The organism is Arcobacter sp. CECT 8985, from assembly GCF_004116495.1.
GTDB lineage: Bacteria > Campylobacterota > Campylobacteria > Campylobacterales > Arcobacteraceae > Malaciobacter.
Window position 1 is genome coordinate 57,672 of the sequence record NZ_PDKC01000004.1, and the last position, 57,671, is coordinate 115,342.

Annotated in this window: 56 protein-coding genes and 5 tRNA genes (2 of these 61 cut by a window edge); 30 read left to right on the plus strand and 31 right to left on the minus strand. The window is 26.2% G+C overall.

Translation table 11 applies throughout. The annotated features are described in order from the left end of the window. The 9 genes in view from ribA to CRU93_RS03345 are tightly spaced (at most 50 nt apart) and all read left to right on the plus strand, a layout consistent with a single transcriptional unit that may run on beyond the window. On the plus strand, positions 1–562 hold the 3' portion of the coding sequence (gene ribA, locus CRU93_RS03310) for a GTP cyclohydrolase II (RefSeq protein WP_129102765.1). The gene continues 20 nt to the left of window position 1, outside the view; the window shows 562 of its 582 coding nt (coding positions 21–582); the start codon falls outside the window, past its left edge; the stop codon is at positions 560–562. Beyond that, positions 562–1,149, plus strand: a complete 588-nt coding sequence (gene rsmG / locus CRU93_RS03315; protein ID WP_129102766.1) for a 16S rRNA (guanine(527)-N(7))-methyltransferase RsmG — start codon at positions 562–564, stop codon at positions 1,147–1,149. Before ribA ends, rsmG begins: the two co-directional genes overlap by 1 nt. Continuing rightward, positions 1,146–1,376 carry a PP0621 family protein gene (locus tag CRU93_RS03320; protein WP_129102767.1) on the plus strand — a complete coding sequence of 77 codons (231 nt, stop codon included), beginning with the start codon at positions 1,146–1,148 and terminating at the stop codon, positions 1,374–1,376. The genes rsmG and CRU93_RS03320 overlap by 4 nt, the downstream gene beginning before the upstream one ends. 8 nt (positions 1,377–1,384) lie before the next feature. Then, positions 1,385–1,756, plus strand: coding sequence for a hypothetical protein (locus CRU93_RS03325; RefSeq protein ID WP_129102768.1), 372 nt, complete (start codon positions 1,385–1,387; stop codon positions 1,754–1,756). Continuing rightward, positions 1,753–2,091 (plus strand): hypothetical protein, encoded by a 339-nt coding sequence (locus CRU93_RS03330; RefSeq protein ID WP_129102769.1) that lies wholly within the window; start codon positions 1,753–1,755, stop codon positions 2,089–2,091. The genes CRU93_RS03325 and CRU93_RS03330 overlap by 4 nt, the downstream gene beginning before the upstream one ends. A gap of 50 nt (positions 2,092–2,141) precedes the next feature. Then, entirely contained in the window at positions 2,142–2,291 is a 150-nt protein-coding gene (locus tag CRU93_RS14105) for a hypothetical protein (RefSeq protein ID WP_164967608.1), read from the plus strand. Beyond that, on the plus strand, positions 2,284–4,299 hold the full coding sequence (gene glyS, locus CRU93_RS03335; RefSeq protein ID WP_129102770.1) for a glycine--tRNA ligase subunit beta: 2,016 nt from the start codon (positions 2,284–2,286) through the stop codon (positions 4,297–4,299). The genes CRU93_RS14105 and glyS overlap by 8 nt, the downstream gene beginning before the upstream one ends. A 45-nt stretch (positions 4,300–4,344) precedes the next feature. Continuing rightward, positions 4,345–4,683, plus strand: a complete 339-nt coding sequence (locus CRU93_RS03340) for a hypothetical protein (RefSeq protein ID WP_129102771.1) — start codon at positions 4,345–4,347, stop codon at positions 4,681–4,683. A 9-nt stretch (positions 4,684–4,692) separates the two neighbouring features. Continuing rightward, complete coding sequence (locus tag CRU93_RS03345; protein WP_258238818.1) at positions 4,693–4,827, plus strand: entericidin EcnAB; 135 nt, start codon at positions 4,693–4,695, stop codon at positions 4,825–4,827. A 3-nt stretch (positions 4,828–4,830) separates the two neighbouring features. Here CRU93_RS03345 and CRU93_RS03350 read toward each other — a convergent pair whose 3' ends face one another. The 10 genes from CRU93_RS03350 to CRU93_RS03395 all read right to left on the minus strand — a co-directional run bounded on the left by CRU93_RS03350 (position 4,831) and on the right by CRU93_RS03395 (position 10,905). Then, positions 4,831–5,049 (minus strand): hypothetical protein, encoded by a 219-nt coding sequence (locus CRU93_RS03350; RefSeq protein ID WP_129102772.1) that lies wholly within the window; start codon positions 5,047–5,049, stop codon positions 4,831–4,833. Between the two features lie 271 nt (positions 5,050–5,320). Next, positions 5,321–5,395 (minus strand) — tRNA-Gln (locus CRU93_RS03355). Positions 5,396–5,398: 3 nt separating this feature from the next. Continuing rightward, a tRNA-Thr gene (locus tag CRU93_RS03360) sits at positions 5,399–5,475 on the minus strand. Between the two features lie 117 nt (positions 5,476–5,592). Next, positions 5,593–5,669, minus strand: a tRNA-Met gene (locus CRU93_RS03365). A 100-nt stretch (positions 5,670–5,769) separates the two neighbouring features. After that, positions 5,770–6,861 carry an ABC transporter permease gene (locus tag CRU93_RS03370; RefSeq protein ID WP_129102773.1) on the minus strand — a complete coding sequence of 364 codons (1,092 nt, stop codon included), beginning with the start codon at positions 6,859–6,861 and terminating at the stop codon, positions 5,770–5,772. After that, on the minus strand, positions 6,861–7,967 hold the full coding sequence (locus tag CRU93_RS03375) for an ABC transporter permease (RefSeq protein WP_129102774.1): 1,107 nt from the start codon (positions 7,965–7,967) through the stop codon (positions 6,861–6,863). Before CRU93_RS03375 ends, CRU93_RS03370 begins: the two co-directional genes overlap by 1 nt. Then, positions 7,960–9,654: an ATP-binding cassette domain-containing protein gene (locus tag CRU93_RS03380; protein WP_129102775.1), complete on the minus strand. Its 1,695-nt coding sequence runs from the start codon at positions 9,652–9,654 to the stop codon at positions 7,960–7,962. The genes CRU93_RS03375 and CRU93_RS03380 overlap by 8 nt, the downstream gene beginning before the upstream one ends. Before the next feature lie 6 nt (positions 9,655–9,660). Beyond that, positions 9,661–10,629 (minus strand): HlyD family efflux transporter periplasmic adaptor subunit, encoded by a 969-nt coding sequence (locus tag CRU93_RS03385; protein WP_129102776.1) that lies wholly within the window; start codon positions 10,627–10,629, stop codon positions 9,661–9,663. Between the two features lie 115 nt (positions 10,630–10,744). After that, positions 10,745–10,821 (minus strand) — tRNA-Met (locus tag CRU93_RS03390). Positions 10,822–10,830: 9 nt separating this feature from the next. Continuing rightward, positions 10,831–10,905 (minus strand) — tRNA-Gln (locus tag CRU93_RS03395). Between the two features lie 123 nt (positions 10,906–11,028). Between CRU93_RS03395 and CRU93_RS03400 the strand changes: the two genes are divergently transcribed. Further along, the gene (locus CRU93_RS03400) at positions 11,029–12,060 is read left to right on the plus strand and encodes a bifunctional 3,4-dihydroxy-2-butanone 4-phosphate synthase/GTP cyclohydrolase II (protein WP_129102777.1); all 1,032 of its coding nucleotides are present in this window, start codon (positions 11,029–11,031) and stop codon (positions 12,058–12,060) included. Positions 12,061–12,095: 35 nt separating this feature from the next. Here the strand turns inward: CRU93_RS03400 and pckA are convergent, their stop codons facing one another. The 4 genes from pckA to CRU93_RS03420 are packed head-to-tail and all read right to left on the minus strand — an operon-like array spanning position 12,096 to position 17,133. Next, on the minus strand, positions 12,096–13,676 hold the full coding sequence (gene pckA / locus CRU93_RS03405) for a phosphoenolpyruvate carboxykinase (ATP) (protein ID WP_129102778.1): 1,581 nt from the start codon (positions 13,674–13,676) through the stop codon (positions 12,096–12,098). Between the two features lie 33 nt (positions 13,677–13,709). Further along, on the minus strand, positions 13,710–15,041 hold the full coding sequence (locus CRU93_RS03410; protein ID WP_129102779.1) for a sodium ion-translocating decarboxylase subunit beta: 1,332 nt from the start codon (positions 15,039–15,041) through the stop codon (positions 13,710–13,712). A 14-nt stretch (positions 15,042–15,055) separates the two neighbouring features. Beyond that, positions 15,056–16,891: a biotin/lipoyl-containing protein gene (locus CRU93_RS03415; RefSeq protein ID WP_129102780.1), complete on the minus strand. Its 1,836-nt coding sequence runs from the start codon at positions 16,889–16,891 to the stop codon at positions 15,056–15,058. A gap of 5 nt (positions 16,892–16,896) precedes the next feature. Further along, a complete protein-coding gene (locus CRU93_RS03420; protein ID WP_258238819.1) occupies positions 16,897–17,133 on the minus strand; it encodes an OadG family protein in 237 nt (78 codons plus the stop codon). Positions 17,134–17,476: 343 nt separating this feature from the next. Here CRU93_RS03420 and CRU93_RS03425 point away from each other — a divergent pair, with 343 nt between their 5' ends. Beyond that, positions 17,477–18,133 (plus strand): S24 family peptidase, encoded by a 657-nt coding sequence (locus CRU93_RS03425; protein ID WP_129102782.1) that lies wholly within the window; start codon positions 17,477–17,479, stop codon positions 18,131–18,133. On the opposite strand, the gene CRU93_RS03430 is transcribed toward CRU93_RS03425, so the two are convergent. Genes CRU93_RS03430 through mobB form a run of 5 tightly spaced genes read right to left on the minus strand, consistent with a single transcriptional unit; the run spans position 18,130 to position 22,624 of the window. After that, positions 18,130–19,122, minus strand: coding sequence for a peptidoglycan synthetase (locus CRU93_RS03430; protein ID WP_129102783.1), 993 nt, complete (start codon positions 19,120–19,122; stop codon positions 18,130–18,132). The genes CRU93_RS03425 and CRU93_RS03430 overlap by 4 nt on opposite strands. After that, complete coding sequence (metG, locus tag CRU93_RS03435) at positions 19,122–21,065, minus strand: methionine--tRNA ligase (RefSeq protein ID WP_129102784.1); 1,944 nt, start codon at positions 21,063–21,065, stop codon at positions 19,122–19,124. Before metG ends, CRU93_RS03430 begins: the two co-directional genes overlap by 1 nt. Before the next feature lie 14 nt (positions 21,066–21,079). Then, positions 21,080–21,292, minus strand: a complete 213-nt coding sequence (locus tag CRU93_RS03440) for a hypothetical protein (protein WP_129102785.1) — start codon at positions 21,290–21,292, stop codon at positions 21,080–21,082. Then, on the minus strand, positions 21,279–22,127 hold the full coding sequence (locus tag CRU93_RS03445; protein ID WP_129102786.1) for a class 1 fructose-bisphosphatase: 849 nt from the start codon (positions 22,125–22,127) through the stop codon (positions 21,279–21,281). Before CRU93_RS03445 ends, CRU93_RS03440 begins: the two co-directional genes overlap by 14 nt. Positions 22,128–22,129: 2 nt before the next feature. Then, entirely contained in the window at positions 22,130–22,624 is a 495-nt protein-coding gene (gene mobB, locus CRU93_RS03450) for a molybdopterin-guanine dinucleotide biosynthesis protein B (protein WP_129102823.1), read from the minus strand. A 91-nt stretch (positions 22,625–22,715) separates the two neighbouring features. Here mobB and CRU93_RS03455 point away from each other — a divergent pair, with 91 nt between their 5' ends. Further along, entirely contained in the window at positions 22,716–23,282 is a 567-nt protein-coding gene (locus CRU93_RS03455) for a hypothetical protein (protein ID WP_129102787.1), read from the plus strand. Here the strand turns inward: CRU93_RS03455 and CRU93_RS03460 are convergent. The 6 genes from CRU93_RS03460 to bamA all read right to left on the minus strand — a co-directional run bounded on the left by CRU93_RS03460 (position 23,257) and on the right by bamA (position 31,116). After that, on the minus strand, positions 23,257–24,921 hold the full coding sequence (locus CRU93_RS03460; RefSeq protein ID WP_129102788.1) for a lytic transglycosylase domain-containing protein: 1,665 nt from the start codon (positions 24,919–24,921) through the stop codon (positions 23,257–23,259). The genes CRU93_RS03455 and CRU93_RS03460 overlap by 26 nt on opposite strands. A gap of 4 nt (positions 24,922–24,925) precedes the next feature. Then, positions 24,926–25,207 (minus strand): YggT family protein, encoded by a 282-nt coding sequence (locus CRU93_RS03465; RefSeq protein ID WP_129102789.1) that lies wholly within the window; start codon positions 25,205–25,207, stop codon positions 24,926–24,928. Further along, entirely contained in the window at positions 25,201–26,487 is a 1,287-nt protein-coding gene (gene gltX, locus CRU93_RS03470; RefSeq protein ID WP_129102790.1) for a glutamate--tRNA ligase, read from the minus strand. The genes CRU93_RS03465 and gltX overlap by 7 nt, the downstream gene beginning before the upstream one ends. A 1-nt stretch (position 26,488) precedes the next feature. Further along, positions 26,489–27,727, minus strand: a complete 1,239-nt coding sequence (locus CRU93_RS03475) for a pitrilysin family protein (RefSeq protein ID WP_258238820.1) — start codon at positions 27,725–27,727, stop codon at positions 26,489–26,491. A 69-nt stretch (positions 27,728–27,796) separates the two neighbouring features. After that, positions 27,797–28,864 carry a dehypoxanthine futalosine cyclase gene (locus tag CRU93_RS03480; RefSeq protein ID WP_129102792.1) on the minus strand — a complete coding sequence of 356 codons (1,068 nt, stop codon included), beginning with the start codon at positions 28,862–28,864 and terminating at the stop codon, positions 27,797–27,799. Continuing rightward, on the minus strand, positions 28,864–31,116 hold the full coding sequence (bamA, locus tag CRU93_RS03485; RefSeq protein ID WP_129102793.1) for an outer membrane protein assembly factor BamA: 2,253 nt from the start codon (positions 31,114–31,116) through the stop codon (positions 28,864–28,866). The genes CRU93_RS03480 and bamA overlap by 1 nt, the downstream gene beginning before the upstream one ends. Before the next feature lie 98 nt (positions 31,117–31,214). On the opposite strand from bamA, the gene CRU93_RS03490 reads away from it, so the two are divergent. Then, the gene (locus CRU93_RS03490; RefSeq protein WP_129102824.1) at positions 31,215–32,054 is read left to right on the plus strand and encodes a prephenate dehydrogenase; all 840 of its coding nucleotides are present in this window, start codon (positions 31,215–31,217) and stop codon (positions 32,052–32,054) included. 10 nt (positions 32,055–32,064) lie between these two features. Here CRU93_RS03490 and folP read toward each other — a convergent pair whose 3' ends face one another. The 5 genes from folP to CRU93_RS03515 are packed head-to-tail and all read right to left on the minus strand — an operon-like array spanning position 32,065 to position 35,779. Beyond that, positions 32,065–32,865, minus strand: coding sequence for a dihydropteroate synthase (gene folP / locus CRU93_RS03495; RefSeq protein WP_129102794.1), 801 nt, complete (start codon positions 32,863–32,865; stop codon positions 32,065–32,067). Beyond that, on the minus strand, positions 32,862–33,500 hold the full coding sequence (locus tag CRU93_RS03500) for a DNA polymerase III subunit delta' (protein ID WP_129102795.1): 639 nt from the start codon (positions 33,498–33,500) through the stop codon (positions 32,862–32,864). Before CRU93_RS03500 ends, folP begins: the two co-directional genes overlap by 4 nt. Beyond that, complete coding sequence (locus CRU93_RS03505; RefSeq protein ID WP_129102796.1) at positions 33,500–34,051, minus strand: HobA family DNA replication regulator; 552 nt, start codon at positions 34,049–34,051, stop codon at positions 33,500–33,502. The genes CRU93_RS03500 and CRU93_RS03505 overlap by 1 nt, the downstream gene beginning before the upstream one ends. Positions 34,052–34,053: 2 nt before the next feature. Next, a complete protein-coding gene (locus CRU93_RS03510; protein ID WP_129102797.1) occupies positions 34,054–35,265 on the minus strand; it encodes an aspartate kinase in 1,212 nt (403 codons plus the stop codon). A 16-nt stretch (positions 35,266–35,281) separates the two neighbouring features. Beyond that, entirely contained in the window at positions 35,282–35,779 is a 498-nt protein-coding gene (locus CRU93_RS03515) for an RNA pyrophosphohydrolase (RefSeq protein WP_129102798.1), read from the minus strand. A 55-nt stretch (positions 35,780–35,834) separates the two neighbouring features. Here CRU93_RS03515 and hemW point away from each other — a divergent pair, with 55 nt between their 5' ends. From hemW to CRU93_RS03540, 5 genes are read left to right on the plus strand one after another with little or no spacing between them, the layout of a single operon-like run. After that, positions 35,835–36,899 carry a radical SAM family heme chaperone HemW gene (gene hemW, locus CRU93_RS03520; RefSeq protein ID WP_129102799.1) on the plus strand — a complete coding sequence of 355 codons (1,065 nt, stop codon included), beginning with the start codon at positions 35,835–35,837 and terminating at the stop codon, positions 36,897–36,899. Positions 36,900–36,941: 42 nt separating this feature from the next. Continuing rightward, complete coding sequence (gene prmC, locus CRU93_RS03525; RefSeq protein ID WP_129102800.1) at positions 36,942–37,778, plus strand: peptide chain release factor N(5)-glutamine methyltransferase; 837 nt, start codon at positions 36,942–36,944, stop codon at positions 37,776–37,778. After that, positions 37,778–39,751, plus strand: a complete 1,974-nt coding sequence (locus CRU93_RS03530) for a M3 family metallopeptidase (RefSeq protein ID WP_164967609.1) — start codon at positions 37,778–37,780, stop codon at positions 39,749–39,751. Before prmC ends, CRU93_RS03530 begins: the two co-directional genes overlap by 1 nt. Positions 39,752–39,804: 53 nt before the next feature. Then, entirely contained in the window at positions 39,805–40,278 is a 474-nt protein-coding gene (locus CRU93_RS03535) for a hypothetical protein (RefSeq protein WP_129102802.1), read from the plus strand. A 12-nt stretch (positions 40,279–40,290) separates the two neighbouring features. Further along, positions 40,291–40,563, plus strand: a complete 273-nt coding sequence (locus CRU93_RS03540) for a hypothetical protein (RefSeq protein WP_129102803.1) — start codon at positions 40,291–40,293, stop codon at positions 40,561–40,563. Between the two features lie 9 nt (positions 40,564–40,572). Here the strand turns inward: CRU93_RS03540 and CRU93_RS03545 are convergent, their stop codons facing one another. Beyond that, positions 40,573–40,929, minus strand: a complete 357-nt coding sequence (locus tag CRU93_RS03545; RefSeq protein WP_129102804.1) for a sirohydrochlorin chelatase — start codon at positions 40,927–40,929, stop codon at positions 40,573–40,575. 302 nt (positions 40,930–41,231) lie between these two features. Here CRU93_RS03545 and CRU93_RS03550 point away from each other — a divergent pair, with 302 nt between their 5' ends. From CRU93_RS03550 to tssM, 12 genes are all read left to right on the plus strand, one after another. Beyond that, positions 41,232–42,680 carry a TssA family type VI secretion system protein gene (locus CRU93_RS03550; RefSeq protein WP_129102805.1) on the plus strand — a complete coding sequence of 483 codons (1,449 nt, stop codon included), beginning with the start codon at positions 41,232–41,234 and terminating at the stop codon, positions 42,678–42,680. 11 nt (positions 42,681–42,691) lie between these two features. Further along, on the plus strand, positions 42,692–43,180 hold the full coding sequence (tssB, locus tag CRU93_RS03555; protein ID WP_129102806.1) for a type VI secretion system contractile sheath small subunit: 489 nt from the start codon (positions 42,692–42,694) through the stop codon (positions 43,178–43,180). Between the two features lie 11 nt (positions 43,181–43,191). After that, positions 43,192–44,670 (plus strand): type VI secretion system contractile sheath large subunit, encoded by a 1,479-nt coding sequence (gene tssC / locus CRU93_RS03560; protein ID WP_129102807.1) that lies wholly within the window; start codon positions 43,192–43,194, stop codon positions 44,668–44,670. Positions 44,671–44,673: 3 nt separating this feature from the next. Further along, positions 44,674–45,090, plus strand: coding sequence for a type VI secretion system baseplate subunit TssE (tssE, locus tag CRU93_RS03565; protein WP_129102808.1), 417 nt, complete (start codon positions 44,674–44,676; stop codon positions 45,088–45,090). Next, the gene (gene tssF, locus CRU93_RS03570) at positions 45,080–46,849 is read left to right on the plus strand and encodes a type VI secretion system baseplate subunit TssF (RefSeq protein ID WP_129102809.1); all 1,770 of its coding nucleotides are present in this window, start codon (positions 45,080–45,082) and stop codon (positions 46,847–46,849) included. The genes tssE and tssF overlap by 11 nt, the downstream gene beginning before the upstream one ends. 7 nt (positions 46,850–46,856) lie before the next feature. Continuing rightward, positions 46,857–47,849 (plus strand): type VI secretion system baseplate subunit TssG, encoded by a 993-nt coding sequence (tssG, locus tag CRU93_RS03575; RefSeq protein WP_129102810.1) that lies wholly within the window; start codon positions 46,857–46,859, stop codon positions 47,847–47,849. After that, positions 47,846–50,392, plus strand: coding sequence for a type VI secretion system ATPase TssH (gene tssH / locus CRU93_RS03580; protein ID WP_129102811.1), 2,547 nt, complete (start codon positions 47,846–47,848; stop codon positions 50,390–50,392). The genes tssG and tssH overlap by 4 nt, the downstream gene beginning before the upstream one ends. 123 nt (positions 50,393–50,515) lie before the next feature. Then, positions 50,516–51,712: a type VI secretion system-associated FHA domain protein gene (locus CRU93_RS03585; protein ID WP_129102812.1), complete on the plus strand. Its 1,197-nt coding sequence runs from the start codon at positions 50,516–50,518 to the stop codon at positions 51,710–51,712. A 9-nt stretch (positions 51,713–51,721) separates the two neighbouring features. Further along, positions 51,722–52,168, plus strand: a complete 447-nt coding sequence (gene tssJ / locus CRU93_RS03590) for a type VI secretion system lipoprotein TssJ (protein ID WP_129102813.1) — start codon at positions 51,722–51,724, stop codon at positions 52,166–52,168. 2 nt (positions 52,169–52,170) lie between these two features. Further along, positions 52,171–53,496: a type VI secretion system baseplate subunit TssK gene (gene tssK, locus CRU93_RS03595; RefSeq protein WP_129102814.1), complete on the plus strand. Its 1,326-nt coding sequence runs from the start codon at positions 52,171–52,173 to the stop codon at positions 53,494–53,496. Positions 53,497–53,499: 3 nt separating this feature from the next. Further along, positions 53,500–54,363 carry a type IVB secretion system protein IcmH/DotU gene (icmH, locus tag CRU93_RS03600; RefSeq protein ID WP_129102815.1) on the plus strand — a complete coding sequence of 288 codons (864 nt, stop codon included), beginning with the start codon at positions 53,500–53,502 and terminating at the stop codon, positions 54,361–54,363. Beyond that, on the plus strand, positions 54,363–57,671 hold the 5' portion of the coding sequence (tssM, locus tag CRU93_RS03605; protein WP_129102816.1) for a type VI secretion system membrane subunit TssM. The gene runs 162 nt beyond the window's last position; the window shows 3,309 of its 3,471 coding nt (coding positions 1–3,309); it begins with the start codon at positions 54,363–54,365; its stop codon lies beyond the right edge, outside the window. Before icmH ends, tssM begins: the two co-directional genes overlap by 1 nt.

Here is a 57,671-nt window from a genome sequence, read left to right on the forward strand (position 1 = left end):
TATTGCTAACCTCCCTACAAAATATGGAAAATTCAAAATAAAAGCTTACAAAGATTTAGATTCTCACCAAGAACATCTTGCTATTATAACACCTGATTTTGAAGATATTGATGCTCCTTATGTAAGAGTACATTCAGAGTGTTTAACAGGAGATACATTAGGAAGTTTAAAATGTGACTGCCAAAATCAATTACAACTAGCTATGACATTTATAGCAAAAGAGGGTGGACTTATAATTTATCATAGACAAGAGGGTAGAAATATAGGTTTACTAAATAAAGTAAATGCATATGCATTACAAGATCAAGGTAAAAATACAATAGATGCAAATCTTGAATTAGGTTTTAAAGAAGATGAAAGAGATTATAGTGTTATTGAATATATATTTAAAGATTTGAATGTAAATAAAATTAAATTAATAACAAATAATCCAGATAAAATTAATTTTATTAAATCAATTGGTGTTGAGATTTTAGAAAGAATTCCTTCAATTACTAAAACAAATAAATATAATGAATTTTATTTAAATACAAAAAAATCTAAAATGGGTCATCTTTTATAATGAGTTTAAAACAGAATTTAGAAAAAATAAATTTAAACTTTGATGAAAAATTTTATGAAAGATGCGATATTTTTTTGCAATTACTTCAAAAATGGGGTAAAGTTCATAATTTAAGTGGAAGTTTAAAAGATGAAGATATTTATGAAAATATTTTAGATTCTTTATACCCACTTAAGTTTATTGATGAATTTAACAGTTTTGCAGATATAGGTACAGGAGCAGGTTATCCAGGTCTTATCTTAGCAATTGCAAAACCAGATAAGAAGTGTTATTTAATAGAACCTAGAGTGAAAAGAGTATCATTTCTAAATTTTATAAAAAATACTTTAGAATTAAATAATGTAGAAGTTATATGTAATAGAGTAGAAAAAGTTAATGATATTATTGTTGATTTAGTTACATCAAGAGCAGTAACAAATACTTCATTATTATTAGATTTGACAAAAAATATATGTGAAGAAAAATGTAAATTCCTATTCTACAAAGGTAGTATGTTAGAAGAGGAAATACAAAAAGCAAAATTAGAACATACACAAATTGTTAGAAGAAATGAAAGAAACTATTTGTATTATAAAGGTAAAGAATGATATTGAAATTTTTAGCAGTAACAGTAGTCCTATTTTTAGTTTATACACTATTTTTTAAGAAAAATAGAGAAAAATCTATGGATAGTAGTAACAAAAGTAATCAAAAAGATAACATAGAAGATATAATGGTAGAGTGTCCCACTTGTGGAACTTATGTTTCAAAAAAAGAGGCAATCTTAAGTAATGGTAACTATTACTGCTCTAAAGAGTGTTTAGAAAACAAGTAGGTAATAAAATGATATTAATTGGTGATGAAAACATACCATATGAAAATATTCAGAAAGTAGAAGACATAAATGATTTTTTAGATACAAAACCAAATAGTTTAGTCTTATTTGAATATAAACAAAATATAATTGAGTACTGTTGTAAAAATTCACTTAATTATGTAGTTGTAATAAAAAATATAAAAGAAGCAATTTATTCAAATGCATTAAATGCAAAGTATATTGTATGTGAAAAAGATATTTCTAAAGATATTCAAGAAGTCGCAGATAATTATATGTTTGATTCGAAAATATTAGCAATAATTGATTCAAATGAAGAGTTTGAAGAAGTTGCAAAAAATCAAATTGACGGGATTATTTATAGGGCATTACTAAAATGAGATATATTTTAGTAAATTTACTATTTTTTACTATTTTATTTGCATGTAGTGGTGATTGTATGAAATGTCATCCTGGACTTAAAAAAAGCATAAACAATAAAGAACATATAATTTTAAAACAATGCATCACTTGTCATGATAAGTTATCAAACCAAATGAGTCAATGTGGTGGGGATTGTTTTTCCTGTCATTCTCAAAATAAATTAATTAATTCTGATTATAAAGCTCATAAACAATTAGCAAGTTGTAAAAAGTGCCATATTAGTAAAGAAGACTTTTTAAGTTTCCCTAATAATCGAGATAGTAACTTAATTGATTTACTGAAAAATAAGTGACCTTTAGATAAAATTGTGACTTTTAAAACATACCCACAACAAGGAATATTGTGAAAGAGATATTAGATATTATTGTTTTAATTTTGTTTGTATTTATGTTGGCTATGTTTATAATTGGATTTAATAAACAACAAATAAAAAAGCATAAAGATAAACTTGAGGAAATTGAAAAAAAGAAAAAGGATAAGATAAATGAATAAACCATTATTAATTGAAATTGGTGTAGAAGAACTTCCAGCAATCCCATTTTTAAAAGAGTTACCAAATATTGAGAAGAAGTGGCTGGAAATATTAGAAAAAAATAGACTTACATGTGAATTTGATTTTTTCTATACACCAAGAAGATTGGTTTTATGGCATAGAGAATTTCCTGTTTCTCAACCAAATAGTGTAGTAGAACAATTTGGGGCTCCAATAAAAATAGCATATAAAGATGGTAACCCAACTCCTGCAGCTATTGGGTTTGCTAAAAAATGTGCAGTAGAAGTAGAAGATTTAGACCAAATTGATAAAGGTAAGGGGCCTGTTTTATATTTTAAACAAGAAGTAACAGGAAAACAAAGTGAAACACTTTTAAATGATATGGTAAATGATTTTGTACACTCTTTACATTTTGGGAAATCTATGAGATGGGGAAGTAGAACAGATAGTTTTATTAGACCTATTAGAAGCCTTTCAATTCTTTTAGAAAATAAAATTATTGATGCAGAACTTTTTGGCGTAAAATCATCTAACACTTCATTTGCTCATAGAATGGTATCTTATGAACCTTTTTCTTATGACTTTGCAGGAGATTATTTTTGTAAATTATCTAAAAATGGTGTTATTCTTTATCCTGATGAGAGAAGAAAAATTATTTTAGATCAAATGAAAGAGATTGAAAAAAGTAATAATGTAAAAATAGATATTGATGAAGAGTTACTAGAAGAAGTTGTGGCAATTACAGAATACCCAACTGCATTGATTGGAAAATTTGATGAAGAGTTCTTAGAATTACCAGAAGAAGTAATTGTAACTTCAATGAAAGAACATCAAAGATATTTTGCAGTATACGAAAATGGAAATTTAACAAATAAATTTATTGTTGTTTCAAACTCAAAAACAGATGATTTTTCAGCAATTATTGCAGGGAACGAAAAAGTATTAAGACCAAGATTAGCAGATGGAATGTTTTTTTACAAGAATGATATTGCAAATGGACTTAACAATGAAGGCCTTAAAAAACTTGTTTTTGTTGAAGGTCTTGGTTCTATGTATGAAAAATCTCAAAGAGAAGCAATTATTGCAGGTTATTTGGCTTCTAAATTTGATGTATCTCAAAAAGAACTTTTAAATAAAGCAGTAATGTTAAGTAAAGCTGATTTAATGTCAGAAATGGTATATGAATTTACTGAGCTTCAAGGTCTTATGGGATATTACTATGCAAAAATTGCAAATGAAGATAAATTAGTTTATACAGCATTAAAAGAGCAATATCTTCCAGATGGAGAAGATTCACAATTACCTTCGAATAAATTTTCTTCAATAGTTGCATTATCATATAAATTAGATAATCTAATGGGATTATTTAGTGTTGGAAAAATTCCAACAGGATCAAAAGATCCATTTGGATTAAGAAGAGCTGCAGCTGGAATCGTAAAAATAGCAATTGAACATAAATTACCTATTAATTTAGAAAAAATAATTGATGATTTAATAGAAAATTATAAAGGTTTAAATAAAAATCAATTAGTTGAATTTTTTAATGAAAGATTATTTAAAATATTTGATGTAAATCCTTCTGTATTAAAAGCAGTATTAGGAAGTGGTGAAAAAGATATTTATGAAATTTCATTAAAATTATGTGCATTAAATCCAATTGTTCAAAGTGATAATTTCAAAGAAGTATCTTCTACTTTTAAAAGAGTTGCAAATATAGTAAAAGATATAAATACAAATGCTAATATAAGTGTTGAGGAGTCTTTATTTGAAGATAATGAAGAAATAGAGTTATTTAAAGCATATACATTAGTTGTATCAAAACAATATGATGATTATGAAGTACAATTAGATGCTCTTTTCTCTTTAAAATCACAATTAGATAACTTTTTTGATAACGTATTTGTAAATCATGAAGATGAAAAAATAAAAACAAATAGAAAAAATTTAATTGGATTAGTATATAAAGCATTTAAAAATATAGCTGATATTAAAGAAATATCAATATAATAATAAAGAAGAGACTTCTCTTCTTTTTAGTTTTTAGGAGATAGTTTGCAAAAATCATTTCTACTACTTGGACTACTTATAGTTCTTTTTACTGGTTGTGAAGAGAAAAAAAATAAAATAAATAGATATTTACAAAATTGGACTGGTGTTAATGGCGTTTTAGAAGTTTATGCTGGAGATAAATTAGTTAGAAGATTTATAAAAATAGATAAACTTTCAACTGCTGTGGGAACTGAAGAAAAAACTAGTAGACCATATAGATATGGTTATGGAGTGTTAGATTTAAATAAGAATTTCAAAGTGGATAATAATGAGAAAAAAGTCTATTTTGAATTTAGTGATTATTCAACAAATTATGTTTTCTTTGAAAACCCATATAAATAGGAGAAGATCGTGAAAAAGAATATTTTATTTGTATTAACAATACTTTTTATTTTTAGTGGATGTGCGACATGGAAAGGGATAAAAAAAGATAGTAATGATGCATGGAAAGCTACAAAAGGAGCAATTCACGAAGCAACTGAGTAATAATTATAAAGAATAGTTATTTATCTCTTTAGCTATTCTTTTTTTTATTGATACTAATGAAGACTCTACTATTTCATCTTTATCTTCTTTTGAAATATAGTTTATATAATTAATAGTTTGTTTTATTAAATCTTTTATCTCTTGATCTGTTGAATAGTAGCTAACTACTAAATGTTCACCTAAATGTGAGACAATGTTATTTTTTATTTCTTTTGTAATCATTTTTTTATCCCCCAATAAAATTATTATTAGTAATTATACTTAAACATGGTAATAGAAAAGTATCATTTTTACATCATAGGAATAATAATATGAAGGTTATTTGTTTGTTGTTGGATGTTACAAATTTATAAAGGAGAACAATATTATTCCTAAGATGAATGATGAAATAAAATTAATAATTGTTTGTATTTGTTATTAAAAAATTATGAATATCTTTTTGATTATTTTATTTCATCTACGCAATATATAAAAAATTGCTGTCAAAGATGAGTGGATGGGGTAGCAGGATTCGAACCTGCGAATGACGATACCAAAAACCGTTGCCTTACCACTTGGCGATACCCCAAAATGGAGCTGGTGAAGGGATTTGAACCCCCGACCTGCTGATTACAAATCAGCTGCTCTAGCCAACTGAGCTACACCAGCCCTAGAAAAAGTTATCTCAACTTTTTAGTGGGCGAAATTATAACTTTTTTATCTTAAATAAAAATTAAAAATATAGCATTTTTAAAAATATCAATAAAAAGAAATAATTTGATTATATGGTGTCAAGAGAGAGACTTGAACTCTCGACCTCCGGCTTATGAGACCAGCGCTCTAGCCAGCTGAGCTACCTTGACACCTGACAATTTATAATATAAATTGTAGAAAGTCATGTAAAATTTTACATGGCTGGAATAATACTGTTTATAATATTAAAGTTAGTTTAATTTTTATCTATTATGTAACTTTTTTTCTAAAAAAATATCCTGCAATAAATAAAGTTATAACTCCATATAAAAGCATTGGCCAAATCAATGAAATTGCAATTTGAAAACTCATATCTTTTAGAAATATTCCTTTTAATAAAATAAGAAAATATTTTAAAGATACAAAATCAGTAAATGGTATTAACCATTGAGGCATATTTTCAACAGGTGTTGCAAAACCAGACATTAAAACTGATGGAACAAGTAAAACAAAAGCACCTAGAATTCCTTGTTGTTGAGTTGATGAGATAGATGAGATAAATAATCCAAATCCAACTATAGAAAAAAGAAAAGAAAACATACTAAAATATAAAAGAAACAATGAACCTTTAAAAGGTACACCAAAAAATGTAATTGCAGCAATAAAAATTAGTGTTGCTTCAAGTATACTAATTATCATAGGTGGTATAATTTTACCTATAATTAAAATTGCTGGAGGTATTGGAGATATTAATGTTTGTTCAAAGGTACCTAATTCTCTCTCCCTTGCAACACTTAATGATGTAAGAATTATTGCAACTATCATAGATAATAAACCCACTAAATTAGGTAAAATCCACCAAAAATTATCTAAGTTAGGGTTATACCAATTTCTAACAATTATGGAGTCAATATTTGATTTGATATTTGTAAAGTCTTTTGATATTGCACTTACGATATATCCATTTGTAATTTGTGCGCTGTTTGATTTTCTACCGTCTGCTATAATTTGTATGGATGCTTTATTATTTGTAAATATATCTTTTTCAAAATTTTGAGGAATATATATAGTTGCTGTAACTTTTTGAGAATCTATTAAAGAAGTTAATTGTTTTTCGCTTTTCAACCTAATTATATTTGTAAATCTATTACTATATTTTAAATTTCTAATTATATTTTTGCTATGAACTGAGTTGTCTCTATCTAATACTCCAATTGATATATTTTTAACTTCTAAAGTAACTGCAAAAGAGAATAAAATTAATTGCAGTAAAGGAGGGGAGATTATTACTATTCTTGAACGTTTGTCACTCCATATTGCTAAAAACTCTTTTTTTATTAATACAATTAATTGATACAACATTATTCAATCTTCTTTCTTGTAATTTTAATAATAACAACAAACATTAAAATACCTAAAATTCCCATATATAAAAGATTTGGTAAGATAACTTCATATATATTTCCACTTAAAAATAGTGTTTGAAGGATGGGAATAAAATATTTTGCAGGTATTATTGTTGTTACTAGTTGAAGCCAACTTGGCATACTACTAATTTGAAAAATAAAACCAGATAATAACATTGCAGGTAAAAAACCTACAATAAGTGCAACTTGTGCAGCCACAAACTGATTTTTTGATAAGGTTGATATTAATAAACCTAATGCAAGTGAAGGTAATAAATAAACAGAAGATGTGATAAAAAGTAAAAAATAAGAACCTCTAAAAGGTATCTTAAACCAAACAAGTGTAATGAAAACACAAATTACCATTGAAAATAGTGCTAAAATAAAATAAGGAAGTACTTTTCCTGCAATTAACTCAAAAGATGTGACAGGTGTAGACATTATTGCTTCCATAGTACCTCTTTCCCACTCTCTTGCAATAACAAGTGCAGTTAGTAAAGTTCCAATTAAAGTAAGAATAATTGCAATAGAACCAGGAAGTAAAAAATAACTACTTAATAAAGGTGCATTAAACCAATATCTACTTTCAACATTTATTTTATTTTTTAATTTTATATTCTCTTGTAATAACCAATTATTCCATAGACTATATCCATATTTGTATACATATCCTGCAATACTAGGTTCCGTTCCATCAGTTATAAATTGAATCTTTGGTTTATTATTTTCTATATCTTTTGAAAATGTTGAAGGAATAACTATAATTGCTTTTATTTGTCCCTTTTGTATCATTTTATTAGCTGTATTTCTATTTGTATCAATATTTTTTATTTTAAAACTTGGAGATACTTTGAAACTATTTACTAAACTTTGAGTATATTTTGATGATTTTTCTACAACTACGCCAATTGGAATATTTTTTGAGTCAAGAGATATTGCATAACCCATTAAAAATAGTAAGATTAAAGGTAGTATAAATGCAATAATTATAGAACTAGGATCTCTTATTATTTGAATACTTTCTTTTATAAATAAAGCACTTAATCTTTTAATATTAAGCATCTTCATTCCTTTTTATTATTTCAATAAAAGCATCTTCCATTGTTGCATTATCTCCAATTTGTTTAATCAAATTATGAGGAGTATCTAATGCAATTGCTTTTCCTTTATAAATTAAAGCAATTCGATCGCAATACTCAGCTTCATCCATAAAATGTGTTGTAACCATAATTGTCATGCCTTTTTTTACCATTGCATAAATATGATTCCAAAACTCTCTTCTTGTAATTGGGTCAATTCCAGAGGTTGGCTCATCTAAAAATAGTACTGCTGGGTTATGCATTACTGCACAAGCTAATGCTAATCTTTGTTTGAATCCTAAAGGAAGATCTTTTGCTGGATATTTTAAATATTTTTTTAATTCAAATATATCTATCATACTTTGAATTTTTTCTTTTTTCTCATTAGCTTTTAATCCATAAATCCCTGCAAAAAACCTCATGTTTTCTATTACTGAGATATCTCCGTATAAAGCAAACTTTTGTGACATATAACCAATCTTTTGTCTTGCTTTAAAAGATGATTTTTCTAAATTCAAACCTAGAACTTTTGCTTCTCCACTAGAAGGATGCATTAATCCACATAACATTTTAAATGTAGTAGATTTTCCTGCACCATTTGGACCTAAAAAACCAAATATTTCTCCTTGTTTAATTTTAAAATTTACGCTATTTGTTGCAGTAAAATCTCCAAACTTTTTTGTAAGGTTAATTGCTTCAATTAAATTATCATATGTTTTAGGTAGTTTTTGTAATTCTTTTGATAAAGGGGAGTCTGAATTAAAATTTCCTCCTAATATATTCATAAAACCATCTTCAAAATTTGGCTCAATAGATTCATATTTTGATTTTTTTGCATTTATAGACTCTAAGTTAGGTAAAAGATCTTTTTTATCACAAATAACTTTAATATTATCACCTTGTATAACACCATCTTTTATTTCATCATATTTTAAAGCAAGTCTTAAAGTCTCTCTTTTGTTAATAAAAGGTCCTGTAATTTTAAAGACTTTATTTTTCATTTCATTAATTAATTTTTGTGGTTTACCATTAAATAAAATATTTCCTTCATTTAAAAGAATTACTTCATCACATAATTGAGCTTCATCCAAATATGCAGTACTCCACACAACACCTACGTCATCTTCAATTAATTTTTGTACAATTGACCATAACTCTTTTCTTGAAATTGGATCAACTCCCACTCCAGGTTCATCTAGTAGTAAAAGTTTTGGTTTTTTAATTAATGCACAAGCAAGTCCAAGCTTTTGTTTCATTCCTCCGGATAAATTTTTTGCAAGAAAAGATGTAAAATTTTTTAAATTAGTAAAATCTAATAATTCATCAATTCTTGAAGAAATATTTTTTTTAGGAATTTCTTGTAATTTTGCATACAACGATAAATTTTCAAGCACACTTAAATCTTCATATAAGCCAAACTTTTGAGGCATATATCCAATAAGCTTTTGTATTTCATGCGAAAAAGAGGGTAGGTCATATCCTAATACTTTTATATTACCAGAAGAATTATCTAATAATCCAGTCATTAACCTAATAAGCGTTGTTTTCCCTGCACCATCAGGTCCAACAATACCTGTAATCTTATTTTCTTTGATTTTTATATTAATATTCTTTAGTGCTGTAACATTATCAAATTTTTTAGTTAAATTTTGAGTCTCTACTAATGACATAAAATTTTACTCATTTATATTATCAAATTTTATAGTTACTGGCATTCCTTGTCTTATTTTATCATCATAATCATTTAGAATAAGTCTAAATCTATATACCAAATCAGTACGTAAATCTTCAGTTTGAACACTTTTAGGAGTAAATTCTGCAACTGCAGAAATAAAGCTAACTGTTGCATGATATTTTTTATTTGAGCTATCAGTATAAACAGTTGCTTTCATTCCTGGCTTAATTTTTCCAAGATACTTTTCAGACATATAACTTCTAATCCAATACTCATCACTTTTTGCTAATTGTATAACAGGAGTAGAAGCATTAACTATTGAACCTTCCTCATGAATTCTTGTTAATATTGTTCCATTTGTTGGAGCTTTTAAAATTGTATCATTAAGGTTTATTTGTTTTATTTGTTTTTGAGCTTTTAAAGATTGTAATTTTGCACTTGCAGTATCAATATCTTCTTTTCTATATCCATTTTTTAGTAAATTATAGCTACTTTTTGCATAGTCATACAGTGCTTTTGCATTATCATATACAAGTTTAATATCATCATATTTTTGTTGAGAAATTGATTTTTTTTGTAAAAGTTTTGTATTTCTTTCTAAATCAATTTTCGCTTTTTTCATTGCAACTTTTCTTTGTGCTAAAGTTGCTTTTGCTTTATTAATATCTTCTTTTCTATAGCCATTTTTTAATTTTATGACATTAGATTCTTGTGCTTTAATTTGTGCAGATATATTATTTAAATTTTGTTTATATAAAGAGTCATCTAAAACTGCAAGAACTTGACCCTTCTTTACAACATTACCTTCATCGAAAAATATTTTTTCAATTTTTCCACTAACCCTAAAGCCTAATGATACAGTTCGTACATCAACATTTCCGTAAAATTTGTTTTCTTGTTTATCTTTTGTACATCCATTAAAAATTAAGATAATTGAAAAAAAAGTAGTAATATATAATAAGTTTTTCATTTAAAACTCCAATAAGTAATAGAATTAATTATACTACTAAAATCTTATTATTAAATTATAATCTAAATATATTTGCAGAGTTAAAAAAAATAATTGGGGTAGTTTGATATCTGATTGGTTGCGGAAGATAGATTTGAACTATCGACCTTCGGGTTATGAGCCCGACGAGCTACCTGACTGCTCTATTCCGCGATATAAAAGTGGATGGGGTAGCAGGATTCGAACCTGCGAATGACGATACCAAAAACCGTTGCCTTACCACTTGGCGATACCCCAACGTTTAAGTGCCGAAATTATAGTGTAAATAATATTATTTGTCAAGAGTAGATTTGGCTTTTTTTACATATTTTTTGATATAATTTTATATATACTAAAAAATTAAACAATAAAGAGAATGACATGTCAGCAATAAAAAGAGTAGAAGAGGCAATAGAAGAGATAAGAAAAGGCAACATGGTTATCATGTTAGATGATGAAGATAGAGAAAACGAAGGTGATTTAGTTTATGCTGCGGCTTTAAGTACACCAGATAAAGTTAATTTTATGGCATCAAATGCAAAAGGTTTAATTTGTGTATCTGTAACAAAAGAGACTGCAAATAAACTTAATTTAAATCCGATGGTTGAATCAAATACATCATCATATGAAACAGCTTTTACAGTTTCTGTTGATGCAGTAGATGCTGCTACAGGAATTAGTGCAGGAGAAAGAGATAGCACTATTAAAATATTAGCGAATCCTGTATCAAAAGCAGAACAATTAGTAAGACCAGGTCATATTTTTCCATTAATTGCAAAAGATGGAGGTGTATTAGTAAGAACTGGACATACAGAAGGAAGTGTTGATTTATGTAAATTAGCTGGATTTAATGGTGAAGCTGTTATCTGTGAAATTATGAAAGATGATGGGACAATGGCAAGAAGAGATGATTTAGATATCTTCTCTAAAAAACATAAATTAAAACAAATTTATATTTCTGATTTGGTTGAATATAGACTTTCTCATGAAAAATTAGTAGAAGAAGTTTCAACTACACAAACTAACTTTTTTGATTCAAATGTAATAAAAAAAGATTTTAAAGATCACTTAGGAAATATTCATACAGCAATTATTTTTAAAGAATTAGCAGATATTAGTCATGTTAAATTTCATACAGTAATTCCAGATATTGAATTATTTATGAATAGCAATAAAATTAGCTCAATGCTTAAAACAATTAATTTTTTAGAATCAAAAGGTGGAATATTAGTATTTTTAAGTGATGGAAAAGCTAGTAAACAATCACAAAAAGATTATGGTATTGGAGCACAAATACTAAATTGTTTAAATGTTAAAAAAGTTAAACTAATGACTAGTGGTGGTAAACATTCATTTGTTGGTTTACAAGGATTTGGATTAGAGATAAAAGAAGAGATTCAAATTGAAGGGTAGAGGAGTTTAAATAGAAGGTTTGAACCTTCTATTTATTATATTTGTGGACCTGCTGTTGTAAAATCAAATTCACTTTCAAGCGTTAAATATTTTTTGAAATTTTCTATATACATACCAGCTAGTTTTGTAGCCATTTCATCGTATGCTTCTTTATCTTCCCATGTATTTCTAGGATTCAATACTTCAGTATCTACACCATCTAAAGTTTTAGGAATAGATAAATTAAAATAAGGTAATACTTCAAAATCTGAATTATTAATAGAACCATCTAAAATTGCATTAATACAAGCTCTTGTATTTTTGATACTCATTCTAGAACCAACACCGTAAGGACCACCAGTCCATCCAGTATTAACTAAGAATACATTTACATTATGTTTATCAATTTTTTCGCCTAGAAGTTCAGCATAAACTGTAGGGTTTAATGGTAAGAATGCTTCACCAAAACAAGAAGAGAAAGTTGCAACAGGTTCAGTTATTCCTCTTTCTGTTCCTGCTACTTTTGCAGTATAACCACTTAAGAAATAGTACATTGCTTGATCTCTAGTAAGTTTTGCAACCGGTGGTAAAACACCAAATGCATCAGCACATAAGAATATGATATTTGATGGATGCCCACCACTCATTGTTTTTGCATGATTTTCAATATGATCAATAGGATATGATACTCTAGTATTCTCAGTTTTACTAGAATCTTTATAATCAACTACTCCATTTTCATCAGCAATTACATTTTCTAATATTGCACCTTTTTTGATTGCATTATATATTTCTGGTTCAGAGTCTTTATCAAGATTAATAACTTTAGCATAACAACCACCTTCAAAGTTGAATATACCATTATCATCCCAACCATGTTCATCATCACCAATTAAAGCTCTATTTGGATCAGTTGATAGTGTAGTTTTACCAGTACCACTTAATCCAAAGAATAGGGCAGTATCTCCATCTTTACCAATATTTGCAGAACAATGCATCGATAATTTACCTTCTAGTGGAAGCCAATAATTCATCATTGAAAAAACACCTTTTTTCATCTCACCAGCATACCAAGTTCCACCAATTATGGCACAATTTTCTTCTACATTAAATACAACATAAACTTCTGAATGTAAACCATGACTTACATAAGATTTATCAATTGTTTTACAAGAGTTATAAATAGTAAATTCAGGTTTAAAGTTATCTATTTCTTCTTGAGTTTGTGGAACAATAAACATATTTTGAATAAAATGTGCTTGCCACGCAACCTCAGTGATAAATCTCACAGATTTTCTACTATCTAAACTAGCACCACAATAAACGTCAGTAACGTATAAATCTTTATTACTTAATTGTTTTTTTGAATTATCTAATAGATCTTCGTAAACATCTTTTGTAACTGGTTGATTAATCTCACCCCAAGAAATATATTTATTTGAAGGATCTTGATTAACAAAAAATTTATCTTTTGGACTCCTACCAGTAAATATACCAGTATCAATCATTAGTGCACCAGTTGAAGAAACTTTGGCACCTTCATTATTTACTGCATGAGTAATTAATGTGTCAACATCTAGATTTCTGTACACTTTTCCTACGTTTTCAAGTCCAAGTGAATTTTTAATTTCAGGCATTTTTTATACTCTTTCCTACTATTATTTATTTTATTATTTAAAAATTGATAAAAGTACACCAGCTGCAACCGCCGAACCGATTACACCAGCAACATTTGGTCCCATTGCATGCATTAATAAAATATTTGATGGATCTTCTTTTTGTCCTACTTTACTAACTACTCTTGCTGCCATTGGTACAGCAGATACTCCAGCTGCTCCAATTAATGGGTTAATTTGATTATCTTTTGGACTAAACTTATTCATGATTTTAGCCATTATAAGCCCTGCTGCAGTTCCCACTGCAAAAGCTACTAATCCAATTACCATTATTCCCATAGTTTCCATAACTAAAAATTGTTCCGCTGCTAGTTTAGAACCAACACCTAGTCCTAAAAAAATTGTAACTATGTTAATTAATGAATTTTGCATTGTATCAGAAAGTCTCTCAACAACTCCTGATTCTTTTGCAAAATTACCGAAACATAATGCACCAATTAAAGGAGAAGCATCTGGTAAAATCAGTAAAGTTAATACTAAAACAACTAAAGGGAAAACAATTTTTTCTAATTTAGAAACTTTTCTCATTGAAGTCATTTTAATTTTTCTTTCACTATCAGTTGTTAATGCTTTCATAATCGGAGGTTGAATTACTGGTACTAAAGCCATATAAGAATATGCAGCAACAGCAATTGCCCCAAGTAATTCAGGTGCTAAAGCAGAAGCAATAAATATTGATGTAGGACCATCAGCTCCACCGATAATTGAAATTGCAGCTGATTGTTGTAATGTAAAGTCAATTCCTGGAACAAATTGAGAAAGTACTACTGCTCCAACTAATGAACCAAAAATACCAAATTGTGCAGCACCACCAAGTAGAGCTGTTTTAGGATTTGCTAATAATGGACCAAAGTCAGTCATTGCTCCTACACCCATAAAAATCAATAACGGGAAAAATTCATTTGCAATACCCATATCATATATAATACCAAGCATCCCATGAGGACCTGCAATATTTGCAATAGGTATATTGGCTAAGATACCACCAAATCCTATAGGTAAAAGAAGTAAAGGCTCAAAACCTTTTTTGATTGCTAAATAAAATAGTACAAAGCAGATAATTATCATAATAACTCTACCACCACTTTGTGCAAAAATACTCATTGTATGACCATGTGAATCTTTTACACCATCTTTTGGGTTTACTATTGCATTTAGACCTGTTGTTTTATAAAAAGATTGAATAAGATCTGTTAAAGTTCTTGCTTCATAACTTTTTTGTTCAACTTTATTTGTAACTTCATTAGTGCTAGTATTTGCAGATGCATTAACACTGCAAATACTCATAAGAAGAACAAATAGTGAAATAATTAAACTTTTCTTCATTATTACTCCATTTTTTAGCTAATAATAGCTAAAGATTGTCCTTCGTCAACTGCTTGATTTTGAGAAACCAATACTTTTGAAACTGTTCCTGCCATTGGTGCATTAATATCAATTTCCATTTTCATAGCTTCTAAGATCATAATTTTTTGATCTTTTTCAACTTTATCACCTTCTTTTACTAATACTTTCCAAACAACACCATTTACTGCTGCAGGAACTTCTTCACCAGAAGCAGAATTAGTAGCTGAAGTAGTTGGTGCAACAGTTTCAGCTTTATTTTCAGTTGAAGATACAGGTGTAATTTGAATATCAGCATCACCTTCTGCTACAGTTACATTGAATTTTTGTCCATCAACTACTACAGTATAATTACCAGTTGCATTATTCATATTTTTATTTTCTCCCTTTTCACATACTTTGTCATTTTCACAAACGTCTTTTTTTGTAGATTTTCTAATATTTAAAGGACCATCGCCTTTTAAGAAAGTAATACCTTTTTCATCACAAGCTGCAGCAATAAAGATATTTTCTTCTGAAGTTTCTAAACCTTCTTCTTTCAATCTATTTTCCCAGAATGCCATAGTCTTTCGCTCATCTCTATCAGCAATATCTAAAGGATTTTCTGAAGTTGGTTCTAATTTTAATTTTTCTGAAGCTAATTTAACTACTTCTGGATCTGGTTCAGTGGGAGTCTTTCCAAAATAACCTAATACCATTTTACCATATCCTGGAGCAATTTGTTTCCATGGACCAAACATTACATTAGCATATGCTTGTTGCCAATAAAATTGTGAAACAGGAGTTACAGAAGTACCATAACCACCTTTTTCAACTACTTCTCTCATAGCTTTTATAACTTCTGGAAATTTGTCCAATGTCCCATTATCTCTCATCATTTGAGTATTTGCAGTTAATGCTCCACCTGGCATTGGTGAAAAAGGAATTAAAGGAGAAACTTGTGTTGCTTCAGGTGGAATAAAATATTCACTTAAGCAATCATTTAAAACTTCTTGATATTTTAATATTTTTTCTAAATCAAGACCACCTAAGTCATAATTTTTCCCTTTTACTGCATGAAGCATTGTAAGGATATCTGGTTGAGAAGTACCACCACTAACAGGGCTTGAAGCTAAATCAAGACCATCTGCTCCGGCTTCTAAAGCTGCTAAATAACATGCAATTGATACACCTGCAGTTTCATGAGTATGAAGTCTTATGTGAGTATCATCACCTACTAGTTTTCTTGCCATTTTGATTGTTTCATATATTTTTTGAGGGGAACTAGTTCCTGATGCGTCTTTAAAACAAATTGAATCATATGCAATACCGCTATCAAGAATATTTCTTAAAGTTTTTTCATAAAAAGGCACATCATGCGCTCCAACACAACCTGGAGGTAAATCCATTAATGTTACAACAACTTCATGATTTAATCCATATTTTTTAATACATTCTGCAGAATATTCAAGGTTTTGAACATCATTTAAAGCATCAAAATTTCTAATTGTAGAAACACTATGTTTTGCAAACATTTTTGCATGCATATCAACAAGTTCTCTTGAACCTGTATCTAACATCACAGTGTTTATTCCTCTTGCAAGTGTTTGTAGATTTGCATCTGGGCCAACGATCTCCCTGAACTTGTCCATCATTTCAAATGCATTTTCTCTTAAATAAAAGAACAGAGATTGAAATCTTGCTCCTCCACCAAACTCAAAATGAGTTATACCAGCATCTTTCGCAGCTTCAACAGCTGGAAAGAAATCTTCCATTAGAACTCTACCACCAAAGACAGATTGAAATCCATCTCTAAAAGTAGTATCCATGACATCAATGTATTTCTTCGCCATATAAATTAACCTTTGAGATTTTTGTGATGTTGAACTGCAGCTATAATAGCAGCTACTTTAGTAGAATCTGAAGTAGCAGTTGCTTGAGGTGCTTGCGGTTTACTAAGGGGCTGTTTTTCCTTTGCAGGAAAATATTTACTTATAAAGGTCGCTTGACCCTTAAGCACAAAAATCATAATAATTAAAAATGAGAAAACAACTCCCATTCCTAATACCATAAATTTCAATGCTTCTATTATCATATTATGTTCCATATTACTCTCCGTGGTTACCACTGTAATTTGTAAGTACAATTTTATATTAAACTACCTTTATTAAAATTTATAAATAGCCACATTTCATAGAAACTTTTAGATTTTCTTATACTTTTTATCTATTATAAAATTTTTTCTCCAAATTTATATATTATAATGTCAACTTTATTTATAAATTCTATTACAAAACTACTAATATTAAAAACTTTTTCTCCCATTTTATGTTCCTTTTGTATAAATATTTCAAAATTATAATATTTTTATTCAAATTTATTGAAAAATATTTCAAATTGTAATATAATTACTTTAAGTTACAATTTTAGGAGTTTTTATGCTTTTTGTTAATGAAATTATTGAAAAATTGAAAGATGTAATTAGTGCAGATGGTAAATCTGGCAAGGTTTTTGATAAAGATGTTGCTACACAATTGGAGCTTTCACAAGCAAATTTTGCAACTATGAAGAATAGGGGGAAGATTCCTTTTCAAAATATATTAGATTTTTGTGCAAAAAAGAAAATATCTATTAACTGGTTACTTTACAATCAAAATCCAAATTCATTACTAGATTCTACAGATAAATATTGGATAAAATACTACCCTGATATTAGGGTTAGTGCTGGTGGTGGTGCCTATGAAGATAGTGATAGTTCACATGAAATTGAAGTACCTGAGTATTTTATAACTATGCTAGGAGGAAAAGAGAATCTAAAAAATATTGATGCTATCAATGTAATTGGAGATTCTATGGAACCAACATTAAATTCTGGAAATATTATATTTTTAGATAAAACAAAAAAAGATATAAAAAGAGAGGGGATTTTTGCATTTACTACAGTACATGGACTTTTTGTAAAAAGAATTCAACAAAGAGTAGATGGGAATCTTGATATAATATCTGATAATAAAGATTACCCTAAACAAACTCTTAGTAATAAAGAAATAAATTTATTAGGAAAAGTTGTAGGTTCTTTTGGAATGGTTTATTAAAATAATAAAGTAGTTTGCATATCTTTAGAATCTAACAATTGAGTTAATTCATCATAATTATATCCAATTAAATATGCTGCATTAAAATTGTTAGATTTTAAAAAATCTTTTATTTCTTCTTCTTTTTTAATTATATTTTGTTTTGCATAAAAATTATTTAGTTCATTCTTACATAAAAATATTATCTTACCATGTCTAAAATTAAGTTTTAAATATGAAATTTCATTTTCTATAAGTTCTAAATTATTCTGTAAAATTAAAAATTTATTGCTTTTTCCAAATTCTACTTGATTTATAAATTTATCTACAAAAATTGGTTTTAATAATTCACAATTTTTTAACTTTGTAAAATCTAATTCATCATCCAAAAAATTATATGCAGTTAAAAAATTTACTAAGTATATTTTAGGAACTCTAATTTTCTGAAAAAAAGTATCTTTATAGGTAAAAGAGCATTCAAAAATAGTATGTTGAATAATATTTTCAATATCATCTTTATTTATAGTTTTTATATTCTTATTTTGAGGATATAATTTATCCATTAATTTTTTATTTTTAAAAACTAAATTGTCTTCATTTTCAATATAATCTAGTATTTTCAGCGCTTCATCAATATTATCAATTAATTTTAAATCAACTCTAGTAATAGGTTTTAAATATTTTATATAATTAAATGTAACTTGATCACAAAAATGTGCGCTTAAATCATAATTTGATAAGTTAAATCGTAATAATTTAATCACCGCTTCATCTAAATCATCTACTTTTATCCAAGATATTTCAAAATCTGTAACTGTTATATAAGTATCAACTAAAATAGCAAATGCACCATTTTCTATTGCAAGAGAGATATCTTTAATATTTTTTGCAATAAAAAGGTCTCCCTCTTTAACTTTTTTTGCAGATTGTTTTATATTATAAATAAAAGAAACAGATGGAGAATTTAAAACTTCTCCATCTATAATATCAACAATAGATGAAATTTTCACTAGCTAATCTTAGTTCCAGAGATTTTTGTTTTTTCAGGTCTTACAAGGCATAAACCATTCTCATCTTTGGCTGCTAAAAGCATACCTTCACTTAACATTCCCATTAGTTTTGCTGGTTTTAAGTTTGCTACTACACAAGCTTGAGTTCCAATTAAATCAATAGGAGAATAAAATTCTTTTATTCCTGCTAGTATTTGTCTATTTTTATCTTCTCCTAAATCAACTTGAAGTTTTAATAATTTTTTAGATTTTGGTACTTCTTCCGCTTCTACAATTGTTCCAACTTTTATTGTAGTTTCAAAGAACTTATCAATTGTAATTAAATTATCAGGTTCTTCTTGTTTATCACTTTTTTTCTCACTCTCTGCTTTATCTTTTTTTGTTTCAGGAGCTTGTTCAATAAGTGGTTCTTCAACTCTTGGGAATAATTGATCAACTTTTGTAATTGTTACATCATTTAATAACTCTTTATTTACAATTAATTTATTATAAAGTTCTGTATTAATATGTATTCCTAAAGAAGTTGCTATTTTTTCAATTTTTTCTGGCATAACAGGTTGTAAAAGAATTGAAACTTTTGCCATAATATTAGTAATTAAAGCAACAAGTGCCATTGCTTCTTCAGTTTTCCCTTCTTTCATTTTAGACCAAGGTTCATAATCACCAATTGCTTTATTTGCAATAGTAAGCACTTTCCATAAATCTTCTAAGAATCTGTTGATTTGCATATTAAAAATGAAGTCTTCAACATTTTCTAAAATTTTATTAACTTCATCAAGTTCCTTTTTATGAAACTTTTCTACATCTATAGAACTAACTTTAAAATCAAAATATTTTCCACTCATCCCAGAAATTCTATTTAATAAGTTTCCTAAATCATTTCCTAAATCTGAATTGATTCTATCAATTAATGCTTTTTGTGAAAAATCTCCATCTTGACCAAAAGGAACTTCTCTTAACATAAAATATCTAAACGCATCTAAACCATATGCATCTGCAACTTGTTTTGGATCTACAACATTACCTTTAGATTTAGACATTTTTTCACCATCTCTTGTCCACCAACCATGAGCTGCAATATGTTTTGGAAGAGGCAATTCTAAACTCATTAAAAATGCAGGCCAATAAATTGCATGAAATCTTAAAATATCTTTACCAACTAAATGAATACTTGCTGGCCAGAATTCAAATTTTTCTTCATTACTTCCATATCCAAGTGCTGAAATATAGTTAATTAATGCATCTAACCAAACATACATTACGTGTTTTGGTTCATTTATTGATTCAGGAAGTTTTACACCCCATTCAAAAGATGTTCTTGAAATAGATAAATCTCTTAAACCACTTTTCACAAAGTTTACTATCTCATTTTTCTTTGATCTTGGTAAAATACAATCTTCATTCTCTTCATACCATTTTAATAATTTATCTTCATAAGCAGATAGTTTAAAGAAAAAACTCTCTTCTTTTACAATTGACGTTGGTCTTCCACAATCTGGACAGAACTGCTCATCAATTAGCTGTTTTTCAGTAAAAAAAGTTTCACATGATACACAATAAAAACCTTCATATTCACCTTTATAAATATCACCTTTATTATACATTTTTTCGAATGCTTTTTGAGCACCTAATTTATGTTGTTCATCGGTAGTTCTAATAAATTTATCATATGAAATATCGAAATTATCCCATAATGCTCTAAATTTCCCAGAAACTTCATCTGCATACTCTTTTGGTGTTCTTCCTCTTGCTTCTGCACTTTGAGCAATTTTTTGTCCATGCTCATCTGTTCCTGTTAAAAAGTATGTATTATGTCCTGTAAGTCTTGAATATCTTGCAAGCATATCTGCGATAATAGTCGTATAAGCATGACCTATATGAGCTACGTCATTTACATAATAAATTGGTGTTGTGATATATACATTTTTACAAGTTTCTTCCATTTTTTACCTCTTAATTAAAATTCAAATCCACCGCCAGAGCCTTTATTCATTGACTCATAAACAGCTAAAATATATTTTTTTCTTAATTCACACTCAAAAAATAAAGAACAAGAAGAGCATGAATTTAGCTCTTTAGAAACTTGACATTGCTTTAACTCTTTTAAAGCTGCATCAAGTTTTAGTTCCCATTCGTCTATTACAATTTCGTTTGAATTATTTTCTTGCATTTTCTCTATAAACTTTTTTTACTCTATTAATTTCTTCATTTGATCCAAAAAAACATGGACTAGTATCATGAATATGTGTAGTTTGCACATCTAATACTCTATCAAAACCATCTATTGCTTGACCATTAGCTTTTTCATAAATATATGCAAAAGGAAATACTTCAAATAACTGTCTTAATTTACCTTTTGGTCTATCTGTAGTTCCAGGATAAGAAAAAAGTCCTCCACCTTTTAATAAAATTTGGTGTAAATCAGGAACCATTCCTCCTGAATATCTTAATCTATAACCATCTTGGAAAATATCATCAATAAGTTTTTTATGATAAGAAGCCCAACAATTTTGAGTTGAACCAGGTGCATTTAGTTTACCTTTTTCATTTAACTTAATATCTTGCATAAATTTAAATTCATTATTTATTAATCTATACATTTTTACATCACTTGTAGCAATTACTAATTCTACTCTAGGACCATAAACTACATATACTGAAGCAACAATATTTTTACCATTAAAATCATTTTCATAAATTCCAAAAATCGAACCAACAGATAAATTTACATCTGCCAATGAAGAACCATCTAAAGGATCATAAGCTATTAAATATTTACCATCTTCATGTAAAGGAACTATTGCTTCTTGTTCTTCACTTACAATAGCTTTGATTGTAGGTACATTTTTAAAAATATTTTCAATTATCTCATCACTTGCAATATCAAGTTTTAATTGAGTATCACCTGTAGAATTTGAATGTGTACTTTTACCTGTATCACCTGTTTCTATTAAATTTTTTATTTCAATTGCAGATTTTTTAATTGCATCAAAAATTTCTGTCATAATTATACTCTCTTTGAATTTTTTTCAATCCAGTCAATAATTTCTTCTGGATTATTTAAATCAAGTTTATCGATATCTTTTGGGATATCATTACTATTTATAGAGTTATCAAAAGCTATTGCATTTGTAACATCAAAATATGATTCATCTAAAGAATTTCTAAAAATTGATATTCTTGGAAGAGGAAGGGTCTTTAAACCTTCAACTAACAAATAGTCAAATTCTCCAAAAAGATTAATCATTTCATCAATGGATGAATCATTTTGTTTAAATAAAGTTGTTCTACTAGGTGAAACAACTGCTACATCAGCACCTGTTAGTGTAAATTTATCACTATCTTTACCTGGAGTATCAAATCTAGCTTTATCTTTAGGGTCATGTTTTATAATACAAACTTTATTCCCTTTATCTTGCAAAATATTAGAAACTTTAACTATTAAAGTAGTTTTTCCACTATTTGAAGGACCAGAAAAAGCTACTACTCTTTTTTTAAAAATTTTTTTTATCATAGGCAGGATTTTATCCAAATGATGGTTAAAGTATCTTTAGTGTAAAATATAAGTAAATTAATTTGGAGATAAAAGAATAATGAAAAAAATCTTTTTAGCTATTTCATGTGCATCCGCACTATTTTTCAGTGGTTGCGTTAAAAACCATGCACTAACTAACTTTGAGGATACTCAATTAAATGTTAATGCTTTACAATATACAAAGAAAACAGATTTAGTTGTTAATAATGAACCAAAAATACAATTATTTGCTACTTATTTAAATCCCGTACATAAAAATTTTGATAAAGGAATTGAAACTTTTATTGTTGGAATATATTTTGTAAATAAAAAAGAACAAGATTTGAGAAAGTATGAATATAAAGTAATGTTAAATGGTGAAAAACCATTAGCAAAACCATATATTCTTTCGCCAAAGTCATTACTTGTTAAATCTTTACCAATGAAAAATCCTTGGGGTAATTATTACATATTTCACTTCCCAAAACAAAAAGGGTATGATTTAAAATTACAATTAGTTGATAATATTGGTATTGAAAAAACTAATAGTTTGAAAAACAGTTTAGAAGATCAAGATATTAAAGATAAAAAAGAAGAAAAAATTGATAAAGGTGAGCATATTATTCAATTAGATTTTCAAAAATAGAAGATAGTTTAAAACTACTCTTCTTATTTAAATGTTTTAAATATATATAATAATTTGCTAAAACTTTTTTACCATACTCTCTTGTCTCATTATAAGAGATTAATTCCATACTCATAAATGGCTCAAAAAAACCTTTTTTTGTAAATAAACCTAGTTTTTTTAATGATAAAAAATAGCCATAACCACCATTATAAGAATATGCAATGAATAATGGGTTATCAAGTTTTTTTTCTAAATTATCCAAATGATAATTAGCATATTTTAAATTAGTTTTTGCATCGAATTGATCAAATATTGAGTAATTATCTTTCAATTGTTTTGCAATATATTTACTTAAAAAAGGCATAATTTGCATTACACCTTGTGCATAAGAAACAGAAAGAGAAGAGGGGATAAATCTACTCTCTTGTCTACCTAAAGCATAAACAAGTGCTTGTCTTTTTGTTGAGTATTCTTTTAAATAACTTTTATATGGTGTTAAATAATAATTATCTTTATAATGGTTATATTTATTTAAAACATAAGCTAAAAATGGCTTTGTTTTTTCATCTGTAAAAATAGTTTTATAATAATTAATCTTTGTATCATCTAAATTATTATCTCTTAAAACTTTTAACCAAGAAAAAGGATCACTTGTATTAAATAATGAAGGTTCATTTTGTTGTAACGAAATATCATATTTAATATTTGTATCTATTTTTTTATTTAATAACTCTTTTGCATACAATGAATATAAATCAATATATGTTGAATTTGAAAGTTTATTTAAATATTGTTTATCATACGTAATAAGATATTTCCAAAATAAGATTTTATTTTTTATAGAATTACTATATGCTTTTTTATCTGCATTATCTAAATAGAATAGGGCCGTTTTAAAATCATTATTTTTCAATTCATTTAATGCTAAATAAAAAGAAGTATCAGAACTTAAATTTGTATCATCAATATTTAAAAAAGATTTACTAAGTAGATCTAGTTTTGGATTTGTAATGGAATATTTAATTAATTGTTCAAATCTTTTATCATTCTTTATTTTTTCCATAGTACTTTTAGGTAGTTTATAATTTAAATAATCAATTCTAAAACTATTTCCTACACTTAAATATATTTCATAAAAATTATCAACTGAAGTTGATATAACTCTTGTGAAAGGTATTGAAGATGAAATAATCTTTAATTGTTGAGCAAAGTTAGGATATTTGTCTTGAACTAACTGTACTGCTTGATTTAATTGTGTTTGAGATAATTTTGTTGCACCATATAAACTAAGACCAACTTTAACACAATCATCATAAGTAGAAATCAACTCTTTTGCACTTGCTCTCATACATTGAGCCACTGCTAATGTTTCATCATCTTTAAATTTTTTTGCAAATTCAAAAAATATTTTTCTATTAACATAATTAACCATACTTAACGCAGTTAAAGCTTGATTTGGTGTAATATCAGATTTTAAATATTGGAGTATATAAAAATCTTTTGTGATGGATTTTGGTTTATCTTTTAACCAATTAAGAGTAACTTGAAAATCTTCTTTTGTATTAAGAATAGAAGAGTTTTCTTTGTTCATAATTAAACTATTTGCATTAGCAAAAAGTGTAGTTGTTAAAACTATTGAACAAAGTACTCTTCTCATGATATTACATCATTCCCATAAATAATTTATTTAAAAAAGTCTCTAGAAAAATTAAAATAAATATTAAAATAACAGGTGCTAAATCCATTCCTCCAAATACTGTTGGAATAAATCTTCTAACTAATGCATATGCTGGTTCTGTTAATCTATATAACATTTGAACAATTGGATTATAAGGATCAGGTCTAACCCAAGACAAAATTGCAGAAATAATGATAACCCATTTATAAAGGAAAATTATTCCTAATACCACTGTAAAAAATGAACTTAATAATGCATTTAACATTTAACTATTTCTCCTATATAATTTTTAATTAGTGGATAGATCTCTTTTAAATCTGGTCCACTATTTTGTCCTGTTAATACATACTTTAATGGACTAGATAAAGACTCATCTTTCAAGTTTGTATTTTTAGTAATATATTCTTTTAAATCATCAAAATTATCAATAAAAGGGGCATTTTGCAAACATGTTATAATATCTTTAGTCTCATTTTCAAAACCTTTACAAGTTAATTTTTTAGAGAAAATTAAATCAATTTTTTCTTTAATCTCTTTTAATGTAAATGATTCTTCTAAATATAATTTACCAAGTTTACCAATATCTGTATCAGCAAAACCAAGAAGTTTTGATAATCTTAATTCATCTATTAAAGCTAAATGTTTTCTATTTATAATTTTTAGTTTATCAATGTCAAATTTTATTGTATTAGTAGAAATATTTTTTATTTCAAACCACTCAATAGCCTCTTCTAAAGTAAAAATTTCAGTTGGCGTTTTATTGCCTAATAAAACTAAATAGTTTGCAATTGCCACAGGTAAAAAACCTTGTTCAATTAGACATTGCACAGAGTTTTCTTCATTATCTAGATTTGTATTTAATATATTTGGCAAATGAATATAATCAATTTGTTTATCATAGCCCAACGATTGTCTAATATAAATCTGTCTAGCAGTATTAGAAATATCATTTTCATTTCTAACAATAAGTGAAATATCTTGTATCATATCATCAATAGCACATGCATAATCATTTAGTGGGGTTTTATCATGATTTAAAATGATAAAAGAATCAAGATCTAAAGCAGAATAATCAAAGTTACCTTTTAATAAATCTGTAAATTTAATATTAGATTCTGGTTTTTTTATTCTTACTGTAAAAGGAGCATTTACTTCCAAAATAGTTTCATTTGAAAGTTTTTCACAAAAACCATCATATTTATATGGCTTACCTTCTTGATTTGCTTTTTTTTCTAATTCTTCTAATTTTTCATCACTACAAAAACAAGCAAATGCTTTTTTTTGTGCCATTAATTGCATTGTTAATTTTTGATGATATTTTAAATTGTCACTTTGATATAAAACATTTGAATAATCAATAGAAAAAAGATTTAATATCTCCAAATTCTGTTTATCTAAACCTTCTATATTTTTATTTTTATCTGCATCTTCAATTCTAATTAAAAGTTTTTCATTTAATTTTTTAGCCATAATAAAATTAAATAAAACAACTCTTAAATCCTCTATTTGCATTTTTTTAGATTGACTTAGTGCAACTCTTAACAATTTATTTCCTTACAATTGAAAATGATAGATTTATTATCTCTTTATGAGCTTTAATGTATTTATTTAAATCTTCCAATTTTAAATTTTGTATTTTTTCTAACTCTTTTTTAGGATAATCTTGATCTAATCCTTTATAATAAAGATTAAAAGCTCGGCCTAATCTTTGAGCTAAAGTTTCTGTTCTTAAAGGTTCACTTCCTAATAAAAAACTTTTTGCAGAGTCTAATTCCTCTTTAGTAACTCCTTTTTCTACAAAATTATCTACAATTTTTGAAACTAATTTTTTAGCCTCTTTTGCACTTTCAAGTTTTGTTTGTAAATAACCTGTAAAATAAGAGTGTGATTTATTAATAGAAACATATCCATATGCACTATAAGCTAAACCTCTTTTAACTCTAATCTCTTCCATTAATCTTGAGCCAAAACCTGAACCACCTAGGATAAATGAAGCAACTTTTGCCATATAATTATCTTTGTCTTTAGGTATTGCATTAAACTTACTACCAAAATAAATATAAGCTTGTTGCGTATCTTTTATTAATTCTTTAGTTGTAGGTTTTGCCGTTATATTAAAGCTTTTAAGTTCTTTTTTTTCTCCAGTTTTAAGAGATTTTAATGACTCTTTTATTTTTTTAGAAAGCTCATCATACTCAATATCTCCTCCAGCAACAATTATCAAGTTCGATAAGTTAAAAGTATTTGATATGAAATTCTTCACATCATCTAATTTTATTTTAGAAATTGATTCTATAGTACCACTTGAAGGTTTTTCTAAAGGGGTATCTTTAAATAAAATTTCTTTTAACTGATTTCTTGCTACATAATCATAATCATTTTGTTTTCTTTTTAACAAACCAATTTGAATAGTTTTGATTTTCTCAATTATACTTTTATCATAATTTGGATCTTTTAATAGATCACTTAAATAATTAAATGCTTTATCATTTACCTCTTTTAAAGATGATAATTCAATTACAAAAGTTTCAAAACCTGATGTTGCATTTAAAGATATTGCATTACTTTCTAGTTTTGAAGCAAATTTAGTAGAACCAAGTTTTTTCGTACCTTCATTTAATAGTTTTGCTGAAAAAGAAGCAATACCATTTAATTTTTTATCTTGTATTGAACCTGAGTTTTGAAATACTAGTTGCATATTTAAAATAGGCAAACTAGTCTGTTTTTCAAAAATTACAGGAACTTCAATATTATTAATATTTATATGTTTAATTTGTGCACCCATTAAAATCCCTTGCAAACTAAATAGTGTAATAACACATTTAAATAGTTTTTTTGCTTTCATAGTATTGTTTTAATACCTCTTTATTATCTCGTAAGCTGTATTTCTTTTTGCAGGATTTTCTCCCACATCTCTAATTAAAGCTATCATCTCATCTTGATTCATACAATTACTAGCACCTGCTGCTGCTACAACATTTTCTTCCATCATTGTACTTCCAAGATCATTTGCTCCAAATTTAAGAGCTAACTGTCCAATATATGAACCTTGTGTAACCCACGAACTTTGAATATTTGGAAAGTTATCTAAAAATAGTCTTGATACAGCTAATAATCTTAGGTATCTATTAGATGATTGTGGTTTTAAATCAGGAATTTCTTCTTTTAATTTTGTATTATCACTTTGAAAAGACCACATAATAAATGCTCTAAAACCACCAGTTTCATCTTGTAACTTTCTTATTCTATTCCAATGTTCAATTATCTCTTCATCTGTCTCAACTGTTCCAAACATCATTGTTGCAGTCGTCTTCATTCCTATTGAGTGTGCAAGTTTATGTACTTCAATCCACTCATCAACATCAATTTTTTTAGGAGCAATAATATCTCTTACTTTATCACTTAATATTTCTGCACCAGCTCCAGGAATTGAACTTAAACCTTTTGCTTGAAGTCTTTTTAAAACTTCTAATTTTGATATTTTAGAAACTCTTGCTATATATGAAATTTCAATTGCTGAAAAACTATGAAGTGTTATTTGAGGAAATTTTGTATGAATATGTTCAACTAAATCTTCATAATAATCAATTTTAAGATTTGGATGAACTCCTCCTTGCATAAGTATTTGAGTTCCTCCAATAGCTAATAATTCTTCAATTTTTTCATCAATTTGTTCATATGATAAAACATATGCACCATCATCTCTTTTATGTCTGTAAAAAGCACAAAATTTACAGTCAACCCAACATACATTTGTATAATTAATATTTCTATCAACTACAAATGTAGTTATTTTATCTGGATGTAATTGTGCTTTTTTATCGCTTGCTAATTTTCCAAGTGTTGTTAAAGAAGCATTTTGAATTAAATCTAATGCTTCTTCACTGGATAATCTTTTGTCAATATTCATTGGTTTAACCATTAAAAACTACTTCCTAAAGAAAATTCAAATGATGATGTGTCATCACCTGATTCATCATCAATTGGTCGTGCGAATATTAATTGAAGTGGTCCTACAGGAGAAACCCATTCAAATAATGCACCTGTTGAAGATCTATTAATTTGACTAAAACTATCTTCACCTATCATACCATAATCATAAAATATTCCCCATCTCATTTTTGCACTTGCAACAAGAGGAAAACTCATTTCAACTGAGTTTGCAAATAATTTTTTATATGGATCTTCTCTTACTCCATCATCGTTATCTGGACCAAATGCATAAGACTTAAATCCTCTAAGTGATTTAGGTCCACCTAAATACAAAGAATCACCTTGATTTATTTGACCATTATCTATAATCATCTTTAAACTTGTTTTATATCTAAAAATCCAATCTAAATCAAAAGCATCTTCTAAAGAATAGAAATATTTAAAGTATGTACTTGATTTTAAATATCTAGAATCTCCACCAAGACCAGCAATTTCTAAAGAAGTTCCTGCTTTAATACCACTTCTTGGTAAATAAAAATCATCTGTATTATTAAAGTTTACATAAGGAGTAATTGAACTTGTTATGTAGTCTGTATCATCATAATACTCTTTTGAGGGATCTTTTTTGAAGTCATCATCATAATCATAACTTTCATCAATAAAGTCAAGTCTATATCTAGCTCCCGCATAAAAGTTTCTAAAGAACTCTTTACCTACACCAACAGAGAAACCTACTGCTTTTTTATCTAAATCATAGTTGTCTCTATCAATTTCAGTATCTTGATTGTGAATTTCAATATCCCCGTTATATTTACTATCATTTATAGCTGGATTTGTTAATTTAAACATAAAATCAGATTCTTTTGCAGAAAGTTCTGTTGATAATGATACTCCAAGACCAGAACCAAAGATATTATTATCATTAATTGCTGCATTTATCATCATTTTGTCATATGAACCATATCCACCACCTAAAATGATATTACCAGTTCTAGCTTCAACAACTTTAACTAAAAGATCCATTTTATCTTCTGATACCCTTTTTTGTTCTATTTGAACACTATCAAAATAACCTGTTCTTTTAAGTTTTGAAATTGAATCTTTATAATCTGTTAAACTAAATAAATCTGCAGGTGCTAAATATACATTTCTTCTAATAACTCTATCCAATGTTCTTGAGTTACCAGAAATTTTAACATCATTAATATATACTTTTTTACCAGGAATTACATTGAATACAACATCTGCTTTTGCATTCTTTTTATCTTTTTTTATGTCATATTTAACTTGTGCAAATGCATAACCTAAATCTGAAATTTTTGTTTTTATAAATTTAACATCATCTCTTAATTTAGAAATATTAAAAGTTCTACCTTTTTTTAGTTCCAATTCAGGGTATAAATCTTTTGATTTCAAAATAGATTCATCAACATATATTTTTATATTATTTGTAGTATATTGCTCACCTTCTTTTATAAAAAAATCAAGTCTTGCTTGATCTGAAGCAAAATCTACTTTTAAAAATGGATCTTTAACTTTTGCATCTAAATAACCATTTTGAAAATATAAATCATTGATTCTTGGTTTTTCATAATCTAACTGATCAAGTTTTAACTCACCATCATTTTGCCCAAACCACCAAGAAATAAAATCTTTTTCTTTATTTGCAGTTACATTTTCAAAATCACTAGAGTCCAAATTTTTTGCACCTACATAGTTAACTTTTTTGATAATTATCTCATCACCTTTATTAACGTTAAATACAACAGATACTGAACTTTGAGTTATAGGCTCAACATCAATTTCAACAATTGAGTTAATATAACCTTCTTTTTCTAATTGAGAAAGAATAACCTCTTTGGCTTTTTTAGCTCTTTGAGTAGAATACATACTACCTTTTTTAAGTCCCATTAAAGCTTTTAAACTGTCAATGTCTTCTTTTCTTGATTTATATCCATTAACTTCTAAATTTGCTATAGATGGTTTCTCTTTAAAAATGAATTGTAGTTTACCATTATTAGTTTTAACACTAATATCATCAAAGTAACCAAATTTATAAAACTCTTTAAGTGCTTTATTTACTTTATTGGCATCAAGCTCTTCACCTGGTTTTAAACCTAAAGTTTCATCTGCAATTTTTGATGAAATTCTTGTCAAATTAACATATTCAATTGAGTCGATTTGTTCCGCATGAAGTAGTGAAGCTAACGCTATTGATAGTAATGTAAGTCTTTTTTTCACATCAATCCTTAGTACATATATAATTAAAGCAACTAATATATCTAAATTAAGTTTATAGCATCTTTAAGATATAATTGCATAAACAATTATTTTATGAGGTGAGAAAATTGAATATAGGTATAGTAGGTCTCGGATTAATGGGTGGTTCTTTAGCAAAAGCACTTAAAAAATATGGGATTGCAAAGAAAGTTTTTGGTTTTATAAACAGTGAAAAAAATAAAAAAGATGTATTAGAATTAAATCTAGTTGATGAAATTGTTGATTTAAATACTTTAAAAAAGCAATCTGATGTAATTATATTAGCAATTCCTGTAGATTCAATAATAAGTATGTTTCCATCATTGCTTGATATTGATAAAAAAACTACAATTATAGATATGGGTTCTACAAAAGAGTATATAGTAAAAAATATACCTGAACAAATAAGAGAAAATTTTATAGCTGCACATCCTATGACTGGAACAGAAAAATCTGGTCCAAAAGCTGCAATTGATGATTTATATGAAGGTAAATCAGTTGTTTTATGTAATTTAGAAGAAAATGAAAATATCCATGTAAATAAAGCATTACGAATTTTTCAAGGTATTGGTATGAGAATTGTAGTAATGAATGCAGATGAGCATGATAAACATGCTTGTTTTATGTCTCATTTACCACATGCAATCTCTTTTTCATTAGCAAATACAGTTATGTCTCATGAAGATCCAAAATCCATTATTGCATTAGCTGCTGGTGGTTTTAAAGATATGAGTAGGGTGGCAAAATCAAGTCCAATAATGTGGAGTAATATTTTTAAACAAAATAGAGAAAATTTATTAAATTCAATTGGCTTATTTGAAGAACATATGAAAAAAGTTAGAAAAATGGTTGAAGAAGAAAACTATGAAGAACTTGAAAAATGGATGGCAAAAGCCAATACTTTACATGAAATACTTTAAGGGATACAAATTATTGTATCTCTTTCATTGCTTCTAGAACTTTAATAGCTTGATAGTGTTCCTTTACATCATGGCATCTAATAATTGAAGCACCATTATTTATAGATTGAAGATGTATTGCAAGTGTTCCAGGAAGTCTTTGCTCAATAGTTGAAGGTACAATTTTATCAATCATTGATTTTCTACTTGCACCAATTAATAGTTCAAATCCTAAATCTTCAAAACTCTTTAGATTTTTTAATAGTTTCAAATTATGTTCTAATGTTTTTCCAAAACCAATTCCAACATCTAAGACTATATCTTTTACACCAAATTCTTGAGCTTTTGAAGCTTGGTGTTTCAAAAAATCTTTAACTTCTTTTATAACATCATTATATGTTGGATTTTCTTGCATTGATGTAGGATCTTTTTGCATATGCATAATTATTGCTGTTGCATTATATTCTGCACAAAGTTTAATTACTTCTTCATTTCTTAATCCCGTAATATCATTTACTATAGAAAATCCTTTATTTAAAACATAATCTATTACTAAAGGTTCATAAGAATCAATAGAGAATTTTGCTTTTTCATAAAGTTTTTGAGAATATATTGAATCAACGATATTTTTTACTCTTTGCAGTTCAATTTCTGGTTTTACAGCACAACTACCTGGTCTACTTGACACCGCACCAATATCAATTATTTGTGCACCATTTTCAATAAGATCTTCTATTCTTGAAATTGCTTCATATTCTTCAAATCTACTATTTTTAAAAAAAGAGTCTTCATTTGCATTTAAAATTCCCATAATTTTAGTTTTCGTATTCATTGTTTTTTCCTTTCACAAAGCACCAAAAATAGTGAAGTTAATACATTTATTGGTCTAGAATTTAAATCTAGTAGTTTAATTGAATTTGAAAAAATTTCAAGCTCTTTTTGAGTTAAATCAATATTTTGTTCAGTTGCTTTAAACAACATAGATTGAACAATTTGTTTACTCTCTTGTTTCGATATTTTTTGATTTTGTTTTAAAAAAGTATAAATATCTTTCAAATCCAATCTTTTTAAATCTAAATCTATAGATATAAGTTCTTCTGATTTTTTTAAATACTTATGTGGAATTCTAGAAAATATAGTAGGTAAAATTGTAGACTTAGTTGTTGTTACAATAATAAATAAAATATTTTTAGGAGGTTCTTCTAAAACTTTTAATAAAGAGTTTTGAGCTTCGGTTCTAAAAGTTTTTCCACACAGAATTATATATTTTTTATTATTTGAAGCAATATATGCTTCTTTTATAGCAGCATTAGCTTGTGCCAATAAAAATTCATCTTTATCTTCATTTTTTATAACTCTTGTTGAATGAGAAGGAAGAGTTGATAAAAGGAAAGAAAGAGTATCTTCTATACTATTTACTATTAATATAGTTGATGCTTCTATTTCTATGTCAGATAAATTTATCATTAATTTTCTACGTTTATCTCTGCAAATAATGCAGCACTTAATGTTTTATTATAAAGTCTAAACATTTGCAATAACTTCATATCTAAAGCTTCATCTTTACTTCTTAAATTAAAAGCATCTTGCATTTCTTCATCAAAAAGCCAAAGAAAAGAGTTTTTTGAAACTTTTGGAATAACTGCTCTAACATTTTGACTTCTACCAATATACCAAAAACAGTACCCATTAGGAAAAGATATATTTAACATATCTTTTACATAGTTTATATCATCTTCAGATTTTACATCATCAAGATATTTATAAAATCCTTTTGCATCATAAAAAGGTAAAAAAGGTCTATTTTGAGAAGGAGAATTTATATTTGTAAAAATATATTCTAAAAACCAATCTCTTTCTTTATCTGTAACTATAATTATAGAACAGCCTTTTTCCAAAATATTTACAATTGATTTAGATACTAATGGTGTCCATTCATACTTTTTTTCTTCCAACCAAGGAGATAATAATTTATCTTCCCTGATTATATCTACTGTCCAATTTAAAAATTCTTGCACTATTATTTGTCCAAATTATAAACTTCATGTAGAGCTCTTACAGCAAGTTCTGCATATTTTTCTAATATTATCATTGAAATTTTAATTTCACTTGTTGATATTATTCTTATATTGATATTCTCTTTTGCCAATGTTGCAAATGCTTTTGATGCTACACCCGTATGAGATTTCATACCAACACCAACTATAGATACTTTACAAATTTCATCACTATAATCAATTCTAACTGAATCTTCATTATTAAATTTTGACATAACTTTTTTACAAGCTTCAAAATCTGTAGTAGGGATAGTAAAATCTAAGTTAGTTTTACCATCAGATCCTTTTGTTTGAACTATCATATCTACATTTATGTTTTCATCTGCTAGTGATGTAAATATTGATGCTGCAATACCAGGTCTATCAGTAAGTCCATACAGCCCAACTCTAATTTGATTTCTATCTAAAGCAATACCGCTTACAATTGGTTTTTCCATTATGTTTTCTTCCTTAGTGATTAATGTTCCTTCAATTTCAGGCGTAAAACTACTTCTAGATACTAAATTAACATCTAGTTTTTTTGCCATTTCCACTGATCTATTTTGTAATACTTTAGCACCTAATGATGCAAGTTCTAACATCTCATCATAAGATATTTTATCTAATTTTTTAGCTTTTGGTTCAATTCTAGGATCTGTTGTATAAATACCATCAACATCTGTATATATTTCACATACATCAGCTTCAATTGCTCCTGCAATTGCTACAGCCGTTAAATCACTTCCACCTCTACCAAGTGTTGTAACTCTTCCTTCCTCTGTAACTCCTTGAAAACCAGCTACTACTATGATTTTCCCATCATTAATTGCATTTTTCATTGAAGTTGTATTAATTCCTTCAATTCTAGCTCTTGTGTGTGCAGTATCTGTCACTATTCCAGCTTCTCTACCACTCATTGAAGTCGCTTCGTAACCTTGGTCATTTAAAGCAATTGATAATAATGCAGAAGTTACTCTTTCTCCAGAACTTAAAAGCATATCCATCTCACATCTATTTGGATCTTTTGAAAAATGCTCTGCATACTCTATCAACTTGTTAGTTTCTCCACTCATTGCAGAAACTACTGCAATTACATCGTGACCTTCATCTTTTATTTTTTTTATAATATTTGCTACGTTTTGTATTCTTTCTAACGTACCAACACTTGTTCCACCAAATTTTAAAACTTTTAACATTTGTTTTTTAACCTTTTTAAATATAACCTTCTTTTCTAAAATGTTTCAAGACTTGTTTATAAACAGTTCTTTTAAAAAAAGTAATATAGTCATATATATTTTTTGTTGCTACAAATTTATATTCGCTAAACTCAGGTATTTCAGTATTAATATTGATTTTTGCACCTTTTTTTAGTTTAACTAAATAATATTTTTGTATTTGTCCATCATAAGGTTGCATTTTTTTTGCAATTGCAGGTGGGAAGTCATAACTGACCCATTCAGGATATTGTGCTATTATTTCAATTTGATTAGTTCCTATTTCTTCTTCTAACTCTCTGAATAAAGCCTGCTTTGATGTTTCTCCCTCATCAATTCCACCTTGTGGAAATTGCCAAGCATTATCAACATCTGTGCGTGAAGCAATAAAAACTTCACACTTTTCAGGATATTTTGCTGATAGTACTATTGCTGCAACATTTGGTCTGTAATTTTTACCATCTTTTGTAGGTATTATTTCATTTTTATCAGTCATAAATATATTTTCCCTTATAATTAGCCCAAAATTATAATTAAAATAGGATTAAAAGTTGCTTTTATATATACATATTCCTTTTTGCGATAGCAAATGTCACTACTGTGCATTTAATTCATATACTGATAAATTTCATTTGAAACATAACTATATGAAAGCATTAATTAAACAGTTAAAATTTGAACTAAATTATTTAAAAGATAATAATAAGAAGTTTGAAACAGTATTTATTGGTGGAGGAACTCCAAGTTCAGTTAAACATGAAGAGTATCAAGAAGTGTTTAGATTAATAAGCCCTTATTTAGAAAAAGATTGTGAAATTACTTCAGAAGCAAACCCAAATTCTGCTTCTGAAAAATGGTTAGAAGGAATGAAAAATTTAGGTGTAAATAGAATCAGTTTTGGAGTGCAAAGTTTTGATAATAATAAGTTAAAACTGTTAGGGCGTTCGCATAACAATAAAAGTGCTATAAGTGCTATACAAAAAGCAAATTGTATAGGTTTTAATGGTATTAACTGTGATATAATTTATGGTGTAGAAGGAGATACAATAAAGAGCCTTAAAAAGGATTTTGATATTGCATTTTCTCTTCCAATAACACATTTAAGTGCTTATAGTTTGACTATTGAAGAGGGTACAAAATTCTTCAATAAATCAGATGTAAAAATTGATGATGAAGAGTTATCATATGAGATTTTTGATTATATAAATAAATGTGGTTTTAAACAATATGAGATATCAAATTTTGCAAAAGAAAAAAAATTTCAATCAAAACATAATTTTGGCTATTGGGAGCATAAAGAGTATTTAGGAATTGGAGCTGGAGCAGTAGGATATAAAGATAAGCAAAGATATTATCCTTTAAAAAGTATTGAAGAGTATATAAAAACTCCTACTAAATATGAAATAGAAGAATTATCACAAGAAGATATTAAAGTTGAAAAGATATTATTAGGTTTTAGATGTAATAATGGTGTTGATTTATCGATATTTAATAACAATGAACTTAAAAAGGTAAATGAACTAATAAAAGATAGAAAATTAAATAAATTAAATAATAAAGTATTTAATCCCAATTTTTTACTTGCAGATGAATTGGCTTTATATATAATAGAGTAAAGATTAAATAAAATAAAATAAAATTACGAAGGCAAAAAGATATTGACAATAAAAGAGAGTGTAAAAAAATATTCAAGATTATTAAAAGATATAACACATATCCCAAATAAAGAAGTAGAGATTTTAATCTTACATATACTTCAAAAAAATGTAATATGGTTACATCTTAACTATAATGAAGAATTCAAAGAAGAAAAACTTCTAGAAAAATTAGTAAAAAAAAGAGCAACAAATTATCCTATGGAGTATATTACTAATAAAGCATCATTTTATGGTGAAATATTTGAAGTAGAAAAAAATGTACTTATTCCTAGGCCAGAAACTGAACTTTTAGTAGAAAAAGCAATAGAGATTTTAAAGAATATTGAAAATCCAAAAGTTTTAGAAATAGGAACTGGATCTGGAATAATATCAGTGATGATTGCAAAAGAGATTGAAAATATTAATATTATTGCAGTAGATATAAATGATGATGCATTAAATCTTGCTTTAAAAAATGCTAAAAAACATCAAGTAGAAGATAAAATTACTTTTATAAAAAGTGATTTATATCAAAATATTGATGAAAATTTTGTTTTTGATATGACAATTTCAAATCCACCATATATTGCAAATGACTATAAATTACCTTTAAATGTAGAGTTTGAACCTAAAAATGCATTATTTGGAGGGAAAGTGGGAGATGAGTTATTAAAAAAAATAATAGATCATACTTATAACAAAAAAATTACTTATTTATTATGTGAGATGGGATACGATCAAAGGAAACCTTTAGAAGAGTATTTTAAAAACTTTAAAGTTGAAAAATATGAATTTTATAAAGACTATTCAGATTTTGATAGAGGTTTTTCAATTAAATTTAAAAAGGAGAATAAATAATGTTTGAAACATTTAACATTGAAGATTTAGAAAATAGTAAATCTATATTAGAAGAAAAAATAAAACAAAGTAAAAGCACAATTGATAAGTTATTAAAAATCAAGAATAAAACATATGAAAATTTTGTAATGCCTTATCAAGAAGTAGGGGAGAGATTAAATGAGTTTATTACACCAATCTTTCATATTGACTCAGTAAAGAATTCAAATACAACTCAAAATGTTTTAGAAGAGTGCCTTCCACTTATCTCAATTTATGAAACTGAGTTATCACAAGATGATAATATTTATAGATCTTTAAAAGATATACAAGATAAGAGTTATACATCATTAAGTATTACACAAAAGAAAGTTCTTGAAAATGAGATAAGAGACTTTGAATTAAGTGGATGTCACTTAGATGTTGATAAAAAAGATAAATTAAAACAGTTAAATTTAAAACTAAGTGAACTATCTCAAAAGTTTTCTCAAAACTTATTAGATGCAACAAATAAATATGAAATGGTTTGTGAAGATTTTGAAGATGTTAAAGAATTACCAAAATCAGATAGAGAATTAGCATCATTTGAAGAAGATGGTAAAACTAAATATAAATTTACTTTACAAATGCCATCATATTTAGCTTATATTACTTACGGTTCTAATAGAGAAAAACGAGAAGAGATATATAAAGCATATTGTACAAGAGCTCCTGAAAATAGTGAAGTTATTAATGAAATATTAAAATTAAAAGATCAAAAAGTAAAACTTTTAGGTTTTAATTGTTATGCACAGTATTCATTAACTCGAAAAATGGCAAAAAATGAAGCTGAAGTTGTATCATTTTTAGAAGAGTTAGCTAGTAAAGGTAAACAAAAAGCAAAAGAAGAACTACAAGAAGTTGCACAACTAGCAGTTAAAGATGGAATAACTGATATTAAAAGTTTTGATTTGGGTTACTATAGTGAGAAACTAAAAAAAGCTAAATATGATTTAGATCAAGAGTATTATCGACCTTATTTTGAACAATCATCTGTATTAAAAGGGTTCTTTTCTTTTTTAAATGAAGTATTTAAAGTTGAGTTTGTTGATGTAACAGAACATACAACAACATGGGATGAAAAAGTAAAAGTATTTAATTTAAAAGAAGATGGTAATGTTACTGCAAGAATATATCTTGATTTAGAATCAAGAAAGAGTAAAAGAGGTGGAGCTTGGATGAATAATTGGCATACTCACTATATTGATGCAGCAAAAAAAGAGCACTTGCCAACTGCTTTTATTGTATGTAACTTTCCACCATCAAAAGATAACACACCTTCTTTATTAAGACATGATGATGTTGTTACATTATTCCATGAAATGGGACATGCATTACATCACTTATTAAGTAAAGTTGATGAACCTTATGTTAGTGGAATTTCAGGAGTTGCGTGGGATGTAGTAGAATTTCCTTCTCAATTTTTAGAATATTTTGCTTATGCTAAAGATGTATTAAAGATTTTTGCTAAGCATTATGAAACTGGTGAAGTATTAGATGATGAAGCAATTGAAAGATTAATTAATGCAAGAAATTTCCAATCATCTTTATCTATGATAAGACAAGTTGAATTTGCACTGTTTGATTTTAAACTACATCAAAAGTTATACAATTCTTCAGAAGAAGTACAAAACTTACTAGATTCAATTAGACAAGATTTTAGTCCAATTATTCCTCCTTCATATAATAAATTCCAAAATGGATTTTCACATATTTTTGCAGGAGGTTATGCAGCAGGCTATTACTCATATAAATGGGCGGAAGTTCTAAGTGCAGATGCATTTTATATGTTTATTGACTCGGGTAATCTATTTAACAAATCGTTAGCGTTAAAATATAAAGAAAATATTTTACAAAAAGGTGGGTCTTCAAATATGGATGAATTGTTTTTCAATTTTGCACAAAGAGAGCCAAGTGTTGATTCTTTATTAAAAATTGATGGAATTATTAGCTAACTTTTGTAATAATTAGGTTTTTAATAACTAAACCTAAAGAGGATTTAATAAATATGACAAATCAAGAAACTATTACAAAGCTTAATGAAGCGCTAAATACATTAATTAAAGCATATGAAGAATTACAAAATGAGAATACATTATTAGAGCAAAATATTAAGGATTTAGAAGAAGATAAGAAAAACTTAGAAGCAAAAGTTAAAAATCTTGAAGATACAAAAAGAAATTTAGAAGATAATGTTAATGAATTAAATGATTCAACAGAAAAACAAAATAATAACATTAATTCTATGTTAGGAAAAATTGAAAGTCTACTTGGAAATAAGAAATCTGATTCACTTTCAAATATAAATCTAAAAGATAAAAAGAATAACTCTTCATCAAGTAATAGTGGTGGAGGAAGTCTAAGTGAGATATTGGAAGAAGAACTTGAGAATAGTTCCTCGGCTGAATTTAGTGAAGGAAGCAATGATAATAAAATTGATTTAAATAGAATGGCTTCATTATTAAATGGATTTAACAACTAATATAGAAGAATAATGACAAAACAAGTTAATAAAGATATTTTATTTAACACATTTGGTGTGACAAACTTTTTATCATTAGAAGAGGCTATTAATACTATGCCTCCTTCTATTGTAGAATATCATTTAGATAGTATTGATGATGAACAAAGTAATATATATCTAAACAAAAAAGATATAGAAAAATCTTTATACTTTGGGGAGTATAGTATCTATCAAGATTATGATGAAAATGTATTTTTAGAAGTTGAAATAAAAGAAGAGGAATTAACAACTAGTTTTTGGTAATAATTCAATTTATACACAAGATAAAATCAAATTAATAATACCATTGTTAGCCCCTAAGTGTGGAAGTAATTCAAAATCAATGTCTTTATATTTATTCTTTAAATAATTAACTTCTTTTGGAATATCATCTTTTACATGTTTGCCTTCTGCTAAGAAATAGGGTAATAATGTAATTTTCTTAGAACCTAATAATATCTGTTTTTTTACACTATCTTCTATACTTGGTTCTGTAAGTTCTAAAAAAGAATATCCAATATTTAAATTTTTACTATTATTTTGCTCTTTGAGCTTTTTTACTAATCTTATTACTTCTTTATTTGAACTTTCTAAACGACTGCCATGTGCTATTAATATTAATGAATTCATTTATTACCTAACTTTTTTATATATTCTATTTAAATAAGATATATTTTAGTAGATTATTTTTGTTATTTTATAAAAATTTCAAAATTTATTTTTAAAATTAATAATAATTTAATTTACTAATTATTGCTTAAATACTCTAAAATAGAACATTTTATTATTAAATGATAAAATAAATAATAAATTTATATATTTAAAAATAATATTTTTATAAATTTATTTAAGATAAATTAAATATCTTCTAGATACAATTTTGCAATTTTTTCTAAATAAACAGTTGAACTATATAAATAAAGGTTAAAATATTGCAAAATTCTATTTTAGATATAATCAATAAAAATTCTATTGTAGGTGAAGATTTTAAATATAATGATCTATTTTTATTAATAGAACAAGAAATAGATAAAAGACATAGTGCTACATTTGATGGTTCTACTGATTGGGAATTTGTTCTTAACCAATCATATGAAATATTAAGTACAAAAAGTAAAGATTTAAAAATTGCTACTTGGTGGCTTTATTCAATTTGGAAAAATGAATCATTTTCGGGATTAGAAAAAAATATAGATTTTTATATTAGATTTATTGAGACTTTTAATACAAATTTATATCCAAAATCAAAAAAAGCAAAAGAAAATATTGTTTTATGGTTTGAAGAGACAATAACAGATGAGTTACTTCAAAAAGATTTTGAATTATATGTAAATAATATAAATTTTTTAAAGTATTTAAATCAATTAAATAATGCATATAATAATGTTTTAGATAATAATGTACAATATTTTAAAAAACTTATAAAAAAATTAACAATTAAAATAGAAGAAGAGAAATCAAAAGAACAATTATTAGAAAAGATAGTTGATTCTACTTCAAATAATATTACTACAAATGATGATATTAATGATTCTAATATTGCATTAAATTTAACAAACTTAAAAAAGCTTGCTTCTAATATCTCAATTTTTAATAGAAGTAAGAATGAATTTGATTTAAAAGCAATAAAAATCACAAGATTTTTATCTTGGCTAGAAGTTGATGAGCTTCCTGTCAATGAAAACTTAGTTACTCCCTTAAATCCCCCATCTGTTATAGAAGTGGATGAATTAAGACAATTATTTAATGAATCAAAATTTAAAGAGGCCTTTATTTTATGTGAAGAAATTATAGAAATGTGTCCATTTTGGCTTGATGGTCATTACTATAGTTTTAAAATATTAAATAATTTAAATGAAATATATCTTGCAAATGAGGTAAAAAATCAGTTTATTGCATATATTAAGACAAATGAAGGTTTAGTAAATCTTTACTTTAATGACAATATACCTTTTGCATCATCAAAAACAAAATCATGGATAAATAAACAGTTACAAAATATTGTAGCTCAAAACAGTGATCAAAATGATGATGAGTTTGATATAGATGAAATTACAGATTTAAAGGAAGCAATGAAAGAAATAGAAAAAAGATATAGAGATACAAATAATTACAAAGATAAGTTTTTATTAAGAGTTAAACACTTAGAAATTGCAATTAATTTTAATAAAGATGAAATATCTTTAGCCATATTTGATGAACTTGAGAAATATATAAAAAAATATAATTTAATTGAATGGAATCCTGCCATTGTATCAAAAGTATATTTTTTGATTTTAAGTTCTTTTAATAGTGTACAAATAAAAAGAGAAAAAATAGAGAAGATGTATTCAATTTTATGCAAAATTGATATAGATAAAGCACTTAAATTAAATATTTAATAGGAGAATAAATGAATAAACAATCTGAATCACCAAAAGAAAGAATTAATGTTACATATAAACCAGCAACTGGAGATATGACAGAAGAGATAGAGATTCCATATAAAGTTACTTTATTAGGTGAATATAACCCAAATGAAGAAAAAAAACCAATTGAAGATAGAAAAGCAATCAAAGTTGACAAAAATAATTTCAATGATGTTTTAAAAGCACAAAATTTATCTGTGACTTTTAATGTTGATAATAAATTAGTTGAAGAAGAGGATTCTTCTTTGAATGTTGATTTAAAAATTAATAGTATCAAAGATTTTTCTCCAGAAAAAATAGTAGAAAATATCCCTGAAATGAAAATATTAATGCAACTAAGACAATCTTTAATGGCATTAAAAGGTCCTTTAGGAAATGTTCCTGCTTTTAGAAAAGCAATTGAAGATGCAATTTCTAATAAAGATGAAAGAGATAAGTTAATGAATGAATTAAACTTAAGTGTTAAAGAATAAAAGGAGTATATATGTCAACTGAAGCAATTTCAAATAGTGAAATATCAGATATTGAACAACTAAGTTTATTAGATAATATAGTTGCACAAACTAGTCTAAATAGAGAAGATGATAGTTATAATGTGGTGAAAACAGGTGTTGGTGCACTAGTTGAAGAACTAATTAAGTCAGATAATGAAGAAGAAAAAGTAAACAAATCTATAATTGATAAAATGATTGCAGAAATTGATGAAAAAATTTCTAAACAAATGGATGAAATTTTACATCATGAACAATTTCAATCATTAGAATCAAAATGGAGAGGTCTTTATATGTTAGTTGAAAGAACTGACTTTAGACAAAATATTTTAATGGAATTTATAAATGTTTCAAAAGAAGATTTGATTGAAGATTTTGAAGATAGTTTAGATATTACAAAAAGTGGTTTATATAAACATGTATACACATCAGGATATGGGCAATTTGGTGGTGAACCAGTAGGTACTATTATTGCTGATTATGAATTGGCTCCTTCAAATATGGATATTAAGTTTTTAAATAAAGTTGCATCAATTGCAGCAATGAGTCACGCACCATTTATTAGTGCAGCAGGTCCAAAGTTTTTTGGTTTAGAAAGTTTTGAAGGACTTCCTGATTTAAAAGATATTGAAGATGTTATGACTTCGCCACAATTTGCAGCATGGAAAGGTTTTAGAAAAAATGAAGATTCAAGATATGTAGGTTTAACTCTTCCAAGATTTCTCTTAAGACCGCCATATGATCCTGAAGATAATCCAATATCAAACTTTGTATATAAAGAAGATGTATCTAAAAGCCATGAAAATTATTTATGGGGAAATACAGTTTATGCATTTGCAAGTAAATTAACTGATAGTTTTGCAAACTATAGATGGTGTACAAATATCATTGGTCCAAAATCTGGTGGTGAAGTAAGGGATTTACCAGTTCATACATTTGAAAGTATGGGTGATATTGAAATGAAAATTCCTACTGAAGTTTTAGTATCAGATAGAAGAGAATATGAATTATCAGAACAAGGTTTTATTCCATTAATTATGAGAAAAGGAAGTAACACTGCAGCCTTTTTTGCAGCAAGTTCAGCTCAAGAACCTAAATTATTTGCAAATACTCCTGAAGGTAATGAAGCACAATTAAATTATAAATTAGGAACACAATTACCTTATTTATTTGCTATTACTAGAATGTCACATTATATAAAAGTACTACAAAGAGAATATATAGGTGCATGGAGAGAAAGATCTGATTTAGAAAGAGAATTAAATAAATGGGCTAAACAATATGTTGCTAATCAAGAAAATCCAAGTGCAGAAATAAGAAGTAGAAGACCATTTAAAGATATTGCAATTGATGTTGAAGATATCCCTGATGATCCAGGTTGGTATAAAGTAAAAATTTCTTTAAGACCACATTTTAAATATATGGGTGCAAATTTTGAGTTATCTTTAGTTGGAAAACTAGATAAAGAGTAAATTATGTATAAGGGGAGTCTATTTGAAAGATTATCATCAAGTTTTGATGATAAGGAATATGAAACAACACAAGAAGCAATGTATGCTTCAATTGCTAATAATTTATCTAGAATATTCTCCTCAAATGCAGGTAGTGCTGAGATTGCTAAAGACTACGGAAAAATTGATTTAAATAATATCAATTTAAGTATGAAAGACTCTATTGAATTAATAGAGAAAAATTCTGAAGATACTATAAAAAAATATGAACCTAGGCTTTATAAAACTAAAGTAGGGGTTTCAAGGGAAAATTTATCTTTTAATGAAATGACTATTTTTATTGAAGGATATTTAGTAGTAAAAGGGAAAAGTAAAAAAGTTAGTTTTAGAGCAAATCTATTAAAAAATGGAAAGGTAAAAGTTTATACAGATGACATATAATGACTATTACAAAAAAGAACTTACATCTTTAAGATATGAAGGTGCAGAATTTTCTAAGAAAAATCCTGGATTATCTAGTTATTTATCTAAAGAGGGTCAAGACCCAGATGTAGAGCGATTACTTGAAGGATTCTCTTTTTTAACTGGTAGATTAAAACAACAACTTAATTACGAATTACCTGAAGTATCACATACTTTGGTGCAACTTTTATGGCCAAATTATATAAGACCAATACCTTCATACTCTATTATTAAATATGAAGCATTAAAAGATTCCACTGAAAATGTATTAGTTAGTAAAAATACAGAGGTACTAAGTAAAACTATAAATAACACACAATGTAGATTTAGAACTTCATATGATTTAACTGTTATGCCTTTTGAATTAGAAAAAGTGAGCTATTTTACATATAGTAAAAAAAGTGAATTAGAACTTACTTTTCAAATGACTACAACAGGAACATTAAATGATATTACATTTGATAAATTAAGATTATATCTAGGTGGTTCTAAGTTTATTGCACAAGATTTATACTTATTTTTAATTAACTATGTACAAAAAATTGAAGTATCTATTAACTCAAATGAGAAAAAAGAGTTAGTTTCTACTCAAATACCAAAAGATTCCATAAAACCAGTAGGATTTGATAATCAAGATTTATTACCTTACTCTTTAAATGTTTTTGATGGATATAAACTATTACAAGAGTACTTTTGTTTTAAAGATAAATTCCTATTTATTGATATAAATAACCTTTTTAATATCAATTATTTATCAAATAAAATTTTAGAAAAAAGTAGATCTTTTACAATAAAAATAGACCTTGATAAAAAAATCACTCAATCAGAAACACCAACAATTGAGAACTTTTATTTATATGCAACTCCTATAATTAATATTTTTGAAACTGATTCTATTCCAATTAGAAAAACAAGTTATGAAGATGAATATTTAGTTGTTCCATCAAATATTGATAAAGATAATTGTGAAGTTTTTTCTATTGAAAATGTAAGAGGATGGGTAAATAAAAAAGGTAGATATGAAGATTATTTACCTTTTGAATCTTTTGAACACAATTTTTTAAAAAATGAATATTATTCATCTAAAGTAAAGCTTTCAAGTGATGAATCAAGAACAAATACTTATTTAAGATTTGCTAATTCAACAGGTAGTGAAGAAGATTTAGAAAAAACTAATGCAACAGTTTCAGTAAAGATACTTTGTACAAATAAAAACTTACCTTCATCTTTACTTTTAGGAGATATAAGTACTGCAAATCCTTTATCAAATAGTGCAAATTTAAATTTTGAAAATATAACTATTCCTACTCAAAGTTACCCACCTCCAGTTTCTGGTGATTTTTTATGGAGAGTTATTTCTAATATGTCTTTAAATTATCTTTCACTTGAAGATATAAAATCTCTTAGAACGATTATTGAAACATATGATTTTTTTGGTTTTTACGACATTAAACAAAGAGAAAAAACTTCAATGCAATTAAATGGTATTGAATCTATAAGTTACCAAACAGAAGAGATGATTGATAGAGGAATGCCTATTCGAGGTAATCATATTAAATTAAAAATTGATCCATTCAATTTTTCAAGTATTGGTGAAGCGTATATTTTTTGTTCAGTTTTAAATGAATTTTTTTCTTTATATAGTAATATCAACTCTTTTCATAAACTAAGTGTAGATATGGATAATGAAGATAACTTTGAATGGCCAATAAAGCTTGGTTCTCAAACACTAATATAGGTAAAAAATGGATATTAATCTTATTAATGAAACACTAAATGAAAATATTTCAAAATATACATTACCTCAAATAATAAGGGTAGTTTGTGCCTATTTAAAAAAATATTATATTAATAAATCAAGCCAAGAATTATATGAAATTATTAGATTTAAATCAAACCCTAGTTTATCATTTCAAAAATCAGAAATTGCAAAAGTAGAGTTTTTTGAAGATAAAAAATTAAAAGTTGAAATTACGTTAAATTTTCTAAGTATTTTTGGTAGTGCATCTCCTATGCCTTCACATTACAGTGAGATGGTTTTAGATAGTTTAGATAGTGATCAAGTTTTATATGATTTTCTTAACTTATTCAATCACCATCTACAAAAATTTGTATATCCAATATGGCAAAATCATAGATATTATATTCAATATAAAAATGATTTAAGTGATAGATTTTCTAAATATATATTCTCTTTTTTAGGGTTGTATTCAAACCGATTAGAAAACAATAGTTCATTGGATTTAAAAAAACTTCTTCCCTATCTTGGTGTTTTATGTATGAAGCATAAATCAGCAGGAACATTAAAATCTATAATACGACATTATTTAGGACACTTTGATTTAGAAATAATTCAATGTATAAAAGATAAATATACTATTCCAAGTTGGCAATATTGCAAACTTGGAGATAAAAATAGTAATTTAAATTCATCTTTTTTAATAGGAGAATCTGTAGAAAGTAGAAATATAAAGTTTCAGATTTTATTAAAAGATGTAACAAATCAACAACTTATAGATTATAGTATTTTAGGTGAAAAGATGAAAGAGTTAGAAGAGTTAATCTCTTTTTCTTTAAATGAACCATTGAAACATGAAGTATGTTTTGAAATTAAAAAAGAACAAAAAAACTGTTTATCTTTATCAAATACACAAAAACAGTTTTTAGGAATAAATAGTTGGATTGGGCAATCTTTTTATGATGAAAAAATTGTCATTGCACAAAAAGGAGTAAGATGAAATTAGAACTTAAAAATTTAGTAAATAGTTTAGATGAAATAACAAAAAGATATATCGAAGAAGCTGCTCAAAGATGTATTATTAGAGGAGGCAATGAGATATTAGTTGAAGATCTATTATATGTGCTTTTAGAAAATAAAAAAAGCCTATTTTACGCAATGATTTCACAATATAATATAGATGAACAAAAATTATATACAGTTTTACAAAAAGAGATTAAAATCACTAATAAAACTGAAACAAATAGCCCAATTTTTTCTATTAATTTAGTAAGTTGGCTAGAAGATGCATACTCTTATACTAGGTTAATATTAGATATGTCTCATATAACTGAAACTTCTTTAATCTTATCGATGTTTGAAAATGCAATAAAATATAGTAATACAAAATATTTTCAAATATTAAAAGATATTGATAAAGTTGAATTAAAAGAACTTCTATTTGGTTTAAACGAAAAGGCAGTTGAAAACCAAACAAAAAATCATGCTAATATTACAACTAAAAATCTTGAACTTGATAAATACACTACAGACTTAACTGAACTTGCAAAAGACAATAAAATAGATCCTGTTTTATGTAGAGATAGTGAAATAAAACAAGCAGTTGATATTTTATTAAGAAGAAGAAAAAATAATCCTATATTAGTGGGAGAAGCAGGTGTTGGTAAAACAGCTGTAGTTGAAGGATTAGCACTTAAAATTATCAATAATGAAGTACCAAATGAATTAAAAAATGCTCAAATTCTATCTTTAGATGTGGCTGCTTTACAAGCAGGTGCTAGTGTAAAAGGGGAATTTGAAAGAAGATTACAAACTGTAATTACACAAATAAAACAGATTAATAAATTTGTAATACTTTTCATAGATGAAGCTCATACTCTTATTGGTGCAGGAGGAAATGAAGGAGGTTCAGATGCTGCAAACCTTCTTAAACCAGCACTTGCAAGAGGGGAATTAAAAACTATTGCTGCAACAACATGGTTAGAATATAGAAAATATTTTGAAAAAGATCCTGCATTATCAAGAAGATTTCAAAAAATAAATTTATTAGAACCAACAATAGAAGAGGCAATTACAATTTTAAGAGGTTTAGCTAATAAATATGAAGAAGTACATAATGTTTATATTGAAGATGATGCATTAAAAGCAGCAGCAAATTTTTCTGCAAAATATATATCTGGAAGACAATTACCAGACAAAGCAATAGATGTATTAGATACAGCTTGTGCAAATGTAAAGATTAGTCAATCTAATACACCATATGAACTTCAATTAATAAATACAAAAATTATAGAAAAAAATAGAGAAATTGAGTTTTTACAAAGAGATGATAAAAATAAAATCAAAGATAATAAAAAGACAATTAAACAACTAAAAATTGAACTTTCAACACTTCAAAAACAAAAAAGTAACATTGAAAAAGAGTGGGAAAAACAAACGGATGTATTAACTAAAATAAAAGAATGTACTGATGAAAAAGAATTATGTAAACTAAAAAAGAGATTAAAAGAGTTACAAAAAGAGAATTTGTATGTTTTTAATAGTGTTAATAAAGAACAAGTTGCAAAAGTAGTCTCTTCTTGGACAGGAATCCCATTGGGAAGCATGATTGAAGAACAAGTGAAATCTATTTATGAATTAGAAGATAATATTAAATCAAAAGTTATTGGTCAAGATCAAGCAATTTCATATTTAAATACATTTTTACAAATAAGTGCAGCAGGATTAAAAAAAGAAGAATCACCAAATGGGGTATTCTTACTTGTAGGTCCAAGTGGAGTTGGTAAAACAGAAACAGCAAGAGCAGTTGCACAGTTTTTGTATGGAGGAGAAAGATTTATTACAACAATTAACATGACAGAATTTCAAGAAAAACACACTGTATCAAGACTAATAGGATCACCTCCTGGATATGTGGGATATGGTGAAGGTGGACAATTAACTGATCCTGTAAGAGTAAAACCATATTCAGTTGTTTTATTAGATGAAATAGAAAAAGCACATCCTGACATATTAAATCTTTTTTATCAAATTTTTGACAAAGGTGAAGTTAATGATGGTGAAGGTAGAGTAATTGATTTTAAAAATACTACTATTATTATGACATCAAATTTAGCAACAGATGAAATTACTCATTATCATCAAAATAATAAAAATATCTGTTTAGAAGAGTTGACAAAACAGATAACTCCAATATTGCAAGATTATTTAAAACCGGCATTATTAGGAAGAATGAATGTTATTCCTTATTTAAATTTAGACAAAGAGTCACTAATAAACATAACAAAACATAAATTTGAAATAACAAAAAAACAACTTCTAAAAAAAGAAATAGAACTAAATATTAATGAAAATATAGTTGATTATATAGTTTCATTATCAAATAGTTTACATACTGGTGCTAGAAATATCGATTTGATTATAAACACAAATATTATGCCAAAATTATCAAAACATATATTAGATGCCACATTAAATAAACAAAATCTAAAAACTATTAACTTAGATATAGATTTACAAACAAATGAAATAATTGTCAAATAAGGAGAGATAAATGAAAAAAAGTTTTCTAATTGTTTTTTTTATATTTTTATTTTCTGGTTGTGCAAGTTTTCAAGAGACTTATAAACCTTTATATCAAGCAAAACCTCAAATAGAGGATCTAAGATGAAACTTATACTTGATATAATTAAGCACCCTCAAGAAAAAATTTTAAAAAGAAATTTTCATTTTAATAAACAAAATAGTAATGTAGGTAGAGATGAAAGTTTAGATAATAGATTAATTGATAGTAAAAATATCATTTCTAGTAATCATTTTAACATACACTACAAAAACAATACTTATTATATTGAAGATGTAAGTACTAATGGTACTTTTTTAAAGCATCCTTTTAAAAGATTGGTTAAAAATTCTTTAAATGAAATCAATGAATCTGATATTTTTATTGTAGGGGAATATGAACTACAAGCTAGATATATTAAAGAAGAATATTCATCTTTTGATAATTCAGATAATGAAAAAGAACAGTTAATTCCAGATGATTTTTTATTAGATGATAATGAAATTATGAATTCTTCTATTTATGAAGAAGATAATATATATGAAGAACCTTCAAATAGTGTTTTAGATATGTTTGAAGAAGATACAAAAGAGACTGTAATTGAAACAATATATGATGAAGATGAACAATCACATGATGATATATTAGATAACCATATTGATGTGGATACATATAAACACGAAGAAAATAAACAAGTAGAATTAGACACCAAACAAAATGAAACTTCTAACTTTGATATAACTAATATTTTGGCTTCAAAATTAGGTATTGAGTTTGAAGAATTATCTTTAGAGGAAAAACAAAAAGTTACAAATGAAATATGTGATATTGTAATTAATAGCCTTGAAGGATTAAAGCATTCTTTACTAATAAAAGAAAAAATAACAAAGGATTTGAAAGTAGATGAGCATAAACTTCATATAAATGAAAATCCTGTAAAAATGGGACAGTTAGCTCTTAATATTATAGATATAAATGACAATCAGAAATTAAATCTTTCTGATGCTATTTCAAAATCTTTTAAAGAATTAAATACTCATAATATTGCGCTTCATAGGACTTCAAAAAACTTAGTTCATATTGCAGCAAACAAATTTTCACCTAAAAACTTAGAATATTATTTTGAAAAAAATAATGAAATTAAAACTTTATTACCTAAAAAACATCAATTATGGAATTGTTATATAAATATGTTTAATAACTTTGATAAAGATAAGACACAAGCACAAAATATGATTATGGATGATTTTGTAGATGAGTACAAAAATATCTTATATACAATAAAACTTACATCGGTATAAGGAGTAAAAATGAGAATAAAAGCAGTACTTATAATACTATTATTACTAATATTTACAGGATGTTCAACTAAACCAACACATCTTGAGTTAGTAGTAACTTCAAAAAAGGATTTAAACCCTGATTTAGATGATATTTCTTCACCTTTAATGCTTACTTTTTACGAATTAAAATCAGCTGAAAAATTTATGAAGTATGACTATTGGACTTTATTAAAAAATGGAGGCAAAAAACTAGGTGATGATTTAATTTCTCAAACAAAACATGTAATAACACCTTTGCAAGAGCAAACATATAAAATTGTATTTGATAAAGATACTAGATTTTTAGGAGTTATTGGAAATTTTAGGAAATTAGACAACAATAAAAAATGGAAATATGTAATTAATTTAGAAAAAGACAAATACAACTATATTGAACTAGAAGTAAAAGACTTTAAAATAAAAAGAGTGGATTAAAAATGGAAAATAAAATAGTATGGAAAGAGGGGTTATTTATTAGACCTCAGCATTTTCAACAAAATGATAGATATTATGATTATGAATTTAAAACTCGAACAATTGAAAGTAGGGCTAATAATTGGGGACTTTTCAAATTAGATATTGATGAGAATCTTTTAAATACAGGTAAAATATTAATAAAAAATGCAAGTGGTATATTTCCAGATGGTACATTGTTTAATATCTCAGTTAAAGATACTCAATTAGTAATAGATATTAAAGCATCTGATGTGGGTAAATATATATATTTAACTCTACCAATTTATACTCAGCACAGTGATGATATACACTTTGAAGAACAGAATAGTTTAAATACAAGATATAAAGCAGCTATTATAAAAGATATCCCAAATATAAATGCAGGAGAAATTAGTAAAAGTGATTTAGTTGTAGCTAAACATAATTTTAAACTTCAATTTGAAGAGGATATTAATGGTGGATTACAAAAATTAAAAATAGCAAAAATAAGTAATGTATCAACTTCTGAAAATATAACTTTAGATGATACATTTGAGCCTACATTTTTACATTTAGATTCATGCAATTTTTTAATTTCACAAATAAAAGAATTAGCTGCAATGATAAATTATCGATGTGAAAAACTTGCTGATAAGATAAGTGACAATACCCTACAATCAACTGAATTAGGGCATTATTTAATGCTTCAATTATTAAATAAAGCATATGCAAGAATTGATTTTTATTTATCTCAAGAAAAAATCCATCCTGACAATCTATTTTTGGAATTATCTTCTTTATCATCAGAATTAGCTGTTTTTATGAAAAAAGATAGAAGAGACACTCAATTAGTTAAATATAATCATTATGAACAAAATGAGAGTTTTAATTTAATAATTTCAAAAATAAAAGATATGTTAAGTATGGTATTAGATCAAAATAGTTTCTCTTTAAATATAGAAAAGAAAAAATATGGTATTCATATAATTCCAATAAAAGATAAAAAAATATTAGAAAACTCATCTTTCATATTTGCTGTTAGTGCAGATGTTCCGACTTCAAAATTAAAAGAGACATTAACTACAGGTTTAAAAATAGGAACTATAGAAACTATTAAAAACCTTGTAAACTTTCATCTTGTTGGCTTTAAGTTAAAATCACTTCCTTTAGCCCCAAAAGAGATTCCATATAAAGTAAACCATTTATATTTTAAAATAGAATTAACAAAAGAAAACAGAGAAGAGCTTACAAAGTCAGCTGGTTTTGCATTTCATTTATCAACAAAAATTGAAAATATTTCATATTCACTTTGGGTAATAAAAGAGTAAATAATGAGTAACAAGACAATATTAGTAACTGCAGATGAAAATGTAAATTTAACTAACTTTGATTCAAAAGATATAGAAAAAACATATACAAAGTTAAAAAGACAAGCTTCTTATTTCAAAAGAAACAAAGATTTTAATATAAATGATTTTGAAATTAGTTTTAATCCTATAATAAGTGCATCTATTCCTATTTTTGAATATATATATACACTTAATAGTAAAGATGATGAATATCTTGATATAAATAACGTAAGAGAAAATTTTGTAACGAAGATAAATCAGTTTCAAGAAAAAGCAAATGAGTTTGAAATTGCAGAAACAGAAGTATTAGTTACAAGATATATTTTATGTACTTTTGTTGATGAAATGGTAAATTCCACATATTTTGGTAAACAACATGATTGGGCAAATAATAGTTTATTAAGTATATTTCACAATGAAACTTATGGTGGAGAGAACTTCTTTCATTTAATGGATAAATTTTTAAAAACACCTGCTAAATATATTCATATATTAGAATTTATGTATGTTTGTTTATCTTTAGGTTTTGAAGGTAAATACAGAGTTGTAAATAGAGGTCAAATTGAACTTAATAATATAAAAGATAGTCTTTTTAAACAAATAATGATAGTACAAGGCAAAGAACCCTTATCTTTTTATACAAAACAAGAACCATCAAAAGATAAATTTAGGCTATTTGATAAACTTTCTTATCCTTTATTAGCAGGAAGTATTTTTGCTTTATTATTTATAATATATACATCATTATCTATTAGTTTAAATTCGCAAAACAATAACCTTTTAAATACTTTACAAAAGAATTCAAATCAATTTGTATTTAATAAAATTGAAAAAGAGAGTAATTAATGAAAAAACCACTATATAAAAACCTTTATTTTTGGGCTATAACTATATCATTTATTTTATCTTTACTTATAATTTTTCTTTGGCCTTATTTATTTGATAGTCTAAAAAGTTTATCAAGTAGATTACTTATTTCATCTATTATTATATCTATTACTATTATATCAATATTACTTATTCTTGTTTTTAAAAAACCAGAGACAAAAGAGATTATAGAAGAGAAGAAAAAGAAAAAAGAAGTAGAAACTGAGTTTAAAAAAATTATTAATAAAAAAGTTAATGATTTGAAAACTAAATTTAAAGAAGCAATCAAAATAATAAAAAAATCATCTTTATATAAAAATAAAAGAAGAGCAAAATATGAACTTCCATGGTATTTGGTTATGGGTGATAAAAGTGAAGGAAAAACTACTCTTATTGAATCATCAGGGTTAAATTTTCCTTTAAATGTAAATTATAATACTAAAAGTGTAGTAGAAGAATCTAACAGTGAAAATTTTCAATGGTATTTTGCTGAACACTCTATTTTTATAGATGTTCCAGGAAATTATATTGAACAAAAACAAAATAAAGAAGATCCTTTTGTATGGAAAAAATTTCTTGATCTATTTGTAAAAAAAAGATGGAGAAGACCTATAAATGGAATAATCTTAACAATTAGTATAGAAAAACTTATCGATTATAATGAAAAAGAATTAGAACAATATGCAAAAGATTTAAGAGATAGATTTGATGAATTATCTTTCGCTTTCATGTCTAGTATTCCAATATATCTAATTATTACAAAATCTGATAAAATCGAAGGTTTTAATGAATATTTTAATGATTTAAAAGAAGATGAGAAAGATGAAATATTAGGTATTACTTTTGATGAAAAAGATAAAAACATTGATACGGTTATTGTAAAACCAAAACTTGAAGAGTTATTAAAAAGACTAAATAGTTCAATTTTAACAAAATTACATTATGAATGGGAAGAGAACAATCGTCCTAAAACATATCTATTTACAAATAATCTATCTAAAATATTTGAAAAAACAACTCTATTTATAGATATGTGTTTTGCACAAACAAGATATAGAAAACCTCTAATGTTAAGAGGACTATACTTTACTAGTGTACCTTGTGAAGAGAACCAAAATGCTTTAATAACTGAAGATCAACTTGACTATAGTAGAGATTCAAAAGGTCTTTTTATAAAGAAATTATTAAATGATATTATATTCCCTGAATCTGAAATATTAAAAATGGATGAAAATTATAAAAAGAAATTCAAAAGAAATCAAATAATTGCTTATGCTGCAAGTTTTATTCTAGTTATATTTTCTACGACATTTATGTTACAAGATTTTATTTCACAAAATAACACAATAGAAAAAATAGAAAAAGAGTTTTTAAAATATCAAATTAATAGACAAAAAGTTTTTGCTTCGGATAATTTTGATCATATTGCTTTAATTTTAGATAATTTAAAAAATATCGAAAATCTTGATAAACAGGAGATTGGAGACAGTTTTTATAATCTAATATTTTATAAAGCAGATGATAGAAGAGATCAACTTGAAAAAATATATTATAATGACTTAAAAACACTTTTACTTAAAAGAGTAGAACTTGATATACAATCACAAATAAAAAATGATTTAAATAACTTTGATTTAACATGGAAAAATACAAAAGCTTATGTAATGTTAAATAGAACAGATAAAATTGATAAAGAGTTTCTAAAAAATTATATGTCACAAAGATGGAATGATTTATATAAAGATTATCCATCTTTACAAAACAATTTAAATTATCATTGGGCAAATGTTTTAAATAAAGGTTTTAAACCTCAAAATTTAAATAAAGATTTATTAAAAGTTGCAAGAAATAACCTAATGCAATCAGGAATAGATGCACTTAGTTATAAAAGTTTAAAAACAAAAATACAGACTTTTAATCTTAAAGATTTTAGTTTTTCTCAAACTTTTGAAACACCAAGTATATTTGATGGATCAAATTATAAAATCAATGGCTTATTCACAAAAGAGGGGCACTCCCTTATGATGAAAGAGGGTAGAGATCTAGTAAAAAGTGTTCTTCAAAATAACTGGGTTTTAGGTAAAAAATCACAACTCACACAAGCACAAATTAGTGAAAGCTATAAAAAAATATTAAATTTATATTATTCAGAATATAAAAAAGAGTGGTTAAAAGCTATTTCTATGTTAAATATACCTAAAAAATATAGAATCACAGAGTTAAATAACCAACTATCAATATTTAGTTCAGCTAATTCTCCTATTTATCATGTAATAAGTGCAATAAAGGAAAATACTAATATCTATACACCTCAAGAGAAATTAAGATTAAAAGCAATGTCAAACGATAATGTTACTAAAGCTGTTGCAACTACAGTTGCTCCTGGAAGAATAGGAAGAGCTCTTGCAAAAAATGCACTTGAAAAAAATCAAATAGTTGATAATAAAAGTATAAAAAATTTAAGAGAATTTTTTAAACCATATGTTCAATTAGTAGATAAAAATGACCAACCACAAGAACAATTAGCCAATGCAACCTCAAAATTAGATAAAGTTTATAAAACAATGGTATCAATAGATAGTTCAGTAAACTCTACTTTTGAAGCATTTAGATTAGTTAAAGATAGAGTTCAAGGTAGAGTTGAACCAATAGTAATATCATTTAATAATTTGCCTATACATATAGATAAACTTTATAAACAGTTATTACAAAGTAATTGGTATTTTGTACTTTCTCAAGCAAAAAACTATATGAATAAAAAATATAAAGAAGATGTATATCTATTTTATCAACAAAAATTAGCTTCAAAATATCCTATATATAATACAAAAAGTGATTATGTGAAATTAGAAGACTTTAATGACTTCTTCAAAAAAGATGGTATTGTCGATAGTTTTTATAAAAACTATGTATCTTTATTTATAAATATTAATAAATTAAATAATACTTATAAATTAAATAATTTAGATGGGACATCAATTAGTATAAATAAAGATTTTATTAGTGCTCTTATAAAATCATTTAAAATTAAAAAAGCATTTTTTAGAAATAGTGGTTCTTTAGGTTTTACAATAAATGTTAAACCTTATATCCTAGGTAGTAATCTTGCAACAATGCAACTTGAATACAATGGGAATAACATATATTATGAACATGGACCAATAAAAAGTCAAAAAATAAATTGGCCTGCAAATAGTTTAGATAGTGTAGTAAAGTTTAATTTGTATAATTTAAAAGGTAAACAAGTTGTTGCAAAATATCTTGACAATGATTGGGCATTATTACAA

Excerpts from the sequence above, each read along its gene's own strand:
- tssE (WP_129102808.1), top strand. The coding sequence starts at position 44,674 with ATGTATAAGGGGAGTCTATTTGAAAGATTATCATCAAGTTTTGATGAT.
- CRU93_RS03415 (WP_129102780.1), bottom strand. The coding sequence starts at position 16,891 with ATGGCGAAGAAATACATTGATGTCATGGATACTACTTTTAGAGATGGA.
- tssH (WP_129102811.1), top strand. The coding sequence starts at position 47,846 with ATGAAATTAGAACTTAAAAATTTAGTAAATAGTTTAGATGAAATAACA.
- CRU93_RS03515 (WP_129102798.1), bottom strand. The coding sequence starts at position 35,779 with ATGACTGATAAAAATGAAATAATACCTACAAAAGATGGTAAAAATTAC.
- pckA (WP_129102778.1), bottom strand. The coding sequence starts at position 13,676 with ATGCCTGAAATTAAAAATTCACTTGGACTTGAAAACGTAGGAAAAGTG.
- CRU93_RS03445 (WP_129102786.1), bottom strand. The coding sequence starts at position 22,127 with ATGACAGAAATTTTTGATGCAATTAAAAAATCTGCAATTGAAATAAAA.
- CRU93_RS03510 (WP_129102797.1), bottom strand. The coding sequence starts at position 35,265 with ATGTTAAAAGTTTTAAAATTTGGTGGAACAAGTGTTGGTACGTTAGAA.
- CRU93_RS03410 (WP_129102779.1), bottom strand. The coding sequence starts at position 15,041 with ATGAAGAAAAGTTTAATTATTTCACTATTTGTTCTTCTTATGAGTATT.
- CRU93_RS03425 (WP_129102782.1), top strand. The coding sequence starts at position 17,477 with ATGCTTTTTGTTAATGAAATTATTGAAAAATTGAAAGATGTAATTAGT.
- CRU93_RS03530 (WP_164967609.1), top strand. The coding sequence starts at position 37,778 with ATGTTTGAAACATTTAACATTGAAGATTTAGAAAATAGTAAATCTATA.
- CRU93_RS03465 (WP_129102789.1), bottom strand. The coding sequence starts at position 25,207 with ATGTTAAATGCATTATTAAGTTCATTTTTTACAGTGGTATTAGGAATA.
- metG (WP_129102784.1), bottom strand. The coding sequence starts at position 21,065 with ATGGAAGAAACTTGTAAAAATGTATATATCACAACACCAATTTATTAT.
- rsmG (WP_129102766.1), top strand. The coding sequence starts at position 562 with ATGAGTTTAAAACAGAATTTAGAAAAAATAAATTTAAACTTTGATGAA.
- CRU93_RS03350 (WP_129102772.1), bottom strand. The coding sequence starts at position 5,049 with ATGATTACAAAAGAAATAAAAAATAACATTGTCTCACATTTAGGTGAA.
- CRU93_RS03455 (WP_129102787.1), top strand. The coding sequence starts at position 22,716 with ATGAAAAAAATCTTTTTAGCTATTTCATGTGCATCCGCACTATTTTTC.
- CRU93_RS03420 (WP_258238819.1), bottom strand. The coding sequence starts at position 17,133 with ATGATAATAGAAGCATTGAAATTTATGGTATTAGGAATGGGAGTTGTT.
- tssG (WP_129102810.1), top strand. The coding sequence starts at position 46,857 with ATGGATATTAATCTTATTAATGAAACACTAAATGAAAATATTTCAAAA.
- tssB (WP_129102806.1), top strand. The coding sequence starts at position 42,692 with ATGAATAAACAATCTGAATCACCAAAAGAAAGAATTAATGTTACATAT.
- CRU93_RS03535 (WP_129102802.1), top strand. The coding sequence starts at position 39,805 with ATGACAAATCAAGAAACTATTACAAAGCTTAATGAAGCGCTAAATACA.
- CRU93_RS03400 (WP_129102777.1), top strand. The coding sequence starts at position 11,029 with ATGTCAGCAATAAAAAGAGTAGAAGAGGCAATAGAAGAGATAAGAAAA.
- tssF (WP_129102809.1), top strand. The coding sequence starts at position 45,080 with ATGACATATAATGACTATTACAAAAAAGAACTTACATCTTTAAGATAT.
- glyS (WP_129102770.1), top strand. The coding sequence starts at position 2,284 with ATGAATAAACCATTATTAATTGAAATTGGTGTAGAAGAACTTCCAGCA.
- CRU93_RS03500 (WP_129102795.1), bottom strand. The coding sequence starts at position 33,500 with ATGATAAATTTATCTGACATAGAAATAGAAGCATCAACTATATTAATA.
- tssC (WP_129102807.1), top strand. The coding sequence starts at position 43,192 with ATGTCAACTGAAGCAATTTCAAATAGTGAAATATCAGATATTGAACAA.
- CRU93_RS03375 (WP_129102774.1), bottom strand. The coding sequence starts at position 7,967 with ATGCTTAATATTAAAAGATTAAGTGCTTTATTTATAAAAGAAAGTATT.
- folP (WP_129102794.1), bottom strand. The coding sequence starts at position 32,865 with ATGAATACGAAAACTAAAATTATGGGAATTTTAAATGCAAATGAAGAC.
- CRU93_RS03440 (WP_129102785.1), bottom strand. The coding sequence starts at position 21,292 with ATGCAAGAAAATAATTCAAACGAAATTGTAATAGACGAATGGGAACTA.
- CRU93_RS03320 (WP_129102767.1), top strand. The coding sequence starts at position 1,146 with ATGATATTGAAATTTTTAGCAGTAACAGTAGTCCTATTTTTAGTTTAT.
- CRU93_RS03540 (WP_129102803.1), top strand. The coding sequence starts at position 40,291 with ATGACAAAACAAGTTAATAAAGATATTTTATTTAACACATTTGGTGTG.
- icmH (WP_129102815.1), top strand. The coding sequence starts at position 53,500 with ATGAGTAACAAGACAATATTAGTAACTGCAGATGAAAATGTAAATTTA.
- CRU93_RS03480 (WP_129102792.1), bottom strand. The coding sequence starts at position 28,864 with ATGGTTAAACCAATGAATATTGACAAAAGATTATCCAGTGAAGAAGCA.
- CRU93_RS03460 (WP_129102788.1), bottom strand. The coding sequence starts at position 24,921 with ATGAGAAGAGTACTTTGTTCAATAGTTTTAACAACTACACTTTTTGCT.
- CRU93_RS03330 (WP_129102769.1), top strand. The coding sequence starts at position 1,753 with ATGAGATATATTTTAGTAAATTTACTATTTTTTACTATTTTATTTGCA.
- CRU93_RS03545 (WP_129102804.1), bottom strand. The coding sequence starts at position 40,929 with ATGAATTCATTAATATTAATAGCACATGGCAGTCGTTTAGAAAGTTCA.
- tssK (WP_129102814.1), top strand. The coding sequence starts at position 52,171 with ATGGAAAATAAAATAGTATGGAAAGAGGGGTTATTTATTAGACCTCAG.
- CRU93_RS03325 (WP_129102768.1), top strand. The coding sequence starts at position 1,385 with ATGATATTAATTGGTGATGAAAACATACCATATGAAAATATTCAGAAA.
- CRU93_RS03585 (WP_129102812.1), top strand. The coding sequence starts at position 50,516 with ATGAAACTTATACTTGATATAATTAAGCACCCTCAAGAAAAAATTTTA.
- CRU93_RS03475 (WP_258238820.1), bottom strand. The coding sequence starts at position 27,727 with ATGGGTGCACAAATTAAACATATAAATATTAATAATATTGAAGTTCCT.
- CRU93_RS03370 (WP_129102773.1), bottom strand. The coding sequence starts at position 6,861 with ATGTTGTATCAATTAATTGTATTAATAAAAAAAGAGTTTTTAGCAATA.
- CRU93_RS03380 (WP_129102775.1), bottom strand. The coding sequence starts at position 9,654 with ATGTCATTAGTAGAGACTCAAAATTTAACTAAAAAATTTGATAATGTT.
- CRU93_RS03385 (WP_129102776.1), bottom strand. The coding sequence starts at position 10,629 with ATGAAAAACTTATTATATATTACTACTTTTTTTTCAATTATCTTAATT.
- tssJ (WP_129102813.1), top strand. The coding sequence starts at position 51,722 with ATGAGAATAAAAGCAGTACTTATAATACTATTATTACTAATATTTACA.